The 57,204-nt window shown below is 61.4% G+C and carries 50 protein-coding genes and 1 pseudogene (1 of these 51 only partly in view); 29 read left to right on the forward strand and 22 right to left on the reverse strand.

Annotation, left to right across the window (positions count from 1 at the left end):
* Positions 1-248 precede the first annotated feature (248 nt).
* The 3 genes from NRB16_RS21425 to NRB16_RS21435 form a co-directional block, all read right to left on the reverse strand.
* A complete protein-coding gene (locus NRB16_RS21425; protein WP_045493264.1) occupies positions 249-851 on the reverse strand; it encodes a LysE family translocator in 603 nt (200 codons plus the stop codon).
* A gap of 138 nt (positions 852-989) precedes the next feature.
* The gene (locus tag NRB16_RS21430; RefSeq protein ID WP_253141374.1) at positions 990-1,265 is read right to left on the reverse strand and encodes a hypothetical protein; all 276 of its coding nucleotides are present in this window, start codon (positions 1,263-1,265) and stop codon (positions 990-992) included.
* Between the two features lie 87 nt (positions 1,266-1,352).
* Complete coding sequence (locus NRB16_RS21435) at positions 1,353-2,243, reverse strand: LysR family transcriptional regulator (protein WP_257106881.1); 891 nt, start codon at positions 2,241-2,243, stop codon at positions 1,353-1,355.
* 150 nt (positions 2,244-2,393) lie between these two features.
* On the opposite strand from NRB16_RS21435, the gene NRB16_RS21440 reads away from it, so the two are divergent.
* The 3 genes from NRB16_RS21440 to NRB16_RS21450 all read left to right on the forward strand — a co-directional run bounded on the left by NRB16_RS21440 (position 2,394) and on the right by NRB16_RS21450 (position 5,252).
* Entirely contained in the window at positions 2,394-3,092 is a 699-nt protein-coding gene (locus tag NRB16_RS21440) for a CoA transferase subunit A (RefSeq protein WP_257106882.1), read from the forward strand.
* A gap of 15 nt (positions 3,093-3,107) precedes the next feature.
* Positions 3,108-3,764, forward strand: coding sequence for a CoA transferase subunit B (locus tag NRB16_RS21445; RefSeq protein ID WP_253117936.1), 657 nt, complete (start codon positions 3,108-3,110; stop codon positions 3,762-3,764).
* Between the two features lie 66 nt (positions 3,765-3,830).
* Positions 3,831-5,252 carry a short-chain fatty acid transporter gene (locus NRB16_RS21450; RefSeq protein ID WP_253117935.1) on the forward strand — a complete coding sequence of 474 codons (1,422 nt, stop codon included), beginning with the start codon at positions 3,831-3,833 and terminating at the stop codon, positions 5,250-5,252.
* A gap of 50 nt (positions 5,253-5,302) precedes the next feature.
* On the opposite strand, the gene NRB16_RS21455 is transcribed toward NRB16_RS21450, so the two are convergent.
* Both NRB16_RS21455 and NRB16_RS21460 read right to left on the reverse strand, forming a co-directional pair.
* Positions 5,303-6,238 carry a 2-hydroxyacid dehydrogenase gene (locus NRB16_RS21455; RefSeq protein WP_253141376.1) on the reverse strand — a complete coding sequence of 312 codons (936 nt, stop codon included), beginning with the start codon at positions 6,236-6,238 and terminating at the stop codon, positions 5,303-5,305.
* A 72-nt stretch (positions 6,239-6,310) separates the two neighbouring features.
* Positions 6,311-7,573: a diguanylate cyclase domain-containing protein gene (locus tag NRB16_RS21460; protein ID WP_257106883.1), complete on the reverse strand. Its 1,263-nt coding sequence runs from the start codon at positions 7,571-7,573 to the stop codon at positions 6,311-6,313.
* A 226-nt stretch (positions 7,574-7,799) separates the two neighbouring features.
* On the opposite strand from NRB16_RS21460, the gene NRB16_RS21465 reads away from it, so the two are divergent.
* Positions 7,800-8,876 carry a glycerophosphodiester phosphodiesterase gene (locus NRB16_RS21465; protein ID WP_257106913.1) on the forward strand — a complete coding sequence of 359 codons (1,077 nt, stop codon included), beginning with the start codon at positions 7,800-7,802 and terminating at the stop codon, positions 8,874-8,876.
* Between the two features lie 152 nt (positions 8,877-9,028).
* Complete coding sequence (gene pssA / locus NRB16_RS21470; protein WP_257106884.1) at positions 9,029-10,372, forward strand: CDP-diacylglycerol--serine O-phosphatidyltransferase; 1,344 nt, start codon at positions 9,029-9,031, stop codon at positions 10,370-10,372.
* Between the two features lie 87 nt (positions 10,373-10,459).
* Here pssA and nagZ read toward each other — a convergent pair whose 3' ends face one another.
* Both nagZ and NRB16_RS21480 read right to left on the reverse strand, forming a co-directional pair.
* Positions 10,460-11,455, reverse strand: a complete 996-nt coding sequence (nagZ, locus tag NRB16_RS21475; RefSeq protein WP_173426727.1) for a beta-N-acetylhexosaminidase — start codon at positions 11,453-11,455, stop codon at positions 10,460-10,462.
* Positions 11,456-11,538: 83 nt separating this feature from the next.
* Positions 11,539-12,258 carry a TetR/AcrR family transcriptional regulator gene (locus NRB16_RS21480; RefSeq protein ID WP_045493293.1) on the reverse strand — a complete coding sequence of 240 codons (720 nt, stop codon included), beginning with the start codon at positions 12,256-12,258 and terminating at the stop codon, positions 11,539-11,541.
* 229 nt (positions 12,259-12,487) lie between these two features.
* Between NRB16_RS21480 and lexA the strand changes: the two genes are divergently transcribed.
* Complete coding sequence (lexA, locus tag NRB16_RS21485; protein ID WP_045493296.1) at positions 12,488-13,099, forward strand: transcriptional repressor LexA; 612 nt, start codon at positions 12,488-12,490, stop codon at positions 13,097-13,099.
* 11 nt (positions 13,100-13,110) lie between these two features.
* Positions 13,111-13,581, forward strand: coding sequence for an SOS-induced cell division inhibitor SulA (gene sulA / locus NRB16_RS21490; RefSeq protein WP_045493299.1), 471 nt, complete (start codon positions 13,111-13,113; stop codon positions 13,579-13,581).
* 14 nt (positions 13,582-13,595) lie between these two features.
* Here sulA and NRB16_RS21495 read toward each other — a convergent pair whose 3' ends face one another.
* The 7 genes from NRB16_RS21495 to NRB16_RS21525 all read right to left on the reverse strand — a co-directional run bounded on the left by NRB16_RS21495 (position 13,596) and on the right by NRB16_RS21525 (position 21,919).
* On the reverse strand, positions 13,596-13,832 hold the full coding sequence (locus tag NRB16_RS21495; RefSeq protein ID WP_045493302.1) for a hypothetical protein: 237 nt from the start codon (positions 13,830-13,832) through the stop codon (positions 13,596-13,598).
* A 67-nt stretch (positions 13,833-13,899) separates the two neighbouring features.
* Positions 13,900-14,427 carry a DUF6586 family protein gene (locus NRB16_RS21500; RefSeq protein ID WP_253141395.1) on the reverse strand — a complete coding sequence of 176 codons (528 nt, stop codon included), beginning with the start codon at positions 14,425-14,427 and terminating at the stop codon, positions 13,900-13,902.
* A 79-nt stretch (positions 14,428-14,506) separates the two neighbouring features.
* The gene (gene topA, locus NRB16_RS21505) at positions 14,507-17,119 is read right to left on the reverse strand and encodes a type I DNA topoisomerase (protein WP_253141399.1); all 2,613 of its coding nucleotides are present in this window, start codon (positions 17,117-17,119) and stop codon (positions 14,507-14,509) included.
* Between the two features lie 115 nt (positions 17,120-17,234).
* Positions 17,235-17,471, reverse strand: coding sequence for a DUF1653 domain-containing protein (locus NRB16_RS21510; protein WP_045493310.1), 237 nt, complete (start codon positions 17,469-17,471; stop codon positions 17,235-17,237).
* Between the two features lie 100 nt (positions 17,472-17,571).
* Positions 17,572-18,747: an acetyl-CoA C-acyltransferase FadA gene (gene fadA, locus NRB16_RS21515; RefSeq protein ID WP_257106885.1), complete on the reverse strand. Its 1,176-nt coding sequence runs from the start codon at positions 18,745-18,747 to the stop codon at positions 17,572-17,574.
* 6 nt (positions 18,748-18,753) lie between these two features.
* A complete protein-coding gene (gene fadB, locus NRB16_RS21520) occupies positions 18,754-20,919 on the reverse strand; it encodes a fatty acid oxidation complex subunit alpha FadB (RefSeq protein ID WP_257106886.1) in 2,166 nt (721 codons plus the stop codon).
* 556 nt (positions 20,920-21,475) lie between these two features.
* Positions 21,476-21,919, reverse strand: a complete 444-nt coding sequence (locus tag NRB16_RS21525; protein ID WP_045493318.1) for a hypothetical protein — start codon at positions 21,917-21,919, stop codon at positions 21,476-21,478.
* Positions 21,920-22,044: 125 nt separating this feature from the next.
* Here NRB16_RS21525 and NRB16_RS21530 point away from each other — a divergent pair, with 125 nt between their 5' ends.
* On the forward strand, positions 22,045-22,485 hold the full coding sequence (locus NRB16_RS21530; RefSeq protein WP_045493321.1) for a universal stress protein: 441 nt from the start codon (positions 22,045-22,047) through the stop codon (positions 22,483-22,485).
* Between the two features lie 62 nt (positions 22,486-22,547).
* On the opposite strand, the gene NRB16_RS21535 is transcribed toward NRB16_RS21530, so the two are convergent.
* Complete coding sequence (locus NRB16_RS21535) at positions 22,548-24,470, reverse strand: ATP-binding cassette domain-containing protein (protein ID WP_045493323.1); 1,923 nt, start codon at positions 24,468-24,470, stop codon at positions 22,548-22,550.
* Positions 24,471-24,662: 192 nt separating this feature from the next.
* On the opposite strand from NRB16_RS21535, the gene NRB16_RS21540 reads away from it, so the two are divergent.
* Positions 24,663-26,591, forward strand: a complete 1,929-nt coding sequence (locus NRB16_RS21540) for a transglycosylase SLT domain-containing protein (RefSeq protein ID WP_257106887.1) — start codon at positions 24,663-24,665, stop codon at positions 26,589-26,591.
* 174 nt (positions 26,592-26,765) lie between these two features.
* Here NRB16_RS21540 and NRB16_RS21545 read toward each other — a convergent pair whose 3' ends face one another.
* Complete coding sequence (locus NRB16_RS21545) at positions 26,766-27,575, reverse strand: MOSC domain-containing protein (protein ID WP_045493329.1); 810 nt, start codon at positions 27,573-27,575, stop codon at positions 26,766-26,768.
* A 42-nt stretch (positions 27,576-27,617) separates the two neighbouring features.
* Positions 27,618-28,547: a chemotaxis protein CheV gene (locus NRB16_RS21550; RefSeq protein ID WP_045493332.1), complete on the reverse strand. Its 930-nt coding sequence runs from the start codon at positions 28,545-28,547 to the stop codon at positions 27,618-27,620.
* Between the two features lie 617 nt (positions 28,548-29,164).
* On the opposite strand from NRB16_RS21550, the gene NRB16_RS21555 reads away from it, so the two are divergent.
* The 3 genes from NRB16_RS21555 to NRB16_RS21565 all read left to right on the forward strand — a co-directional run bounded on the left by NRB16_RS21555 (position 29,165) and on the right by NRB16_RS21565 (position 31,342).
* A complete protein-coding gene (locus NRB16_RS21555; RefSeq protein WP_045493335.1) occupies positions 29,165-29,581 on the forward strand; it encodes a hypothetical protein in 417 nt (138 codons plus the stop codon).
* 199 nt (positions 29,582-29,780) lie between these two features.
* Complete coding sequence (locus NRB16_RS21560; RefSeq protein WP_373568493.1) at positions 29,781-30,680, forward strand: sensor histidine kinase; 900 nt, start codon at positions 29,781-29,783, stop codon at positions 30,678-30,680.
* Between the two features lie 2 nt (positions 30,681-30,682).
* A complete protein-coding gene (locus NRB16_RS21565; protein WP_045493341.1) occupies positions 30,683-31,342 on the forward strand; it encodes a response regulator transcription factor in 660 nt (219 codons plus the stop codon).
* Here NRB16_RS21565 and yegS read toward each other — a convergent pair.
* A complete protein-coding gene (gene yegS, locus NRB16_RS21570; protein WP_257106888.1) occupies positions 31,326-32,258 on the reverse strand; it encodes a lipid kinase YegS in 933 nt (310 codons plus the stop codon). The genes NRB16_RS21565 and yegS overlap by 17 nt on opposite strands.
* Before the next feature lie 279 nt (positions 32,259-32,537).
* Here yegS and NRB16_RS21575 point away from each other — a divergent pair, with 279 nt between their 5' ends.
* From NRB16_RS21575 to NRB16_RS21630, 12 genes are all read left to right on the forward strand, one after another.
* Positions 32,538-32,672: a hypothetical protein gene (locus NRB16_RS21575; protein ID WP_257106889.1), complete on the forward strand. Its 135-nt coding sequence runs from the start codon at positions 32,538-32,540 to the stop codon at positions 32,670-32,672.
* Between the two features lie 68 nt (positions 32,673-32,740).
* Positions 32,741-34,177: an undecaprenyl-phosphate glucose phosphotransferase gene (locus NRB16_RS21580; RefSeq protein ID WP_257106890.1), complete on the forward strand. Its 1,437-nt coding sequence runs from the start codon at positions 32,741-32,743 to the stop codon at positions 34,175-34,177.
* Entirely contained in the window at positions 34,177-35,634 is a 1,458-nt protein-coding gene (locus tag NRB16_RS21585; RefSeq protein ID WP_045493350.1) for a mannose-1-phosphate guanylyltransferase/mannose-6-phosphate isomerase, read from the forward strand. The genes NRB16_RS21580 and NRB16_RS21585 overlap by 1 nt, the downstream gene beginning before the upstream one ends.
* A 167-nt stretch (positions 35,635-35,801) precedes the next feature.
* Positions 35,802-36,602 carry a polysaccharide biosynthesis/export family protein gene (locus NRB16_RS21590; protein WP_373568494.1) on the forward strand — a complete coding sequence of 267 codons (801 nt, stop codon included), beginning with the start codon at positions 35,802-35,804 and terminating at the stop codon, positions 36,600-36,602.
* A gap of 17 nt (positions 36,603-36,619) precedes the next feature.
* On the forward strand, positions 36,620-38,611 hold the full coding sequence (locus NRB16_RS21595; RefSeq protein ID WP_045493352.1) for an LPS biosynthesis protein: 1,992 nt from the start codon (positions 36,620-36,622) through the stop codon (positions 38,609-38,611).
* Positions 38,611-39,789 (forward strand): glycosyltransferase, encoded by a 1,179-nt coding sequence (locus NRB16_RS21600; RefSeq protein WP_045493354.1) that lies wholly within the window; start codon positions 38,611-38,613, stop codon positions 39,787-39,789. The genes NRB16_RS21595 and NRB16_RS21600 overlap by 1 nt, the downstream gene beginning before the upstream one ends.
* Before the next feature lie 3 nt (positions 39,790-39,792).
* Positions 39,793-41,109: a cellulase family glycosylhydrolase gene (locus NRB16_RS21605; RefSeq protein WP_257106891.1), complete on the forward strand. Its 1,317-nt coding sequence runs from the start codon at positions 39,793-39,795 to the stop codon at positions 41,107-41,109.
* A gap of 2 nt (positions 41,110-41,111) precedes the next feature.
* Positions 41,112-42,329 carry a glycosyltransferase family 4 protein gene (locus tag NRB16_RS21610; RefSeq protein ID WP_253141435.1) on the forward strand — a complete coding sequence of 406 codons (1,218 nt, stop codon included), beginning with the start codon at positions 41,112-41,114 and terminating at the stop codon, positions 42,327-42,329.
* Positions 42,320-43,420 carry a glycosyltransferase family 1 protein gene (locus NRB16_RS21615; RefSeq protein ID WP_045493358.1) on the forward strand — a complete coding sequence of 367 codons (1,101 nt, stop codon included), beginning with the start codon at positions 42,320-42,322 and terminating at the stop codon, positions 43,418-43,420. The genes NRB16_RS21610 and NRB16_RS21615 overlap by 10 nt, the downstream gene beginning before the upstream one ends.
* Entirely contained in the window at positions 43,420-44,835 is a 1,416-nt protein-coding gene (locus tag NRB16_RS21620) for an O-antigen ligase (RefSeq protein ID WP_257106892.1), read from the forward strand. The genes NRB16_RS21615 and NRB16_RS21620 overlap by 1 nt, the downstream gene beginning before the upstream one ends.
* Positions 44,832-45,653 (forward strand): acyltransferase, encoded by an 822-nt coding sequence (locus NRB16_RS21625; RefSeq protein ID WP_045493363.1) that lies wholly within the window; start codon positions 44,832-44,834, stop codon positions 45,651-45,653. The genes NRB16_RS21620 and NRB16_RS21625 overlap by 4 nt, the downstream gene beginning before the upstream one ends.
* A 9-nt stretch (positions 45,654-45,662) precedes the next feature.
* The gene (locus NRB16_RS21630; RefSeq protein ID WP_257106893.1) at positions 45,663-47,078 is read left to right on the forward strand and encodes a lipid II flippase MurJ; all 1,416 of its coding nucleotides are present in this window, start codon (positions 45,663-45,665) and stop codon (positions 47,076-47,078) included.
* 361 nt (positions 47,079-47,439) lie between these two features.
* Here the strand turns inward: NRB16_RS21630 and NRB16_RS21635 are convergent, their stop codons facing one another.
* The gene (locus tag NRB16_RS21635) at positions 47,440-48,393 is read right to left on the reverse strand and encodes a LysR family transcriptional regulator (RefSeq protein ID WP_045493369.1); all 954 of its coding nucleotides are present in this window, start codon (positions 48,391-48,393) and stop codon (positions 47,440-47,442) included.
* Between the two features lie 110 nt (positions 48,394-48,503).
* Here NRB16_RS21635 and NRB16_RS21640 point away from each other — a divergent pair, with 110 nt between their 5' ends.
* On the forward strand, positions 48,504-49,373 hold the full coding sequence (locus NRB16_RS21640; RefSeq protein WP_045493372.1) for a CAP domain-containing protein: 870 nt from the start codon (positions 48,504-48,506) through the stop codon (positions 49,371-49,373).
* A 184-nt stretch (positions 49,374-49,557) separates the two neighbouring features.
* Here the strand turns inward: NRB16_RS21640 and NRB16_RS21645 are convergent, their stop codons facing one another.
* Positions 49,558-50,475: a LysR family transcriptional regulator gene (locus NRB16_RS21645; RefSeq protein ID WP_045493375.1), complete on the reverse strand. Its 918-nt coding sequence runs from the start codon at positions 50,473-50,475 to the stop codon at positions 49,558-49,560.
* Positions 50,476-50,600: 125 nt separating this feature from the next.
* On the opposite strand from NRB16_RS21645, the gene NRB16_RS21650 reads away from it, so the two are divergent.
* From NRB16_RS21650 to NRB16_RS21660, 3 genes are all read left to right on the forward strand, one after another.
* On the forward strand, positions 50,601-51,359 hold the full coding sequence (locus NRB16_RS21650) for a 5-oxoprolinase subunit PxpA (RefSeq protein WP_045493378.1): 759 nt from the start codon (positions 50,601-50,603) through the stop codon (positions 51,357-51,359).
* 69 nt (positions 51,360-51,428) lie between these two features.
* On the forward strand, positions 51,429-52,301 hold the full coding sequence (locus tag NRB16_RS21655; RefSeq protein ID WP_253141460.1) for an allophanate hydrolase subunit 1: 873 nt from the start codon (positions 51,429-51,431) through the stop codon (positions 52,299-52,301).
* Positions 52,298-53,272 carry a biotin-dependent carboxyltransferase family protein gene (locus tag NRB16_RS21660; RefSeq protein ID WP_045493384.1) on the forward strand — a complete coding sequence of 325 codons (975 nt, stop codon included), beginning with the start codon at positions 52,298-52,300 and terminating at the stop codon, positions 53,270-53,272. Before NRB16_RS21655 ends, NRB16_RS21660 begins: the two co-directional genes overlap by 4 nt.
* A gap of 24 nt (positions 53,273-53,296) precedes the next feature.
* Here the strand turns inward: NRB16_RS21660 and NRB16_RS21665 are convergent, their stop codons facing one another.
* Positions 53,297-54,409, reverse strand: coding sequence for an MBL fold metallo-hydrolase (locus tag NRB16_RS21665; RefSeq protein ID WP_253141465.1), 1,113 nt, complete (start codon positions 54,407-54,409; stop codon positions 53,297-53,299).
* 133 nt (positions 54,410-54,542) lie between these two features.
* Between NRB16_RS21665 and NRB16_RS21670 the strand changes: the two genes are divergently transcribed.
* The gene (locus tag NRB16_RS21670; protein ID WP_045493389.1) at positions 54,543-55,166 is read left to right on the forward strand and encodes a TetR/AcrR family transcriptional regulator; all 624 of its coding nucleotides are present in this window, start codon (positions 54,543-54,545) and stop codon (positions 55,164-55,166) included.
* 632 nt (positions 55,167-55,798) lie between these two features.
* On the opposite strand, the pseudogene NRB16_RS21675 reads toward NRB16_RS21670, so the two are convergent.
* Positions 55,799-57,204, reverse strand: a pseudogene (locus NRB16_RS21675) (DHA2 family efflux MFS transporter permease subunit) (its annotated part continues 145 nt past the right edge of the window); the annotation flags it as partial.

The following is a 57,204-nucleotide window of genomic DNA, read 5'->3' on the forward strand; positions in this document are numbered from 1 at the left end:
AGGTGTCGATTTGGTGGGAAAGCCGGCAGGGAAGCCGCTGCTCTTTCTATAAGGAGCAGGTGCGCTGGGCAAGACGCCCATCGCGCCGACCGCCAAATAGGCCAAAGGGCGGGGCCAAGGCAGGAGCAAACGGTTTTGGTTACTTGCCACCAAGACAAAAGTGACCCGCTGTAAAAGCGGAAAAGTGACTCAAACCCAACGCCGCTGCGGCGAATGCACGCCACTCAAACCGCCAAACCGCCAAACGATCAGTGTTGCACCACCAGCGGATACAACGATAACACCAGCAGCAACGCCATCACGCCATTGAACACCCGCACCCGACGCGGGTCGCGCAATACGTTGCGCAGCAGGCTGCCAAACCCCGCCCAGATCCCCACCCCCGGCAGGTTGATCAAACCAAACACCGCCGTGATCACCAACACATTGGTGAAATACCCCTGCATCGGCGTATAGGTCGTGATTGCCCCCACCGCCATCACCCAGGCCTTGGGGTTGACCCACTGAAACAGCGCAGCGGCAAAAAACGTCATGGGCTCGCCGCGTGACGGCCCGTTGTCACCCACCGGCCCGGACGTCGCGATCTTCCAGGCCAGGTACAACAGATACGCACCGCCGACATACCGCAGCAAGGTATAAAACCATGGCCAGCTCTGGAACACACTGCCCAGGCCCAGGCCTACCGCCAGCACCAACACCATGAAGCCGATACTGATACCGAACATATGCGGCACCGTGCGGCGCAAACCGAAGTTCACCCCCGAGGCCAGCAGCATCATGTTATTGGGGCCCGGCGTGATCGAGGAGACCAGCGCAAACAGGGCAAATGCCAGAAGCAGATCGAAAGACATACGGCAATCCGTGCAAACCAGTGAGACAGGTCGCTCACCCTACCCAGACGGCGTCTGGAAACACACGGACAGCTAGAAGAAAGTTTTACCGGTACAGTTTTCGCAAATCAGAAAATCAGTGGAACTGTCAGAGTCGCATTAGCCCTGACGATCCCGGCTGACGACACCCGCGTCGACATTGACTTCGGCGCTGTGGTCAAACTCGCGCACTTGCTGCAGCTGCGGGTTGGCCAGCAACCGGGCCTTGCGAGCGTGATATTCGTCGAACGACAGGCCGCGACGATTAAGGTCTTCCAGCGCCAGTTGCAGGGTTTCTTCAGCGCTGTAAGGGCGTTGCTCGACGGCATGGTGGGTCGAGCAGCCGCTGATCACGGCAACAGAGAACAACAGGGCAAGAGCAGTAAAACGGTGCATGGTGACCTCCTTGGAAGGTTCGATTCGGGAATGAACAAAGGTTAATCCCGCCCCGCTTCCAGCAGAAATCACCGCAACTGATAGTGACTATCGGCGCATTGATGCCTGTTCGATCAACACCTCACGCAGGGCCTGGGCCGCCACCGACAATTGCTGGTCGGCCAAGGTCATCAGGCCAATGCGCCGCTCGATGCGTGGCCCCACCAGCGGGATGCAGCAGGCGCCCAGTTCGTGCATCTGCTCGATACACAGTGCCGGCACGGCGCTGACGCCCAGACCACTGGCAACCATCCGTCCCACTGTCGCCAACTGATGACTCTCGAAGGCCACCGCCAGCCGTCCATGCTGCGCAGCCACCGATTGCTCCAGCAGCAGGCGCACCGCCGAAGGTCTTTGCAAGGCGATGAAGTCCTCTTTGAGCAACTCACTCCAGTGCAACTCGGTACCTCCGGCCAGGGGGGAATCGGCAGGCACCACGGCAACGAAACGGTCTACGCAGAACGGCGTGAAATGCAGTGAGTGGCCAGGCTCCGGTTCGAAACCGATGCCCAGTTCGACCCGCCGCTGGCGGACCATCTCCAGCACCTCTTCGTTGATCACATCGTGCACCGCGATATTGACCCGCGGGTAACGTTCACGGAACACCTTCAAGGCCCCCGGCAAACGGTTGCCGGCATACGAAGGCATCGCCGCCAATGAAACCTTGCCCATTTGCAGGGTAAAACGCTGGTGCAGCAATTCTTCGGTGTTGTCCCAGTCAGCCAGCAACTGGCGAGCCAGCGGCAGCAGGGTTTCGCCTTCCGGGGTGAGGTTTACGCTGCGTGTGGTGCGAATCAGCAACTGCCCCCCCAGCGACTCTTCAAGCCCCTTGATCGTCAGGCTCAGGGCCGGTTGTGACAGGTGCAGGCGCTCACCGGCCTGGGCAAAGCTCAGGCATTCGGCAACCGCCACGAAGGCGCGCAGGTGTTTGACGTTCATTGTTTTGTCTTTCTTATCAAACCATCAGAAAAACAAAATTAACAAATCATTCGCCAAGACAGAAGATGTCAACAACGCGATTCAGTGACAGAGCAACTAGCCTGTTCATTGCAGCGACAACGACAACAACAATGACCAGAGGCCGACATCATGGCTGGACTCGACAAACGAGTGGCGACCTACGAGCAAGCCCTCGAAGGGCTGACCGACAACATGACCGTGCTGTGTGGCGGCTTCGGGCTGTGCGGCATACCGGAAAACCTGATTGCCCAGATCAAGCGCATGGGCACCCGTGGCCTGACCGTTGTGTCCAATAACTGCGGGGTCGACGGGTTTGGCCTGGGCATCCTGCTCGAAGACCGGCAGATCCGCAAAATGATCTCTTCCTACGTCGGTGAGAACGCGCTGTTCGAGCAACAGTTACTCAGTGGCGCGCTGGAAGTCGACCTCACCCCGCAGGGCACCCTGGCCGAGAAACTGCGTGCCGGCGGTGCCGGGATTCCGGCCTTCTACACCGCCACCGGCTTCGGCACGCCGGTGGCCGAAGGCAAGGAGAGCCGCCAGTTCAACGGCCGCGATTACATTCTTGAAGAAGCCATCACCGGTGATTTTGCCCTGGTCAAAGGCTGGAAGGCCGACCACTTCGGCAATGTGATCTACCGGCATACCGCGCAGAACTTCAACCCGCTGGTGGCCACCGCCGGAAAAATCACGGTGGTGGAGGTCGAAGAAATCGTCGAGCCCGGCGAGCTCGACCCGGCGCATATCCACACCCCGGGTATCTACGTCGACCGGCTGATCCTCGGCAGCTTCGAGAAACGCATCGAAAAGCGCACCCTCAAGGCCTGAGAAAGGAGTTGCACCATGGCACTTTCCCGCGAACAAATGGCACAACGGGTCGCCCGCGAACTCAAGGACGGCTACTACGTCAATCTGGGCATCGGCATCCCGACCCTGGTCGCCAACTACGTACCAGACGGCATTGACGTGATGCTGCAATCGGAAAACGGCCTGCTGGGCATGGGCGAGTTTCCCACCGAGCAGACCGTCGACGCCGACATGATCAATGCCGGCAAACAGACCGTCACAGCCCGCCGCGGCGCATCGATTTTCCACTCCGCCGACTCGTTCGCGATGATTCGCGGCGGGCATGTCGACCTTACGGTGCTGGGCGCATTCGAAGTCGATGTGCAGGGCAACATCGCCTCCTGGATGATCCCCGGCAAGCTGATCAAAGGCATGGGCGGTGCCATGGACCTGGTCGCCGGTGCCGAGAACATCATCGTCACCATGACCCACGCCTCCAAGGACGGCGAGTCGAAACTGCTGGATCGTTGCGAACTGCCGCTGACCGGCGCCGGGTGCATTCGCCGGGTGCTGACCGACCTGGCTTATCTGGAGATCGACAACGGTGCCTTCATCCTGCGCGAACGTGCGCCGGGCATCAGCGTCGAGGAAATCGTCGCCAAGACCGCCGGCCGGCTGATCGTGCCCGACGATGTGATTGAAATGCGTTTCTGAATCATCGAGGCCCCGTCAGGGGCCTCGAACGTTGTGCCTTCAAAAAAACAATAAAGAGGTATTGCTATGTCGTCCGCTTCCCTCCAGGAAAGCCGCTCCGCGCGCTTTGCCCTGCGCTGCTCGGCCTGGGCCGAGCGCTGGTTTCCCGATGCCTGGGTATTCGCCGCCCTGGCCGTACTGATCGTCACGCTTGCGGTGCTGGGCATGGGCGCCAAGCCTGCCGACACCGCCAAGGCATTTGGCGATGGCTTCTGGAGCCTGATTCCCTTCACCCTGCAAATGGCGTTCGTGGTGATCAGCGGCTACGTGGTCGCCAGCTCGCCACCGGCGGTGCGTCTGATCGACCGCCTGGCACGCCTGCCGTCCAATGGCCGCAGTGCGGTGGCCTGGGTGGCGCTGATCTCGATGCTCGCCTCCTTGCTCAACTGGGGCCTGTCGCTGGTGTTCGGCGGCCTGCTGGTACGCGCACTGGCACGGCGCAAGGATCTGAAAATGGACTACCGCGCCGCCGGTGCCGCCGCCTATCTGGGCCTGGGCGCAGTGTGGGCGCTGGGCATCTCGTCGTCGGCTGCGCAACTGCAGGCCAACCCCGGCAGCCTGCCGCCGTCGATCCTGGCCATCACCGGGGTCATCCCGTTCACCGAAACCATCTTCCTCTGGCAGTCCGGGGTGATCCTGCTGGTGCTGATCGTGCTGTCGATCATCGTCGCCTACGCCACCGCGCCAGGCCCGGCCAATGCCCGCAGTGCCGAGGACTGTGGCGTGGACCCGGCTTTCAACCTGCCACCGCTGGCGCCGCGCACCCGTCCTGGCGAGTGGCTGGAATACAGCCCGCTGCTGATCATCGTGATGGTGGCGCTGGGGGTCGGCTGGCTGATCAACGAGTTCAGCAGCAAACCGGCGATCACCGCCATCTCGGGCCTGAACACCTATAACTTCCTGTTCATCATGCTCGGCGCCCTGCTGCACTGGCGCCCGCGCAGCTTCCTTGATGCGGTGGCGCGTGCCGTGCCGACCACCACCGGGGTGCTGATTCAGTTCCCGTTGTACGGCTCGATCGCCGCGCTGATGACCACCGTCAAAGGCAGCGATGCGCAGACCCTGGCGCACCATATCTCGCTGTTCTTCACCAGCATCGCCACCCACGATACCTATGCGGTGCTGATGGGCGTCTACTCGGCCGTGCTGGGCTTCTTCATCCCCTCCGGTGGCGGCAAGTGGATCATCGAAGCACCCTACGTGATGCAGGTGGCCAATGAACTGCAGTACCACCTGGGCTGGGCGGTGCAGATCTACAACGCCGCCGAGGCATTGCCGAACCTGATCAACCCGTTCTACATGCTGCCGCTGCTCGGCGTACTGGGTCTCAAGGCCCGGGAGCTGATTGGCTTCTCGTTCGTGCAGTTGCTGGTGCACGCGCCGGTTGTGCTGTTTCTGCTCTGGGCGCTGGGCACAACCTTGAGCTACACCCCACCGGTCATGCCTTAAGGGCAGTTGCAAGCGATAAGCGTCACGCTCCAGGCTATGCGGTGTTGCCCTCAGTCTGCCGAAACCGGGGTCAACACCGGCTGGCCGGCAAAGAACGCCTGCAGGTTATCGCGTACCAATTGCACAGAGTCATGCGAAGCCTCTGGCGACAGGCCCGCCACGTGGGGGGTAAGCACCACATTGGCGAGGCTCTTGAACGCATCCGGCACGTTCGGCTCATCATCGAATACGTCCAGCGCAGCGCCGGCGATGCGCTGTTCGCGCAAGGCGCCGAGCAGTTCCTGGGTATCGACCACGCTGGCCCTGGCGATATTCACCAGATAACCCTGCGGGCCAAGCGCCTGGAGCACTTCGTCATCGACCAGATGGCGGGTATTGGCGCCACCCGGCGTGGCCAGAACCAACACGTCGGAGGCCTCGGCCAGCTCGCGCACCGAGCGATACCAGACATAATCCACATCACTGCGTGCGCGCCGATTGTGATAAGCGATGGGCATGTCAAAGGCGGCTGCGCGCCGGGCGATGGCCTGGCCCACTGCGCCCAGGCCAAGGATGCCCAGGCGTTTGCCAGCCAGCGAGGGGCGCATCGCCTTGCGCCACTCGCCACGACGTACCGACGCATCGGCCTGGGGGATGTCGCGCATCACCGCCAACAGCAGGGCCATGGCATGGTCGGCCACGGTCGATGCATTGACGCCGGCACCGTTGGTGACCACGATGCCACGGGCCTGGGCGGCCGCCACATCGACCTTTTCATAACCCGCCCCGCTGACGCAGATGATCCGCAGGTTCGGCAGGGCGTCCATTTCTTCGGCAAACAGCCCCAGCGGCCCACGGGTCACTACGGCCTGGATTTCGTCGCCATGTCGGGCGATCGCCTCGGCACGCAGCTCGGGGGTCTGCGCACGGATCAACCGAAAACCGCTGTCTTCAAGTATCGGCAGATAGTCGTTGAGGTTTTCGACCAGTACCAGCAGGGTCGTCATGGAAATCAGTCCTCGGTCCAGATAAAACACTGACAGTAACCCGAGAGGCTCTGCCTGCACAGTAACGGATCGCTAGCCCGGACGCCGACTGCGCTTTTTCGCGGCATACATGGCTTGATCTGCATGCCGAAACAACTGCGCCAGATCACTGGCATCATCAGGGTAGCGGGCGATGCCGATGCTTGATGAGATACGCCAGCTCTGCCCTTCCAGCAGGACCGGAGCCTTCAGCGCACGATCAATGACTTGCGCCACCTGATCGGCGTCAGCATCGTCATGAATGCGCTCAAGAAGCACCACAAACTCGTCGCCACCGATCCGCGCAACGGTGTCAATGGCCCGGACACAGGCTTTCAGGCGCCGGGCGACTTCCTGCAGCAAGGCGTCGCCGGCCGCATGCCCGAGCGTGTCGTTGACCTGTTTGAACTTGTCCAGATCCAGATACAGCACCGCCAACCGGTCACCGTGCCGGTCTGCCTGCTGCACCGCATGCTGCAAACGCTCGTTGAGCAAGGTGCGGTTGGCCAGTTGGGTGAGCGGGTCATAGCGGGCCATCGCATGCAGCCGTTCATAGAGCTGCTGACGCTCGATGGCGGTGGCCACGTGGCTGGACACCAGTTGCAACAAGTCCAGATCACGCGGGGTGTAAAGCGGCGCATCGAGCTCGCCCTTGATCAGCAGCGCGCCGATAATTCCGCTGGCGGTTTGCAGGGGTACGCCGAGCCGGTCGCAGCGCAGCACCGGCCGACCGCGACTGAAGACCTCCGTGGCCAGGGCGCGGGCAGCGTCATGCGGTTCATCGTCGGGGTAGACAAGCGAGTAGCGTGCGGGCTCGCCTTGGCACAGGACAATCGACAGATAGCGAGCGCCGAGCAAACCTGCGAGGATCTTATGAATCCGCTCGAACAGGCAGGCAAGGTCGGTACTGCCATTGGCCGCCTCGGAAATTTCCAGCAGCGTGGCGCGCAGGCTGTCGGCGCGCTTGAGTTCAGTGATATCCCGGGCCACAGCGATACGCAGGTGGTCCGACGGCGACCAGCACGCCGACCACATCACATGCACGACATGACCGCTCTTGTGCAGGTAGCGATTTTCAAAGTGTAACTGGGGATTGCCGGCCATGATGTCGGCGGCGGCCTCAAGGGTCCGCGCCCGATCATCGGGATGCACCAGATCAAGCATCTGGGCACCGATCAGTTCCTGAGGGTGGTAGCCGAAAATCCGCTCGAATGCCGCGCTGATGTAGACATAGCGTCCCTCTGTGTCCACTACGCAAATCGCATCCATGAGCCTGTCGACGAACCCCTCCAGTACCTGGTTGGCGATATTTACCATAGGGAAATACCCGCAGATGTGGGACGGTCATACCCGCGACGCATTTGCTGCCCAGACTGACAGCCGATATTGTCCTGTTTCAGTCCAATAGTGCCCAACTAAAAGGCTTTTTGCCATCAGCCGCCTGCGAGGGTGACGGACGGCGAGTTACCGATAAGGAATCGCGTGCATGAGTTCATTTGCTTCGCTGAGCAGGTTACTGACGGTTACCACCCTGACCGGTGCCATGCTGCTGTCAGCATCCCCCATGGCTTCTGGATCCCCCGGCAAAGCGCTGAGCGAAAAGGCCGGCCTGCCCTGGCCGGCAGTGATTGCCCATCGCGGCGCCTCATTCGATGCCCCCGAAGAAACCCTGCCGGCCTTTATCCTGGCCCGCGAGTTGGGTGCCGACTACCTGGAACTGGACCTGCAACGCAGCAAGGACGGGGTCCTGCTTGCCCTGCACGACGACAGCCTGGTACGTACCACCAACATCGCCGAGGTGTTCCCGGCCCGTGCCCAAGAGCCGGTAAGCAGCTTTACCCTGGCTGAGCTCAAGCAACTGGATGCCGGCTCGTGGTTCAACAAGGCCTACCCGGCGCGGGCGCGGGACAGTTATGCGGGCCTGAAGATCCTGACTCTGGATGAGGTGATCGACATCGCCGAAGGTGGCGCCAACAAGCCCGGCCTGTACATCGAAACCAAACAGCCGCAGCAATTTCCCGGCATCGAAGCCGACCTCAAGCAAGCGCTGGAGAAACGCGGCTGGCTGCGTGAGCGCCCTGCGGCTGCGCCCGGTCAGGTCAACGTCGCGCAGTTGCCCGGCCGGGTCGTGCTGCAAACCTTCGACAAAACCAGCCTGCAACTGCTGCACAAGGAAATGCCTCAGGTGCCCAAGGTCTTGCTGCTATGGATAGGCCAGGGTGCCATCGCGCCAAAATCCAGCGTGGCGTTCAAAGACTCGGGGTTCAAGGACAAAGCGGCCTGGTACGCCAGCCAGGAAGTCAAATCAGAAGCCGAGTTTGCCGCCTGGATCGACTGGGCAAAGGCCAATGGTGCAATCGGCACCGGCCCTGCGAGCCGGCTGGCCGACGGCGGTGAGCAGAGCTACATGGATCTGGTCAAACCGTGGATGAACACCATGACCCACGCCAAGGGGCTGATCATTCATCCTTATACCGTGGACAATGCTGTGGACTTCAACGCTATCAGCGCTGCCGGCGTCGATGGCTTTTTCACCAATCGCCCGGCGCAACTGCTGGAGTTCTACGCACGCCCGGCCAAAGAGACGGTCGATAGCCTACTCAAACGCAACGGCTATTGAGTTACTGTCCCGCAGGCCGGGTAGTCTGCCTGCCGCAATCGGCAGGTGGACACGGGCTTGCCCAACCATCACACAGCTTTTTTTAACCCAGCGACTTTTCATGGCAAGCCTGGTGTAAGCTCGCAGGTCGTCGCCAACCGAACGAGAGGCTTATGCAGTCCCCCTTCAGACGCTCGACCCTTGCCGCGCTGTGCGGATTCGCCTTGCAAGACCAGGCAATCACTCTGTTGCCCACGGCCGCCGACTATCGTCGTTGCCTGCTGGAGAAAATCGCCTCGGCTACCCGGCGCATCTATATCATCGCCCTGTATCTGCAACAGGATGAAGCCGGTCAGGAAATCCTCGATGCCCTGTATGCGGCCAAGGTCGCCCGCCCCGGTCTTGAAGTGCGGGTCCTGGTCGACTGGTTCCGTGCCCAGCGCGGGCTGATCGGTGCCGGTCGCCAGCCGGGTAACAGCACCTGGTATCAGGCGCAGCATCTGGAATACGACGTCGAAGTTCCGGTCTATGGTGTACCGGTGCAGACCCGCGAGCTGTTCGGCGTACTGCACCTCAAGGGCAGTGTCATCGATGACGAGGTGCTCTACACCGGCGCCAGCATCAATAACGTCTATCTGCACAAGCTGGACAAGTACCGGCTGGACCGCTACCACCTGATCCACAACGCGCCATTGGCAGACAGTTTTGTCATGCTGGTACAGCAGGAGATCATCGGCTCGCCGGCAGTGCACCGCCTGGACCTGCCGCAACCGCCCAGCTCAAAGAGCCTGCGCGGTGAGATCCGCGCCTTGCGCAGCCAGCTCAAACGCGCCAGCTACAACACCGATGCAGGCAGCCTGGAAAATGGCGAAATGCGCGTCATCCCGCTATTGGGTGTCGGCCCGCGCAACCGCCTGAACCGCACCATCTGCGATCTGATCGCCAGCAGCCAGAGCCAGCTGACCATCTGCACGCCGTACTTCAATCTGCCGGTCGCTGTGACCCGTGAAATCAACCGCGCACTCAAGCGTGGCGTGGTGGTCGACATCATCGTCGGCGACAAGACCGCCAACGACTTCTTCATTGCACCTGAAGAGCCGTTCAAGGTGATCTCTGCCCTGCCCTATCTTTACGAAATCAGCCTGCGCCGTTTTGCCCGCAAGCACCAGACGGCAATCGCCCGGGGGCGGCTGAATCTGCACCTGTGGAAGCATGGCGACAACACCTACCACCTCAAGGGCATGTGGGTCGATCAACGTTATACCCTGCTGACCGGCAACAACCTCAACCCACGTGCGTTCAATCTGGATCTTGAAAACGGCCTGCTGATCGATGACCCTAAGGGGCAATGGCTCGACCCGCGCGCAGCCGAGCTGGCCAGCCTGATGCAACATACCCGGCGGGTCGACAATTTCGAGCAATTGCAGACCCTGGCCGAGTATCCCGAAGGCGTGCACAAGTTCCTGCGCCGGGTCAGCCGGGTGAAGATCGAGCGGTTGCTGTACCGGATTCTCTGAAGAACCCGGTACGACTTGCTCGACGCACTCTGCAAGAGCGGCTTTAGCCGCGAAAAACGGTGCCGAGCATCGCGGCTGAAGCCGCTCCTACAGCAGCCCTGCGCTACGCAGCGCCTGTAGCGCTTGCAGCCAGCGTGGCTGGCTGCGGTAGTCGGTGCTGGCATGGCTCTGGCCACGCATGCGCGCCAGCCGGGGCGAGGGCTTGACCTTGAGGCGCTGCGCGGCGCTCAGGGCAAGTTCAGCGCTGGCGCGATCGTTGCACACCAGCCCCATGTCACAACCGGCGCTCAGCGCGGCTTCGATACGGCTGGCAGCGTCGCCCACCACATGGGCGCCAGCCATCGACAGGTCATCACTGAAAATCACCCCATCGAAGCCCAGCTCACCGCGCAGAATGTCTTGCAGCCAGCGCCGGGAAAAGCCCGCCGGCTGGTTGTCGACCTGCGGATAAATCACATGGGCAGGCATCACCGCGGCCAATTTCTGGCTCAGGCGGGCAAAAGGCACCAGGTCCTGGGCACGGATACTGTCCAGGCTGCGTTCATCGTTGGGGATCGCGACGTGCGAGTCCGCCTCAGCCCAACCATGCCCCGGAAAATGCTTGCCGGTCGCCGCCATACCGGCTTCATTCATACCCCGGATGAAGGCACCTGCCAGTTGCGCGGCACGTTCCGGATCTCCTTCGAACGAGCGGGTGCCGACCACCGCACTGCGCTCATGATCCAGGTCCAGAACGGGGGCGAAGCTCAGGTCCAGGCCCACCGCCAGCACCTCGGTCGCCATCAGCCAGCCGCAATGGGCTGCCAGCGCCTCGGCATCCGGACAGGCAGAAATGGCGCGCATGGCCGGCAGACGCACGAACCCTTGACGCAGACGCTGAACGCGTCCGCCTTCCTGATCCACCGCCAGCAGCAGGTCCGGACGCACAGCGCGAATCGACGCACTCAGTTCACGAACCTGGCGTGGATGCTCGATATTGCGGGCAAAAACAATCAGGCCACCGATTTGCGGTTGGCGCAGTAGATGACGGTCTTCAGCAGTCAGCCAGGTACCGGCGACATCGACCATCAAGGAGCCTTGCAGGCCAGAACTCATAGAAAACACCATTACCTTGGATCAAGCCGGCATGGTGCTTGATCCTGCAGCCCGGTGCAACGCAGCCGTACTCAGGCCTTGACCGCGGCGGTGTTGGTTACCGCAGCGACCTTGCTGCGCGGCCTGAGCTGGGCGGCGATCATCTGCGGATCAGTGACGCCGGTTTGCGCACGCATGCCGGCCGCCAGAAACGGCACCATCAGGCGCATGACCTGCTCGATCGAGGTATTGATGCCGAAGTCATTCTCGGAAATGGCCCGCAGCGCCTTGATGCCCGACATGCTGAATGCCGCAGCACCGAGCATGAAGTGCACGCGCCAGAACAGCTCGATCGGTGGAATGCATGGCGCGGCCTCATTGACCAGCACCATATACCGGCGAAACACCTTGCCGTACATGTCTTCAAGGTAACGCCGCAGATGCCCCTGGCTCTGGCTGAACGCCAGGCCCAGCAGGCGCATGAAGATCGACAGGTCGTTACCGCTGCGCGGCTGCACCGCCATGGCCTGCTCGACCAGGATACCCAGCAGTTCCTCAAGGTCAGGCTTGTGCTCCGGCTGGGCCTGACGGCGCTCCAGCTCACGCTCAAGGCTCGCGCAGAACGGCCCGAGAAAGCGCGAGAACACTGCCTGGATCAAGGCTTTTTTGGAGCCGAAATGATAATTGACCGCTGCGAGGTTGACCGACGCCTTGCTGGTGATCAGGCGCAAGGACGTCTCGGCGAAGCCCTTCTCGGCGAACAACTGTTCGGCAGCATCAAGAATACGTTCTACGGTTTCCGACTGGGCCATGGCTCTCTGCCTGACAAAACAATCGTTTGAAACATACGTTTCAGGCAGGCGGTTTGTCAAGCGGGCGGTTCATTTTGTGGCTGAACAGTCACGCATTCAAGCCACGCCGACGAGCGATCCATCCAGCCAGGCGCCTGGCCGTTCGGCACAAAGATTCAAAAGCATGATTGCCAAGCCGCCTTCACTGTATATAATCCCAGGCACTGTACAAAAAGACAGAGCGCACGACATGATCAAACTGACGCCCCGCCAGGCCGAAATCCTGGACTTCATCAAACGTTGCCTCGAAGACAACGGCTACCCGCCAACCCGGGCGGAGATAGCCCAGAAGCTCGGCTTCAAATCACCGAATGCCGCTGAAGAACACCTCAAGGCCCTGGCCCGCAAAGGCGCCATCGAGATGACGCCGGGCGCCTCGCGAGGCATCCGCATCCCAGGTTTCGAAGCCCGCCAGGCCGACGACAGCAGCCTGCCGATCATCGGCCGGGTTGCCGCCGGCGCACCGATCCTCGCCCAGCAGCACATCGAGGAGTCATGCAACATCAACCCGACCTTCTTTCATCCAAGCGCCGACTACCTGTTGCGCGTCCACGGCATGAGCATGAAGGACGTCGGCATCCTCGATGGCGACCTGCTGGCAGTACACACCACTCGCGAAGCACGCAACGGGCAGATCGTGGTAGCCCGGATCGGTGACGAAGTCACAGTCAAGCGCTTCAAACGCGAAGGCAACAAGGTCTGGCTGATTGCTGAAAACCCTGAGTTCGCGCCTATCGAGGTCGATCTCAAGGAGCAGGAACTGGTCATCGAAGGCTTGAGCGTCGGCGTGCTGCGCCGCTAAGGGAGAACACCATGCAGTTTCATCCGGCCCCTCACACCCAATTACCACTGTTCGAAGCATTCCTGGCCCAGCCCATCGCCCCTTCCCTGCAGGAGCTGCCCCAGGCATTCCGGGAGACGGCACCGCAGGTGTTCAGCGAAGTGTCATTGCGTGGAGCGGCCGGAAGCTGCCTGAGCCTGCTGGCGCCAATTCTTAGAGATTTGAGTGAGGAGCAGGATCCACGCTGGCTCAGCCTGATCGCTCCGCCTGCCAGCCTGACCCAGGCATGGCTACGTGAGGCGGGCCTGAACCGGGAGAGAATCCTGATTCTGCAGCCCCGCGGCACACAAACCGCTCTGGCACTTGCTCGCGAGGCATTACGGCTGGGGCGCAGTCACACAGTGGTGAGCTGGCTCAATCCCCTCAGCGCAGCTGCACGGCAACAGCTGACGGCTGCGGCCCGTATCGGTGAAGCGCAAAGCCTGAATATCCGATTGGGCTGATCGCCCGACGGGCCTCAATGCAGAACCCGGGGTCCGTCTTCTTCTTTTTCCAGCACACCTTCGGCCAGACGGCCGGCCATCTGCACGCCGACGCTCAACATGGCTTTGGCGACTTCAACGTGCTGACCTTGCAGAAACACCTTGGCGTCCTCCGAAAAATTCAGAGTGACCAGCGAGCCCTCATCCTCGGCACGACGCAGCTCGATACGGCCGTCAGGAAGCTCGACAATTTCAAGAAAAGAGGTAGGCATCAGTACAAATACTCCGCGAAAGGCGGGCAGTGTAACAGCCTGCACTGATGCGTACATCAAGCTTGTATCAGAACTCGTTCATCCCCTGGCGAAAACGCACCGCCAGTGACTTGATCGATTGCCGCCAGCTTTCCAGCTCGTCACGGGTCAAGCCCTGCTCCGGCTCTGGCTCATCATCCAGATTCACTGCCTGGATGATCGGCTGGGTGACATCGCCCTTGGGCTTGACCGGCGCACGTGGCGGCTCGAACAACGCTGCATAGGCCGCCAACAATTGACCCAGCCAGGTATGCCGGTTCTGCGCCAGCTCGATCAACTCGCCCAGCTCAGGGATGGCAACGCTTTCCAGCACCTCAGGCGCCAGCAACAGTTCGGCGCGTGGTGCCCCGGCTTGCGGCAGGCGGTAGTAACCGGCGATCTCGTGACACAGGCCCAGCAAAGCGCCGTACAGATGAAACAACACAGTTTCACGGCCAGCCTGGATCTGCGCCTGGGCATTCATGGCCTGGCCTTGCTCAGCCTTGCCCAGGGTTTCCAGAGCCAGGCCGGCGAAGAAAATCTTCTGATTGGTGCGGGTGTAAAGTTCTTGGGCCATGTCAAAACCTCCCTTGCAGCGTTGGCGAAAAACCGATCAAAGCAAAAAACCCCTTGCCTGGCTGGCAAGGGGATTTCAATCAACGCTTGTCTTCGACCTTCCAGGCGTTGCCATCGTGGAACGCGCGCCAGCCAGTCGGCTTGCCGTCCACTTCGGTCTGGACATACTGCTCCTTGGTCTTGCGGCTGTAGCGCACAACCGCCGGGCGGCCATCAGGGTCCTTGACCGGCGCATCACACAGGAAATGATACTTCGGATCGATTTCCTGTTTATGCGGCACCAGTTCCAGCACCAATGGCGCACGGGTTTCGCGATTTTTCGGGAACTGGCTGGCAGCCAGGAACAGACCTGAAGCACCGTCGCGCAAGATGTAGGTGTCGTCGACCTTCTCGCACTTGAGCTCCGGCATCTTCACCGGGTCCATCTTCGGCGGCGCCGCCTCGCCGCTCTTGAGCAGCTTGCGGGTGTTCTTGCACTCGGCGTTGGTGCAACCGAAAAACTTGCCGAAGCGACCGGTCTTGAGCTGCATTTCACTGCCGCACTTGTCGCATTCCAGGCTCGGGCCTTCGTAGCCCTTGATCCGGTAAGTGCCCTCTTCGATTTCATAGCCGGTGCAATCTGGGTTGTTACCGCAAATGTGCAACTTGTGCTTTTCATCGAGCAGGTAGGCATCCATCGCCGTGCTGCAGATCGGGCAACGGTGCTTGCCGCGCAGTACCCGCGACTCCGATTCACCCTCATCGTCATCGGCAATCTCGTCGCCCGGCGTCAGGTTGACGGTTGCCTTGCAGCGTTCCTTAGGCGGCAGGCTGTAGCCCGAACAGCCAAGAAACACGCCGGTGGACGCAGTGCGGATCTGCATCGGGCGGCCACAAGTCTTGCAAGGGATATCAGTCATCACCGGCTGGTTGGCACGCATGCCGCCCTCAGGCGCCTCGGCGACTTTCAGCTTGGTCTGGAAGTCCTCGTAGAACTCGTCCAGCACGTTTTTCCAGTCCCGCTCACCCTGGGCAACGTCGTCGAGATTCTCTTCCATACCGGCGGTAAAGCCGTAGTCCATCAGATTGGAAAAGCTTTCGCTCAGGCGCTCGGTGACGATATCGCCCATCTTTTCGGAATAGAAACGCCGGTTGTGCAGGGTCACATAGCCGCGATCCTGAATGGTCGAGATGATCGCCGCATAAGTCGATGGACGACCGATACCGCGCTTTTCCATCTCCTTGACCAGGCTGGCTTCAGAGAAGCGTGCTGGCGGCTTGGTAAAGTGCTGGCTGGGGTCGATACCCAGCAAGTCGAGCTTCTCGCCCTCACCCATGTCAGGCAGCACACCGTCGTCACCCGGCTTGGCGATCTGCGGCAAGACCTTGGTGTAACCGTCGAACTTGAGAATACGCCCCTTGGCCCGCAGCTCGAAGCTACCGGCAGTCACGCTGACAGTGGTCGACAGGTATTGCGCCGGTGGCATCTGGCAGGCCACGAACTGGCGCCAGATCAGCTCATACAGGCGCTCGGCGTCACGCTCCATGCCCGACAGCTTGCTGGGGTGGGTGTTGACGTCCGAAGGACGGATCGCTTCGTGCGCCTCCTGGGCGCCTTCCTTGCTGCTGTAGACATTCGGCGCATCAGGCAGGTATTTCTTGCCGAACTCGCTCTCGATGTAGCTGCGCGCCATGCTCACCGCATCGGCCGACAGGTTGGTCGAGTCGGTACGCATATAGGTGATGTAGCCCGCTTCGTAAAGACGCTGGGCCATCATCATGGTCTTCTTCACGCCGAAACCCAGGCGGTTGCTGGCAGCCTGCTGCAGGGTCGAGGTGATGAATGGCGCAGAAGGCTTGCTGCTGGTTGGCTTGTCTTCGCGCTTGGCAATGCTGTAGCTGGAGGCCTTGAGCGTCTCCAGTGCCGCCATGGCCTGGGCTTCGTTAAGCGGTTTGAAAGCCTCGCCGTTCTCGCGGGCCACCTCAAAGCGCACTTTGGCGCCCTTGGCGGTGCCCAGGTCGGCATGCACTTCCCAATACTCTTCCGGGTTGAAGGCGCGGATTTCGCGCTCACGCTCAACCACCAGTTTTACCGCTACCGACTGGACCCGACCGGCCGACAGGCCGCGAGCAACCTTGGCCCAGAGCAGCGGCGAAACCATGTAACCAACGACACGGTCGAGAAAGCGACGCGCCTGCTGGGCATTGACCCGGGCGATATCCAGTTCGCCAGGCTCGGAGAAGGCTTCCTGGATGGCTTTTTTGGTGATCTCGTTGAACACCACGCGCTTGTAGCGCTCATCATCACCACCGATGGCCTCGCGCAGGTGCCAGGCAATGGCTTCCCCTTCGCGGTCCAAGTCCGTTGCCAGGTAAATGGTGTCGGCATCCTTGGCCAGCTTGCGCAGCTCTTCGATGACCTTTTCCTTGCCCGGCAGAATCTCGTACTTGGCTTTCCAGCCCTGATCGGGATCAACGCCCATTCGCGCCACCAGCTGGCGACGGGCCTTTTCCTTGGGGCTCAGCGCCGGAGCCTCGCCGGCAACCGCCTTGCCACGCTTGGCAGCAGGCTCCTTGGAGGCACTGGCCGAACCGCTGGTGGGCAGGTCACGGATATGGCCGATACTCGACTTCACCACGTACTGGTTGCCCAAATACTTGTTGATGGTCTTGGCCTTAGCCGGGGATTCCACGATGACCAGCGATTTGCCCATGGATCAGAAAATTCCTGAATACGATAAATGAAAGACAGACGCGAGCCTGTAAAGGCATCGCTATATATAGTGGCTACAGAGTGAGGTCAAGCCGCGCCAATGGTAGCGTTGCGCCTCACGGCCTGGAAAAAAGACTTTCTTCGGCCTGGACCAAAGCAAAGCGCGGCACGCGCTCGCCGTCAACCTCGACAGTTTCCTGAAACATTGTCAGAGGTCTTACCCACATACCGTAGTCCCCGTACAGCGCTTGATAAAAGACCACGTACTCTTCGGTCTCAGAGTGCCGCGCGACGCTGAAAACGCGGTACTGCGGCCCTTTGTAATGACGATAAAGTCCTGGTTGCAAGTGCATGCGGTAATCCCCGGAAAAAAATTACATATTTTGAAAAAAATGCCGTCGATAAAACGCAAAAGCCGGGGCACAAGGCCCCGGCCAATGCAATCAGGATGAATCAGACCCGCTCAAAGACGGTGGAAATACCCTGACCCAGACCAATACACATGGTTGCCACACCCAAGCGGCCGCCATTTTGTTTCATGACGTTGAGCAAGGTGCCCGAGATCCGCGCACCGGAACAACCGAACGGGTGACCCAAAGCAATCGCGCCGCCATGCAGGTTAACCTTCTCGTTCATCTTGTCGAGCACTTTCAGGTCCTTGAGCACCGGCAGCGCCTGCGCCGCGAACGCTTCGTTGAGCTCGAAGAAGTCGATATCAGCAATCGACAGGCCGGCACGCTTGAGCGCCTTCTGCGTCGCAGGTACAGGTCCGTAGCCCATGATCGCGGGGTCTACGCCGGCCACCGCCATCGAACGGATCACCGCCAACGGCTCCAGCCCCAGGTCTTTGGCACGCTGGGCAGACATTACGATCATGCATGACGCGCCGTCAGTAATCTGCGAACTGGTACCGGCGGTCACGGTGCCGCCCTTGGGGTTGAAGGCTGGCTTCAAGGCTGCCAGGCCTTCCAGAGTGGTCTCGGGACGAATGGTTTCATCCTGAGCAAACACCTTGAGGAAACCGTCTTCGTCATAGCCCTGCATCGGAATGATCTCGTCCTTGAAACGCCCCTCCACAGTGGCCTTGTGGGCCAGTTGGTGAGAGCGCAGGGCGAATGCATCCTGCTGCTCGCGGCTGATGCCATGCATCTTGCCCAGCAACTCGGCAGTCAGCCCCATCATCCCCGAAGCCTTGGCAGCATAGAGCGACAGGTGCGGGTTAGGGTCCACCCCGTGCATCATCCCCACATGGCCCATGTGCTCGACACCGCCGACCACGAAAACATCACCGTTGCCGGTCATGATTGCCTGGGCGGCCGTGTGCAGCGCGCTCATCGACGAGCCGCACAGACGGCTGACCGTCTGGGCTGCCGAGGTATGCGGAATCTGGGTCAGCAGCGAGGCCATGCGGGCGATGTTCCAGCCCTGCTCCAGGGTCTGGTTGACGCAGCCCCAGATCACGTCTTCGACTTCTGCAGGATCGACCTTGCCGTTACGCTCCAGCAGCTTGCTGATCAGGTGCGCCGACATGTCCTCGGCGCGGGTATTGCGGTGCATGCCGCCCTTGGAGCGGCCCATGGGTGTGCGCGCGAAGTCGACGATCACCACATCTCTTGGATTCAGACTCATGGGTTGTTACTCCTTGACTGGCGCTTGACCGAAGAAACGCTGGCCGGTACGGGCCATCTCACGCAGTTTCGCGGTCGGTTCATACAGGGCGCCCAGTTCGGCATAGCGGTCAGCCAGGGCCACGAATTCAGCTACGCCAATCGAATCGATGTAACGCAGTGCCCCACCACGGAACGGAGGGAAGCCAATGCCGTAGATCAGCCCCATGTCAGCCTCGGCGGCCGTCTCGACGATACCGTCTTCAAGGCAGCGGACAGTCTCCAGGCACAGCGGGATCATCATCCAGTTGATGATGTCCTCATCGCTCAGCTCGCGCTGCTCGTAGACAATCGGCTTGAGCACGTCGAGCACCTCAGGGTCGGTGACCTTCTTCGGCTTGCCCTTCTTGTCGGTTTCATACGCATAGAAACCCTTGCCGTTCTTCTGCCCAAGACGCTTGGCGTCATACAGGACATCGATAGCCGAGCGGCGGTCGTCTTTCATCCGATCCGGGAAGCCTTCAGCCATCACGTCGCGACCATGGTGGCCGGTGTCGATACCGACCACGTCCATCAGGTACGCCGGGCCCATCGGCCAGCCGAATTTTTCCATGATCTTGTCAATGCGCACGAAGTCGACACCGGCACTGACCAGCCGGGCAAAACCGCCAAAATACGGGAATAGCACCCGGTTGACCAAAAAGCCCGGGCAGTCATTGACCACAATCGGGTTCTTGCCCATTTTCTTGGCATAGGCAACGGTGGTTGCCACGGCTTGTTCGCTGGACTTCTCGCCACGGATCACTTCCACCAGCGGCATCATGTGCACCGGGTTGAAGAAGTGCATGCCGACGAAGTTTTCCGGGCGTTTGAGCGCCTTGGCCAACAGGTTGATGGAGATGGTCGAGGTGTTCGACGCCAGGATGGTGTTTTCGCCAACCTGTTCTTCCACCTCAGCCAGCACCGCCTGCTTGACCTTGGGATTCTCCACCACAGCTTCGACCACCAGATCGACGTGGCCGAAGTCGCCGTAAGACAGGGTCGGACGAATGGCATTGAGCGCTTCGGCCATTTTTGCCGGCGTCAGGCGGCCTTTCTCGACCCGGTTACCAAGCAGCTTGGACGCTTCGTTGAGACCCAGCTGGATGGCCTCTTCGCGGATGTCCTTCATCAGGATCGGCGTGCCTTTGACCGCTGACTGGTAGGCGATGCCGCCTCCCATGATGCCCGCGCCCAGCACCGCCGCCTGCTTGACCTCGCGGGCTTGCGCATCATAGGCCTTGGCCTTGCGCTTGAGCTCTTGATCGTTAAGGAACAGGCCAATCAGGCTCTGCGCGGCAGAGGTCTTGGCCATTTTGACGAAGCCTGCGGCCTCGACTTCAAGTGCCTTGTCACGACCGAAACTGGCAGCTTTCTGAATGGTCTTGATCGCTTCGACCGGCGCCGGGTAGTTGGGGCCGGCTTGACCGGCGACAAAGCCCTTGGCTGTCTCGAAGGCCATCATCTGCTCGATCGCATTGAGCTTGAGCTTTTCGAGCTTGGGCTGGCGCCTGGCCTTGTAATCGAACTCGCCGCTGATCGCGCGCTTGATCAGATCCAGCGCCGCTGCGCGGAGCTTGTCGGCCTCGACCACGGCATCGACTGCACCGACTTTCAGCGCATCTTCGGCGGTGTTTTCCTTACCCGAAGCAATCCATTCGATGGCGTTGTCGGCACCGATCAGACGTGGCAGGCGCACTGTGCCGCCAAACCCGGGGTAGATGCCCAGCTTGACTTCCGGCAGGCCGACTTTGGCACCGCTGGCCATGACTCGGTAGTCGGCCGCCAGGCACATTTCCAGGCCACCGCCCAGTGCAATGCCATTGATCGCGGCCACAGTCGGCACACCCAGGTCTTCAAAGTCGCTGAAGATCCGGTTGGCCTGCAGGTTGCCGGCGATCAGCTCGGCGTCGGGCAACTGGAAATTGTCGACGAACTCGGTGATATCGGCGCCGACAATGAAGACATCCTTACCGCTGGTGACGATCACCCCGGTGACCGACGCATCGGCCTTGAGGGTATCGACCACCTGACGCAACTCGTCGAGGGTAAGGCGATTGAACTTGTTGACGGACTCACCCTTGAGATCGAAATTCAATTCGACGATGCCACCTTCAAGAGCCGTAACCGTGATGGCTTTACCTTCGTAAATCATCAACTGATCTCCACGATATGGAAGCTGAACAATACACACCGGGCCTTACAGCCCGACGAGACCACGACGTCGCCGTCAATGAACACACCAGATCACAGGCTCACCGCCGACGTGGCAGTCCGAATTCTGTAAGAGCCGTCTGACACCAAACGCTCAATTCATACGCCCGTTTGACTTGGGTACGCACACCTTCATGCAAAACCGGTTAATTGTCAATTCGCCGCCCCGGTCATCAATACCGTGCTTCGGCCAGATGCCAGCCTTGCCTGGAAAACAGAATAGTCGCTGCCAGTCGCATTCCCCTGTTCGAGGAGTGGCGCGACGAAGTATGGGTCAAAGTTCATCCCTTGCCCGTGCACCGTCATGGTTCACAGCAATAAATAGTAAGGAAAGAAAGCGACAAAACGGAGCAAAGCGGCTAGAGTTCAGCCAGCGCTGAAGCGATGACCGTTCGAGGCACTGCAACCACGGCATTGCACCGTCAGCCCACAGAATTACCGGCCTGCCTGGCCACCCCCGGCCCGATATGACTATCGGGCTTTTTTATGGGCGACGATCAGAGCCGGGCGAGCGCCTTCATCGCCTCATTAATATGCTGCAACACTTGAGCATCGCCACGCTCACCCCAGTACAGGGAGAGCATCCGGGCATCCACCTCGACCTTGTAGACATCGCCCGGCAACCCTTGCAAATGAGCCATGACCCGCTCATCCGCGCAAGGCTCACGCCAGCGATTGACCCACGTCCCCGGCTCGGTTTGCCAGTATTGCCATTGGCCAGATTCTGCCGACCGGCGCGGGCAGTGATACTGCGCGCAGGAACCAGGCGGCTCGCGCAGCAACCAGTGCGGCCACTCTTCCCGTGCCAGTTGCATACCCAGCCCCAGGCGCCGTGCTTCAAGGCGCAGCGCCATTCTTGTGCTCTGTCTGCGTGATGGCAGCATCCACACCAGCGGGCTGAGCATCACACAAATGATTGACAGAATGATCCAGCCCGTCATATTTCTTGCCCCCGCGCTATCCAGACCAGATAACAATCATTAATAAAACGGCCGCTAGAAGGCCTGCCCAGACGGGCGCGAAAAGGCCATACTGGCTTCAACGCATTGTTCCGGAGGTTACTCTCATGCCGTATCAACACATTTTGGTCGCCATAGACCTGACCGACGAATGCGACCCGGTCATCAAGCGCGCTCGCCTGCTGGCCCAGGCCAGCGGTGCCACGTTATCTTTCGTGCATATCGTCGAACCCATGGCCATGGCCTTTGGTGGCGACGTGCCGATGGACCTGTCCCAGTTGCAGCAGCAGCAATTTGACCAGGCCCAGGCGAAGCTGGACCTTATCAAACAGAAATACCCGGAAGTTCTGGTCGGCAAAAGCCACCTGACCTATGGCCAGCCACGCCAGGAAATCCACAAACTGGCCAAGGAGCACGGCTGCGACCTGATCGTCGTTGGCAGCCACGGCCGCCACGGCCTGGCCCTGTTGCTGGGTTCTACAGCCAATGACGTGCTGCACGGTGCGCCTTGTGATGTGCTTGCAGTACGCCTGAACAAGCAGGACTGATACTGCAACGCGCCTGACGCAGTCTGGCAGGTGCGCGCCCTGTGGCGCGCCCTGCCCGTCTGTCAGTCGTCCAGTTCAGCCCAGCGCTCCAACAGCGCATCCAGCTCAGCCTGGACCGTCTCGACCTGGGCCAGTACCGCCGTAACCTCGGTAGACGGCCGCTGATAGAACGCCGGCTGGGTGATTTGCTCGTTCAACGCCGCCAAGCGGGTTTCAGTTTCGTCGATCCGGCCAGGCAAGGCCTCCAGTTCGCGCTGCTCCTTGTAGCCGAGCTTTTTCTTCGCCACTGGTGCGGCCTGCACCGGTGCAGCGCTTGCTGTTGGCTTGGGTGCGACCACAGCACTATTGAGTTCCGATTTGCCTGACTTGCTGTCAGTCACTCCCAACAGACGTGGCGAGCCGCCCTGACGCAACCAGTCCTGGTAGCCACCGACGTACTCACGGACCTTGCCACCGCCCTCGAAAACCAGGGTACTGGTGACCACGTTGTCCAGGAAGGCCCGGTCGTGGCTGACCATCAACACGGTACCTTTGTAGTTCGACAGAACCTCTTCGAGCAACTCCAGGGTTTCAACGTCCAGGTCGTTGGTAGGCTCGTCAAGCACCAGCAGGTTGGCCGGCTTGCTGAACAGCTTGGCCAGCAACAGCCGCGCCCGCTCACCACCGGACAGCGCCTTGACCGGCGTGCGGGCACGCTGCGGGCTGAACAGGAAATCGCCCAGGTAACTCAGTACGTGGCGATTCTGGCCGTCGATCTCGATAAAGTCGCGACCTTCGGAAATGTTGTCGATGACGGTCTTTTCCAGATCCAGCTGATGGCGCAACTGGTCAAAGTAAGCGACCTCAAGCTTGGTCCCTGTCTGCACGTCACCGCCGGTCGCCTGCAGATCGCCCAGCATCAGTTTGAGCAGGGTGGTCTTGCCGGTACCGTTGGCACCCAACAGGCCAATCCGGTCCTCGCGCTGCAGGACCATAGAGAAGTCCTTGACCAGCTCAGGACCGCCCGGATGGGCGAAGCTGACATTTTCCAGCACGATGACCTGCTTGCCGGATTTCTCCGCCGACTCGATCAGAATATTGGCCTTGCCGGTCCGTTCACGACGCTCACTGCGCTCGACACGCAACGCCTTGAGCGCACGCACACGACCTTCGTTACGGGTGCGCCGCGCCTTGATCCCCTGGCGAATCCAGACTTCTTCCTGAGCCAGACGCTTGTCGAACAGCGCATTGGCGGTTTCTTCGGCGGCCAGCATCGCTTCCTTGTGCACCAGAAAACTTGCGTAGTCGCCGTTCCAGTCGATCAGCCCGCCGCGATCAAGCTCCAGAATGCGGGTCGCCAGGCTCTGCAGGAAGGCCCGGTCGTGGGTGATGAACAAGACCGCGCCCTGGAAGTCCTTGAGTGCCTCTTCGAGCCAGGCAATCGCACCGATATCCAGGTGGTTGGTCGGTTCGTCGAGCAACAGCAGGTCAGGCTCGCAGACCAGCGCCTGGGCCAGCAGCACCCGACGGCGCCAGCCACCGGACAACTCGGCCAGGGTCTTGTCAGCCGGCAACTGCAGGCGGCTCAGGGTGCTGTCGACCACCTGCTGCAGGCGCCAGCCATCACGGGCTTCCAGCTCCTGCTGAACATGCATGAGTTTGTTCAGGTCGTCTTCGGTGACGCAGTTCTGGGCCAGATGGTGATATTCAGCCAGCAGCGAGCCAACCCCGTCCAGGCCTTCGGCGACCACATCGAACACGGTGCGCTCATCAGCCGCCGGCAGCTCCTGAGGCAACTCGCCAATTTTCAGGCCAGGTGCGCGCCAGATACTGCCGTCGTCGGGCTTTTGAACGCCCTTGACCAGCTTGAGCATGCTGGATTTGCCTGTGCCATTGCGGCCGATGATGCACACCCGCTCACCGCGGGCGATCTGCCAGGAGACCTTGTCCAGCAACGGCATGGCGCCGAATGCAAGGGACACTTCGCTGAATTTGAGCAGGGTCATGAGCTTCTCCAAAAACCGGGCGCGCATTCTACCCGAGATAGAGTCCCGCTGTCGGCAGCAGGACGAAATGACTCGCTTGCACCCCCGGTAATTATTTTTGGACACGTCACAGGCAGTCGCGCCACTTTCAACTCAAGCAGGCAAAAGGCTAAAGTAACGGCACTTTTCACGACTCAACAGCCCGGAAGTCCCATGCGCGGTCGTTTGTTCAGCCTAGTATCCTGTCTGCTTCTTTCCGCAACCGCCGCCATGCAGGTCCAGGCAGCGGATATCACCCAACAGCGCAAACTCTATGACGAGGCCAAGAGAGCCCTGGCCAAAGGCGACACCGGCCCCTACATGCGCTCTGCCGCAGCGCTGGCCGACTACCCGTTGCAACCGTATCTGGAATACGACGAACTGACCGCCCGTCTGAAGAGCGCCAGCAACGCCGAAATAGAAAAGTTTCTCGCCGAGCACGGCGACCTGCCCCAGGCCAACTGGATGAAATTGCGCTGGCTGCGCTGGCTGGCCGAGCGCGGTGACTGGCAGACCTTCGTCAAGTATTACGATGAAAAGATGAATTTCACCGAGCTGGACTGCCTGTACGGCCAGTACCAGATCAACAACGGTCAGCGCGCCGAAGCCTACGCCAGCGCAGAAAAACTGTGGATGACCAGCAAGAGCCTGCCAGGCTCGTGCGATACGCTGTTCGCCCAGTGGGCCGCTGCCGGGCAATTGACCGAGCAGAAGCGTTGGCAGCGCGCCAAGCTGGCCGCCCAGGCACGCAACTACAGCCTGGCAACCACACTGGTCAACAGCCTCAATTCGCTGGCACCGCAGGGCAAGCTGTTGCTGGCGGTGGCGCAGAAACCGGAAATGCTCGACAACCCGGCGCAGTTCAGGCCGGTGGACGAAGCCATGTCGGATGTGGTCGGTCTCGGTCTGCGGCGCCTGGCCCGCCAGGATCCGCCGAAAACCCTGGCGATGCTCGACAGCTACGCCACCACAATGCACTTCTCCAAAGAAGAAAAGGTCGAGATCGCCAAGGAGATTGGCCTGACCCTGGCGCGTCGTTATGACGACCGGGCACTGGAGATCATGAGCCGCTACGACCCTGACCTGCACGATGACACCGTCAGCGAATGGCGCATGCGCCTGCTGTTGCGCCTGGGGCGCTGGCAAGAAGCTTATGACCTGGCACGCCGCCTGCCGGCCGACCTGGCCGACACCAACCGCTGGCGCTACTGGGAAGCGCGTGCGCTAGAGCTGGCGCAACCGGGCAACCCGCAAATTCCGGCCTTGTACAAACAAGTCGCGCAAGAACGGGACTTCTATGGTTTTCTGGCCGCCGACCGCACCCAGAGCCCGTACCAGTTGAACAACAAACCGCTGGTTCTTAGCCAGGCCACGATCAACAAGGTGCGCAACACCCCCGGCATTCGCCGTGCGCTGGAATTTCACAATCGCGGCGAGATCGTCGATGGCCGTCGCGAGTGGTACCACGTCAGCCGGCACTTCAACCGCGACGAAATGGTTGCCCAGGCCAAACTGGCCTATGACCTGAAATGGTACTTCCCGGCAATCCGCACCATCAGCCAGGCCAAGTATTGGGATGATCTGGATATCCGCTTCCCGATGGCTTATCGCGACACGCTGGTGCGCGAAGCCAAAGTACGGGGCCTGCATTCGAGCTGGGTATTTGCTATCACCCGTCAGGAAAGTGCGTTCATGGACGACGCCCGTTCCGGCGTGGGCGCCAGTGGCCTGATGCAGTTGATGCCGGCCACGGCCAAAGAGACCGCAAAACGCTTCAATATTCCGCTGGCCTCACCGCAACAGGTGTTCAACCCCGATACCAATATTCAGCTGGGCGCGGCGTTTCTGAGCCAGGTGCACGGGCAGTTCAACGGCAACCGGGTATTGGCGTCGGCGGCCTACAACGCAGGTCCAGGACGGGTGCGTCAGTGGCTCAAGGGTGCCAACCACCTGGCATTCGATGTCTGGGTGGAAAGCATCCCGTTCGACGAGACGCGCCAGTATGTGCAGAACGTGTTGTCGTACTCGGTGATCTACGGCCAGAAGCTGAATAACCCACAGCCGCTGGTGGACTGGCACGAGCGGTTCTTTGACGATCTGTAGGACCGGCCGGGCTGTCGTGCTGCAAACACGGCACCTCGCAGGAGCCGCTTTAGCTGCGAAGCCTTTCGCGGCCAAAGCGGATCACCGCCCGGCCGCTGCTACAAGATAACCATTAAAAATCAATTGGTTGTAATTTGTGTGATGAAAGCGGCGGTCCCCCAAACGGCCCCGATCCTACTCCAGAACTTCCACCCGCATCCCCACCTCCAGCCGCCCTTCGCCATCGCTGACCAGGTTTTGCCCGAACAGGATTTCGTTTTCGATCAGACGGTAGCTCTTGAGGGTATTGAGCGGTTCGCGGTCGGGACTGCGCTGGCCGGTGGCGGGGTCGATGGTGGTCAGGACACAGCGCGAGCAGGCCTTGAGTACCCGCAACTCCAGTTCACCGATGCGGATGCGCTTCCAGCTGTCTTCGGCATAAGGCTCAGCGCCGCTGATCACCAGATTGGGCCGAAAGCGCAGCATTTCCTGCGGCCGGCCGATACGCGCAGAGAGATCGTCCAGAGACCCCTGACCAATCAGCAACAGCGGAAAACCATCAGCGAACCCGACTTTGTCGTCGATCGTACCGTAACCATCGGGCAGCCAGCGTGCACGGGCCTGAGGGACATGCACCACCCGCACTGGTTTGCCAATGAAGGCACTGGCCCACTCGGCCGCCTCGTCACCGGCGTCCGGCACCTGCAAGCTGTCACGCCATACGGTGACACCGCGCAGGTTATCGGCCCGGTCTTCAGGCAACGCCACATCAAGCGCCGTGAAGCCTGGCGCTGAGAATGTGACGCCGCCAGAGGCATTCCACAGCACCGACAACTGCGACATGTGCGGCAATGCACGCTGGGTGAGAAAACGCCCGGTAGCGGCATCGACCAGCATCCAGCGCCGGTCGCCAACCAGCCCCAAGGCATCGAAAGCGGCGCTGTCGAGCACCTCGGGTTTGCACGACTTCAAGGGATAGCGGTAAAGCGCACTCAGTTGCAACATGGCCTGTTCCTGGTGGAGTTCAGGCCACAGATTACACTGGCCTCAGCCGTACACCATCACCAACCGTTCACGAACAACGTCGACCAGCTTGTCCGGCTGGAACTTGGACAGGAAGTTATCGCAACCGACTTTCTTGACCATCGATTCGTTGAAGCTGCCCGACAGCGAAGTGTGCAACACCACATACAAGCCCTTGAGCCGTGGGTCGTTGCGAATCTCGGTGGTCAGTCGGTATCCGTCCATTTCCGGCATCTCTGCGTCGGTGAACACCATCAGCAGCTTCTCGTTCATGTCCTGGCCGGTGTCGGCCCAGGCTTTGAGCATGTTCAGCCCCTTGAGACCATTGCTGGCGGTATGCAGCTTGATGCCGAGCTGCGACAAGGTATCGCGCAACTGGTTGAGTGCGACCTTGGAATCATCCACCAGCAGAATTTCCAGACCCTTGGCGCGTTCCAGAATCGGATCCTCAAGCTTTTCGGTCGACACCCGGGCGTTGTAGGGCACGATCTCGGCCAGCACCTTCTCGACATCGATGACTTCGACCAGTTGGTCGTCGACCTTGCTGATCGCGGTCAGGTAGTGCTGGCGACCGGCGCTGGCCGGCGGCGGCATGATGGCATCCCAATTCATGTTGATGATGCGGTCCACGCCGCCCACCAGGAACGCCTGCACCGAGCGGTTGTATTCAGTGACGATAATCGTGCTGTTCGGGCCCGGCACCAGCGGCCGCATGCCGATCGCTTGTGACAAATCGATAACCGGCAGGGTCTGGCCGCGCAGGTTGACCACGCCACAGACGAACGAATGGCGTTGTGGCATGAGCGTCAGCTTGGGCAGCTGCAGCACTTCCTGAACCTTGAAGACGTTGATCGCAAACAACTGGCGGCCCGCCAGCCGGAACATGAGGATTTCCAGGCGGTTCTCGCCCACCAACTGGGTACGCTGATCCACTGTGTCGAGAATGCCAGCCATGTAGAACTCCTGAAGCGTTAATGACGATACGTCTGCCCGGTGTATCGGCCGAAGCCGCTCAGACCTTAGCCTGTGCACCCGGGCTTTATCGCGAAATGGCAACCCACTGACTCCACCCGACACCTGATCAGACAACCGCCGGCGATCATTGATATCATATTAGCATCATGCTTTACTGGCTTTACCTTGCCAACTGCCTTGACGATATATATGTCGTTACGGGTCAGATCTTTTTTCAAGTATCAAAGAATTTGATGCTAGGGGTAACCCTGAGTCCAACTCAGGGCAAACCTGATATTCGCCTTATTCAATAGATATTATTGTGACACCATTCTCAATACATGAATGGAGTCAGGCTGTTGTTGTGCGTGCAGGCTCAAGCCCTGCCCCATGCGCGGCCGCCAAGGGGCAATGAAGCAAGCCTGCGCATCAAGGATCAAGTCGACGGCTGAGATTTTCGGCACTGGCTGGCTAATGCGTGCCGATAGACATCATATAGCCACCGCCGAACAATATTCAGAATCCCCCTACAGACTTTCAGCTGAAATGGACATTAACTGTCTGGCATTCCCCGCGAGCGCTCTGTCTACGCGATCGATGAAGTACGGAGACCCAGAATGCTGAACAGTAATCAATGGCAGCAGCGACATGACCAGGTGCTGGATGAATGCCTGAGGTTGCTGGACCGCTCCGAAGACTGCCTGGCGCATCTGGAGATGATCGCCAACGACAAGGACGCTATCAAAGGCCTGCAAAGCACCTTGCGCTCACTCACCGAGAAAGCCGTCGGCGCAGCACTGCACAGTACCGCCAGCTTTGCTGGCCAGTTGCAGCAACAACTCGAAGGCCTGGGTGATGACATGCTGCAGCACGAAGCCCTGCGCACACTCAGAGACTGCCTGGGCCTGCTGGCCTGGCAACTGGAACTGATTGACCCGCAGACCGGCGAGCTGGGCATGGACGACAGCGAACAACACGAACTGCTCAACCGTCTTGCCGACCAGACCCGCGCAGCACCCAGGGCCGGTTGTTGATGCGGGGCAGACAAAAATATCCACACGCAACAAGCAAGCCTTACGCTATCAATCAGCACAAACGCATTGCCGATGGTTTCGATATCAGGCATATCTTCGTTCATCAATACGGTTAAGTATTGCATTGCGATAACAGTTTGCTTGTCTGTAGCGCCCCATTGGGTCGCTGTCGCCGTGGACCACCAGCCAAGACTTTTCAATGATCGCCTTAATACCCCTGCGCAACCTGATCTCTCGCTTGCGCCCTACGGGCAACCGTTATGCCCTGATACTGACAGCCGCACTCGGGACACTCGCCATCCTCGTCAACATGCTGGTTTATTGGCGTACGCAGACACTGCCCGGCGCGTTGTTGCTGTTCAATCTGGTGACCTTCATCATACTCTGGCTGCCACGGCTGGGCGCACGCCAGGACGTTTGCCTGACTCCCGTTGAACTGGCCGAACACATGTTGCAGGTGCAAAAGACCGAGCGCCAACGAATCAGCCGCGAACTGCACGACGATATCGGCCAGATGCTCACTGCCGCCCGCCTGCAACTCGACTGGTTGCAACGGCGCCTGCCGGACGATTGTCACGAACAGGGACGATTGCTCAATCACACACTGCAAGAGACGCTGGACAAAATCCGCGACCTGTCGAGCATCCTCAATCCGCGCCAGCTCTCAAGTCTGGGGCTGGAAGCGAGCCTGCGCTCGCATCTGGTACGCACCCTGGCCGACAGCGAGGTACGCTGGACCTTCGACTGCCCGCAACCGCTCAATGGCATTGCAGAAGAGATCGCCGTTGCCGCCTTCCGGATTACCCAGGAAGCGGTAACCAACATGCTGCGCCATGCTCAGGCACGCAACCTGGTGGTGCGCCTGCAACGTCTGCCCCACGGCTTGTCGCTGTTCATTCAGGACGATGGCCAAGGTTTCGAGCCAGCCTTGAGCCCCGCCCAGGAAAACCAGCGCGGTATCGCCGGCATGAGCGAACGGGCGTGCCTGCTCGGCGGCGCCTGGTCGCTGCACAGCGAACCAGGCGTCGGCACTCGTATTGAAGCCGTTTTCCCGTGGGCCCCACGCAACCCGCAACGGGCCCGCCCGCACAAGACCTGATCATGACCTGCACACTCTTACTGATCGACGACCACTCCCTGATCCGTGCCGGCATCCGCGCCATGGTTGCCGACATTCCCGGCTTCAGCGTGATCGGCGAAGCCGCTGACGGTGACCACCTGCCCGAACTGGCCCTGAGCCTGGACCCGGATATCGTCCTGCTGGACATCTCGATGAAGCAAACCAGTGGCCTGGATGCCCTGCAACAGCTATTGCGGGCAAGACCGCACAGCAAAGTGCTGATCATCTCGATGCATACCGAACCGGCACTGATCATGCGCGCCTTGCAGACCGGCGCCCACGGCTACCTGCTCAAAGACACCACCGCAACCGAGCTGCAGCACGCGCTCCTGGCGCTGGCAGCGGGCGAGCGCTATCTCAGCCCGGCGATTGCCCACACCGTCATCAATCAGGCGTTGCTCGGGACGCCGAGCCTGCCTCTGAACACCCAGGACAGCCTCAACCTGACGGCCCGGCAACTGGAAATCCTGCGCCTGATCGTGCGCGGCAAATCCACCCGGGAAATTGCCTCGGGCCTGGGCCTGTCGGTCAAAACCGTCGAGACCCACCGCGCGCAAATCATGAAGCGCTTGCAGATCTACGACATCGCAGGCCTGGTGCTGTACTGCGTACGCGAACGAATCATCAGTCTGGACGACTGAGCCACGGCGTCTCACTGTCGCCCAACAGCGCCGAACCGGCTGGCAAATGCACCATCAAGGCAGCATGACGCGCCTCGAAACGCAGGTGCTGGCAGTTGAGGGGTTCGCCATCGAGGTTGATATCCAGCCCGTGGACTGACTTGAGCTCGATCCAGGGCAGGCGGGCCCGGACGAACATGTTCTCGATACCCAAGCCGCCGGCCAGCAAACCTTTCAGGGTGCCAACCAGTTCCTGTGGGGCCGGCAGGATACTGATGTCCAGCAAGCCATCGTCGGCCAGCGCATTGGGGCATAGCACATGACCGCCGCCGGCCTGTCGACCGTTACCGATGCCCAATGCCAGCAATTCTCCGGCCCAGTGAAAGTCTGGACCGCTCAGTTCGCCATAGGCCGCATGCAGCTCACTGAAACGGGTCAGCCCAGTAAACAGGTATGCAGCGCCGCCGAGCACCTTTTTCAGGTCTTCGGAGGTATTGGCCGTCACCTGGCTGCCAAAGCCGCCGGTGGCCATGTTCAGAAACAGTCGCCCATCGACCTCGCCCAGATCGACGGCGCGCGCCGGCACGTCCAGCAGATCAAGTGCTGCATCGACCTCAAGCGGCACACCAGCGGCGTGGGCAAAATCGTTGGCAGTGCCCAGCGGCAGAATCACCAGGCTCACAGGCTGATCAGCCGTACGACTGAGCGCCAGCGCTTCGGCGATATCGCGCAGGGTGCCGTCGCCGCCTCCGGCGATCACCTGCCGATGACCGGCGGCCAAGGCTTCGGCAACCAGCCGCTGGGCATCACCGGCTTCCCAGGTCAGACGCACATCAAGCTCCCACCCCTGCTCGCGCTTGCGGGCAACCGCATCGCGGACCTGCTCGTTGAGCGACTGCTTGCCATGAAGAATCAGAATCGCTCTGCGTTGTGCCATGACACTCCCCTGTGTTTGATCAAAGGTTGCTGTCTATCCCGCGACTCTCGGTTCGGTGCATGACAGGTCTGCTTATGACCCCGGACGAAGTGAAAGCGCTCGCGGCTTCGAAGATTTTTTTATCCGGGCGCCATGGCCTCGTTGCCCCGTGTTTATTGAGCCATATTGCCATCAGGCGCCTTGACACGCTCTAGCGCCGGCAAAACCCGGACGAGAAACTCCACGTTTTCTGTTGCATGAGCTTTACTGTCAAAAAAGCTGCTCAAGGAGGTTTGCGCTATGAATCAAGGACTCATCCCGCAACACAACGGTAATACGCCTACCGACCGTGCCCGGGCCAATGCCCGCATGACCTCCTCCTGCAGCCAGACCGCCACATCCTTGACAGACGCCAGACCCACCTCGACTTATTGACCCACACCGCTACTGATCAGCCATGGATCGATACCCAACCAAAGGATTAATAGCAGTGAGTGAGCGCTATGCGTTTACAACCCGTTGACAGTCTTTCCCTGACCCGTACCAGCCTGGTCGAATACTTCCTGTTTGGTATCCGTCTGGCCCATGGTCTGGCCTGCATTCTGCCAGGGCTGGTGATTCTGGCCCTCGACCCCGCAGCACCCGCAGATGCCGCCAAAGGGCAACTGGGCATGCTGCTGGTGTTCGGCATCCTCAGCGTGGTGGTATTCCAGGCCTTGGGGGTGTATTCCGAAGCGCTGTTCAGCAACTCGGTGCGCCTGCGCATGATCGTGTTTGCCTGGACCGCCGCATTCGGTCTGCTGCTGATCATGCACCACATGATGGATGTGCTCGAAGCGGTCGATCAGGACCAGCTGTTGCTCTGGTATCTGGCGACTCTGGGATTGCTGAGCATCGTGCGGCTGATGCTGCTGGTGCTGTTCCGTCAACAAATGAAAAAGGGCGTATTCCTGCAGACGGCGGTGATTCTCGGCGCGACGGAGAACGGCCTGCGGCTGGCCGAGTATCTGGTCGAACATCAGGACATCCGTTCCGGGGTCATCGGTTTTATCGACGATCGCATCGGGCGCATGCCCAAGACGGTCGCCAACCTGCCTTTGCTGGGCAACACCGGCGACCTGGAGCGGCTGATCCGCGAAGACAAGGTCACTCAGGTGCTGGTGGCGCTGCCATGGACTGCAGAAAACCGCATGGACTACATCATTCGCGAACTGCGTCGCCTGCCGGTCAATGTGTTGCTGGTGCCAGACATGATTGCCTTCCGGCACACCCACAACCGCATCACGGAAGTGGCCAGCCTGCCGATGTTCAACGCCTCCGATGTGCCGCTCAGTGGCTGGTCGCCGTTCATCAAGCGTGCCGAGGATATCGTTCTGTCGTCGCTGGCCATCCTGGCCCTGTCGCCACTGATGCTGCTTATCGCTGTCGCGATCAAACTCGACTCCAAAGGGCCGGTGCTGTTCCGCCAGAAACGCTACGGCTACAACAACCGCCTCATCGAGGTATTCAAGTTTCGCTCCATGCATCAGCACCAGGCTGATGCCTCAGCGGAAAAACAGACCACCCGCAACGACGCCAGGGTTACGCGGGTCGGGCGCTTCATCCGCAAGACCAGCCTGGATGAGCTGCCACAGCTGTTCAATGTAGTGGCCGGCAGCATGTCAATGGTGGGCCCGCGCCCCCATGCCACAGCCACCAAGGCGGCCGGCATTCTCTTCGAGCAAGCGGTGAAGGAGTACACCTCGCGCCACCGGGTCAAACCTGGCATTACCGGCCTGGCGCAGATCAAGGGCTACCGGGGTGAGACAGATACCGTCGAGAAAATCGAGAAGCGCGTCGAACTTGATCTTGAGTACATCGAAAACTGGTCCGTCTGGTTCGATCTCTACATCCTTCTGCGCACTGTTCCGGCAGTGCTACTCAACCGAGAGGTCTATTGATGAGCACCCTCATCCCCTGCATCGTCGCCGGTGGTTCCGGCACCCGACTCTGGCCGGTCTCTCGCGAAGCCATGCCCAAGCCGTTCATGCGCCTTCCCGATGGCGAAAGCCTGCTCCAGAAAACGTTCAACCGCGCCACCCACCTGCCGGGTGTCGAGCGCCTGCTGACCGTCACCAACCGTGAGGTGTACTTCCGCACGGTGGACGACTACCGCCCGTTGAACAAACAGCGGGCAAAACTGGACTTCATCCTGGAACCTGCCGGGCGCAACACGGCCCCGGCGATTGCCGCCGCGGCCTTGCATGTATCGACACTTTACGGGGCCCAAAGCCAGTTGCTGATTCTGCCGGCCGATCACCTGATCGCTGACGTGCCAGCGTTCGAGGCGGCGGTGGCCCGCGCCCGTGAGCTGGCCGAGCAAGGCTGGCTGGTGACCTTCGGTATTCTGCCCGACAAGCCGGAAACCGGCTTTGGCTACATCGAAAAGGGCCAGGCGCTCAACGGCGCCGGTTATCAGGTCGCGCGCTTCGTTGAAAAACCTGATGCCGCTACTGCCAAGGCCTGGGTCGATGGCGGTCTGCATCTGTGGAACGCCGGGATGTTCTGCCTGCGTGTCGATGTGCTGCTGGCAGAGCTGCAAGCCCATGCCCCCGACGTACTGGAAGCGGTGCAAGCGTGCCTGGACAAGAGCACCAGCAAGCAAGGCAGCAATGAATTGCAGCTCGAACTGGACGCTGAGCTGTTCGCTCAGGTGCCGGATATATCCATTGACTATGCGCTGATGGAGCGTTCGGCCAAGGTCGCGGTAGTGCCCTGCCAACTGGGCTGGAGCGATATCGGTTCGTGGCAGGCGCTGCGCGAGCTGACCCCGGCCGACGCCAATGGCAACCAGTTCAATGGCGAGACTGTTCTGCACGACGTGCATAACTGCTACATCGACTCGCCCAAGCGGCTGGTCGGTGCGGTGGGGCTGGAAAACCTGATCATCATCGACACCCCCGATGCGCTACTGGTCGCCGATGGCAACCGCACCCAGGATGTGAAACTGATCGCCCAGCAACTCAAGCGTCAGAACCACGAGGCCTACCGCCTGCACCGCACAGTGACCCGGCCATGGGGCACCTACACCGTGCTGGAGGAAGGCAAACGCTTCAAGATCAAGCGCATCGTGGTTCACCCGCAGGCTTCGCTGTCACTCCAGATGCATCATCACCGCAGTGAACACTGGATCGTGGTCAGCGGCATGGCTACCGTCACCAATGGCGAACGCGAATTCATGCTCGACACCAACGAGTCGACCTTCATCAAACCCGGCCACACCCACCGGCTGGTCAACCCCGGTGTCATTGACCTGGTGATGATCGAAGTACAAAGCGGTGAGTACCTGGGCGAGGACGATATCGTGCGCTTTACCGACATTTATGGACGAGTGCCGGCCCAGGCCAACAAGGCCTGACCCTGGCGAAATGCAGAATTGCCCGCACCACCCGGCGTGGGCAACCGGACAGCGTTGCATCCTGGAATCGACAGACAGGGATTGTTGAGGTTTCACCAAGGCGATACTGAAACAGCAACAGCCCCGATGTCGACATGACTGTTTTTCCCCGTCAGGGAGCTGTATTCATGCATCAGAAACGTTCACGGCTCTTGCAGAGCTTGCTGGTGGCAACCAGCGTACTGGCACTGAGTGCCTGTAATACTCCGGCCAGGGTTGGCCTGCCGGAGGACCAGGCCGTGATCGAGGCTGCGCAGAATGCCGGCCGCGAACTGGCCGGCAAGCCGCTGCCGGCCCAGAAGATTCGCTCTGGTGACACCCTGCGGATCGTCCGCAACACCGGTGAACCACCGACCATCTCGGCGTTCACCGCCAACTCGATTTACGAGCTGACCCTGTTTCAGGTGCTCACCGATGGCACCTTCTCGTACCCCTATATCGGTACTGTGCAGGCCGCCGGCCTGACCGTGCCGGAACTGACCCGACAATTGCAGAGCCGTCTGGAGAGCGTGTACCGCGAGACGGCGCTGACCATCAATATTTCCCAAGCGCCGGGCAACACCGTGTTCGTCGGTGGTGCGGTGCGCAACTCGGCGTCACTGCCGGTGACCGTGGCCACCACTCTGGACCAGGCGATTGTTGGCGCCGGCGGCGTGGCACCCGACGCCGATGCCCGTCAGGTGGCGCTGCTGCGCCTGGAGGATAACGGCCTGTATAAGACTTACCTGTTCGATTACAGCAAGTTCCTCTGGGCCTCCGCCGAAGCCCCGCGAGGGCCTGTGTGGCTGCAACGCGGTGATGTGGTGTTCGTTCCCAAGTCCTCGGTCGGCAACAAGGTCGACGGTGTCAACCTGTACTTCAACCAGTTGATCCCTTTCGCCAAATCGATCGGTCTGGGCCTGAACTACGAGTTGCGTAGTCAAAATTAATCGTCAGGGAATCAGACATGATCAGTATCCGTTCCTTTCGCGACCTGCTGCGCCTGTTCTTTATTTTCCGGCGAGAGGTCCAGACCACCGTCCTGGTGAGCTTCATCATCGTCGTGCTGGGCGCTTTCATTCTGCCCAACCGTTATGAGTCCACTGCCCTGCTGCTGGTCAAGCCGGGCCGCGACAGCAGCACGGTGCCGATCGAATTGTCCAACCGCCAGGCCATCGTGGTGCCCAGCGCCATGCGCGACCCACTACTCGATGAAGAGCGCATGCTGACCGGTCGACCCATCACCCGCACGGTGGCCGAGCAATACTTGGCGAAAATGTCCGAAGCCCGGCAGGACGCGGGCTTCATGACCTCGGTGAAGAACCTGCTCAAGGACTCGGTGTATGCCGTGGTCGATACCGGCCACAAGTTTCTGGAACTGATCGGTCTGGTCGAGCGGCGCTCCCAGATCGAGCGACTCGCCGAGTCCCTCGAAAAAGGCTTCAAGGTTCGCCACGATCCGGGCTCTTCGGTAATGGAGCTGACCTTCACCTGGGATGACCCGGCGGTGGCCCAGGACGTGCTGCGCCACTGGATCGAGGAGTATCAGGTACAACGCACCAAGACCCTGGGCCGGGTCAGCTTGTATGCCTTCTTCGACACCGAGGTCAAGGAAACCGGCGCCAACATCATCGCCTACAAGCAACAGATCCAGGCCTACCTGAACCAGCTCAGTGCGGTGAGCATCGCCCAGCGTCTGGCCGACACCTCTCAGGGTCTGAACGATCTGCGCACCGAGCGTAACAACACCATCCGCGCCATCGCCTCGACCAAGGCCGGCCTCGACACCCTGAGCAAACAACTGGCCAGCCAGCCCAAGACCGTCTCGGCCGGCCGCGAGCTGTCACTCAACCCCAACCGCCAGGATCTGCAGAACCGGATCAACGCCAAGGAAGTCGAGCGCCAGGAACTGCGTCGTTCGTTCCGCGACACGGCGCCGCCGGTCAGGGCTATCAACGAGGAAATCGACAATCTCAAGCAACTGCTCAAAGAGCAGGACGCGACCATCCAGCGCTCGGAAAGCATCACTCCCAACCCGATCTACAACCGCATGCAGAACGTCTACGCCGACCAGCAGACCAGCTACGCAAGGCTGCAGACGCAACTGGCCCAGCAAGACGCACAACTGGCACAACTGGAAAAGGACCGGCTGCTGGCCTTGAGCCTGGAGCCGGAGCTGTCACGCCTGCAGAACGAGCTGGATGCCGCCGAAAAAAGCTACGCGTTGTACAGCGACAGCCTGGAAAAAGCGCGCATCGACCGCGAGCTGGATAACAGCCAGATCAGCAACATCGCGTTGATCGAAGAAGCCACCTTCAACCCCAGCCGGGTCTTCCCCAAGAGCCTGCTGATGCTGGTGCTGGCCTTGCCGCTGAGCTTGCTGGTGGGTCTGCTGGCACTGTACTTCTTCTACCTGCTCGACCAGCGCATCCACGATGGCGAAAAAATCGAGAGCCGCTTTGGCGTGCCGGTGTGGACCAGCCTGCCAGACCTGGAGCGCGCCCAGGAACGCAGCGCGGCGTTCACCTCGCACCTGCACCGGGTCTACGGCATCCTGCCGCTGGGCCAGGTCAAGGAGCGCGGCCTGGCGATCGGCTTTACCTCTGAACACAAGGGCGAAGGGGTGAGGTTCGTCATCGAGCGGCTTGCCGCCATGCTGGCCGAACATGGCCATACCGTGCGCACCGAAGGACCAGGGCCGGCCAGCCCCGGCGAGATCGTGCTGATCAATGCCTCGGGCCTGTATGGCAACGACAAGACCTTCGTACTGCTGCGTGAAGCCGACCTGATTGTGCTGATCGTGCGCGCAGAACAGACCACCGTGCCGATGCTCGAAGACGCGCTGACCACCCTGAACACCGCCTTCAAGCGGGTCGACGGCATCATCCTCAACCGCCGCCGCTTCGAAGTCCCGGAGAAAGTACTGAAGTTTTTCAAACGCATCGGGAGTCGTGGCTGATGCGCGTGGCCCTGATCGCCCCATTGCCGCCCGAGCAGAACGGCATCGCCGACTATGCCGGCCATTTGCGCAACGCCCTGCAGGCGCTGGACGTGGAGGTGGTCACGCCGTTGCAAGGCGTGGGCAACGATCCGCGCCAAGCCCGCCAACGCATCGCCGACAGCAATTGGCAAGGCATTGACCTGGTGCATGCCGAAATCGGCGGCGGACGGCTGGCCGAGTTCCGCGCCTTGCAGGCGCTGCGCGAGCGTTTCGCCCAACTGCCGTTGACCGCCACAGTGCATGACCCGGAACGGCTGGTGTGGCGCCTGGAAAAGCTGCCCTGGCCGCTGTCACTGGCCGAACACCTGCCCTCGCCCGTCCCTCAGGCAGCCACCCTGCTGGCTGACCCGTTGTGCCTGCGCGAGGAACGCCAGCTGGCGCGCAGCATGACCCGTCTGGTGACGCTGACCCGCGCCGGCAGCCAGAGCCTGCGCCAGCGCATGGGCTTGCACGAGCAACAAATGGTGGTGATCAACCACGGCAATCTGGCCATCGAGCCACAGCCGCTGCCGCCGCTCCAGCCGCTGCGGCTGTTGTACTTCGGTTTTATCTATCGCGGCAAAGGCATCGAAGACTTGCTCGACGCGCTGGCCAGCCTTTTTGTCAGCCAGCCGGCCTTGCGCGCCAAAGTGCGTCTGACCCTGGCCGGTGGCAGCGAGCCGGAAATGGCTTTCGCCAGCAAGGGCAGCTACCTCGAGGAGCTGCGCCTGCGCATTCGTCAGTTGGGCTTGAGCGACCTGATCGACTGGCAACTTGACCTGCCTGGCGACCAGATTGCCCCGCTGATCCAGGCCCATCATCTGATGGTGCTGCCGTACCGCGAATCCAGCAAGCTCAGGCTGCTGGGCGAATTGCGCGGCACCAGCGGCGCACTGTCGTGGGCAGTGGCATGCGGCCGCGGGGTGATCACCTCCGACGCCCGCTCGTTTGCCGAAGAGGTGTCGCACGGCAACGGCACGATCTACCCGCAAGGTGATGTGCAGGCGTTAAGCAAGGCCCTGGCGCAAGTTTGCAGCGACCCTCAGTTGGCTGCGCAGTGGGCTGCCAGCGCTGCGCAACTGGGCCAGGCGCGGCAGTGGCAGCACACCGCCGAACGTTTCCGCGACATGTTCCGCCAGGCCTGCGGGCAGAGGTGAACCATGCTGAATGGCACATGCAAAAAATGGCTGTACTGCGCATTGCTGGCCGCAAGCCTGGCGCCGTCTGCGGCACTCAAGGCCGAAACGATCCTCAAGGCCTCGCGGCCGGTGGAGTGGCAGGATTTTCTCGGTGTCAATGTGCAGTTCCCGTACTTCACCCCGGACATCTACCAGCAACAGATGAATCGCCTCGACGCGCTGGGCCTGAACTGGGTGCGCCTGACCCTGCACTGGCCGCTGATCGAGCCACGCAAGGATCAACTGGAACTGAGCACCGTGGACGCCGCAATGAGCGCGATGCACGAGCGCGGTTACAACGTGCTGGCGTATCTGGTCGGCTCGGCGCCGTTTGCCAGCAGCGCACCGGCCAATGCCGAAGGCCGCGACCAGTTTCCGCCAACCGACTTCGGTCTGTTCGCCACCCGCATGGCCAGCCTCGCCCAGCGCTATCCACAGGTGAACACCTGGCAGGTGTGGAACGAGCCCAATATTGTCTGGCGCCCCAAGGAAGACCCGGTGGCTTATGCCCGTCTGCTGGCCGTCAGCACCGAGGCGATTCGCAAGGCCGTACCCGGCAAGCCGGTGGCCACCGCCGGCATGGCCTATTACAGCCAGATGCACAGTACCCCCGGCTACATGTTGCAGACCCTGGTCGAGGGCGGGCTGGGTCAGCAGACCGTGGTCGCGGCCTATCACCCCTACTCCGAATACCCTGAAGGCGACTCGCCAGCCGACCGGGATTTTCTGGTGCGCGGCAACGCCATGAACCAGTTGCTGCACAGCAATGGCGTGCAACAGGTGTGGGCCACCGAATGGGGCTGGTCGAGCTACGCAGGACCGGTGGAAATGCAGGCGATCATCGGTTTGCGTGGCCAGGCCGACTACACCCTGCGGCGCCTGGCACTGATGAGCACGATGGACTACCAGCGCATTTTCCTGTTCAACCTCAGCGACCTGGACGAACGCGCCACCGCCCGTGACCAAGGCTATGGACTGGTGGACCTGCAAGGCAATCCGAAACCTGTGTACCTGGCGTTGCAGAACTTCCTGAAAATCACCGGCCCGCGCTTGTTGCCCGCCGACCCGCCGGCGGTCAGCAGCGTGCCCCGCGACCTGTACGCCGTGTCATGGAGCCGCCCGGACGGCAGCCAGTTACTGATGACGTGGAGCGCTTCGGCCGCCTCGCTGAGCTTCCCAAGGATTTTCGATGCGGTGCTGCACGACCCGCTGGACGGCACCCGCACCTCACTGGCCAACCGCCAGGGCATTACCCTGACGCTCAAGCCGTCCCTGCAGATTCTGGAGTGGAAGCCCTGACCATGCGCATCCTCTGGACCCTGCCCTATCTGCCGTGGCCGACCACCAGTGGCGGCAAGACCCGGGAATATCACCTGCTGCGCAACCTGGCTGCGCGCGGTCACCGGATTACCTTGCTGGTGCAATCCAAGACCGCCCTGGAGCAAGACTGCCGACAGGCCATGGAACCCTGGCTGGAACGCCTGATCGTGCTGCCGCGTCGACCGCTGCGCAGCCTGCGCACGCTGCTGGCCGTCGGCCTGGCGCCGGTGCCGATGCTGGCCAGCGTCAACGGCTACGCGCCGCAACTGGAGCAGGCGTTCGAAACCCTGCTGGAGGAACACTGGGACGTGATCCAGATTCAACACACCTACGCCTTCCAGCCGTTCGAAGCCGCGCTCAAGCGCAGCGGCAAGCCGTTCATTCTCACCGAACACAATGTCGAATCGGCGCTCGGTGCAGCCAGCTACGACAAACTGCCCGGCTGGCTGGCGCCCTTCACCTGGTACGACCGCTGGCGTTACCGGCGCTGGGAAACCCGGGTGTTCCGGCAGGCCAGCGAGTTGATCTCGGTGACCGAAGCCGACGCCAAGGCGCTGTCCAGGCTCAGTGGCAAACCGGTGTCGATCGTGGTCAACAGTGTCGATTGCGGCTACTACGCCAGCGTGCATCCCGACCGCGAGGGCAGCAACCTGCTGTTTATCGGCAACTATGAATATGCGCCGAACGTCGATGCCGTGCATTGGGCGCTGGACACCATCATGCCCCGGGTATGGGCGCTCAAGCCCGACGTGCGACTGACCATCGCAGGCTTCGCCCTGCCCGCTGCATGGCGCGAACAATGGCCTGACCCGCGCCTTGAATGGCTGGGCTACGTTCCTGACCTGCGCGCCCTGCAAAGCCGCTCGACGCTGTTCTTCGCGCCGCTGCGCCAGGGCGGCGGCTCGAAGCTGAAAATTCTCGAAGCCATGGCCGCCGGCCTGCCGGTGGTGACCACTGCCCAAGGTGTCTCGGGCCTGGCGGTCAGGCACCAGGAACATTATCTGGGCAGTGAAGACCCCCAAATGCTGGCGCAACTGATCGCCGACTACCTCGACACGCCGCTGCGCCTGGCACAGATCGGCGAGGCCGGCCGCGACTATGTGCGCTCGCGGCACGACTGGTCGGTTTCAGCAGCCCAGCTCGAAGGGATTTACACCCGGCTTACGCCCCCGACGCCAGGAGTGCGCCCATGCGTATAGGACTCGATTATCGCGCCGCTGCGGGTTATCCCGTCAGCGGCATCGGCCGCCAGAATTTCGCTCTGGAAGATGCGCTGCGCAGCCATCCCGGCTCCAGCCTGCAACTGTTCGGCGTGGCGCCAAGCGACCACCCGGTGCGTCGGCGCCTGCATGCGCCGCGCTGGTCAACGCCAATCGACTCGGTGCATCGCCTGCCTGAGCGGTTCAAGTTCGAAGGGCTGTTTCTGCCTGGCGCGCTGCGCGACGCTGAGGTGCAGTTGTATGTCGCCAATATCAACATGGGCCTGCCGCTGGGCCGCAAGCCGCCAGGCTTGAAGTATGTGCTGCAATTGCACGACCTGTTCCAGTTAACCGAGAACAACCACCACGGCTCACAACTGAAGGCGCGGGTCTACCGGTTCACCGACCGGCTTTCGATCATCCACTCATTAAAGGTTGCCGATCAGGTCTGGGTGCCGTCGCAGTACACCGCCAACGAGACCCTGCGATTGTTCCCATGGGTGGCAGGCAAGCTGCGGGTATTGCCGCACCTGGTTGAGGGTTTTGCCGGGGAGCCGGCAGATATCAGCGCCTTGCAGTTACCCGAGCGCTATTGGCTATGCGTCGGTACCCGCGAGCCGCGCAAGAATATGGCCTGGTTTGTCGAAGCCTGGCAGACCGCCCGGCGGCGCTACCCGAACATCCCCGAGCTGGTGCTGGTCGGCGGTGATGACGCCCTGCATCCCAATCAGCGCAGCCTGGCCGGCCTGCATGTGCTGCGCGGGATTGGTGACGACCAGTTGCATGCCGTGTATCAGCAGGCCGAACGCCTGTGGCACCCATCGCGGGCTGAAGGCTTCGGCCTGCCGGTGATCGAGGCGCTGAGGGTCGGCACGCCGGTGGCGGTGGCCAGCGGCAGTTCGCTGGATGAAATCACTCCGCCCGACAGCCCGCGCTTTGCGCCCGCTGACTCTGACGCACTGATTCGGCTGATGGGCGTGCTCGCCAGTGCCGCCAGCGAAGACTCGCAGCCGCTCAAGGACTGGGCTGGGCGCTATGGCCGCGAGGCATTCAGGCAGCGGATTCACGCGGCCCTGGAGGAGTTGCGCTAATGCCCATTGCCCTGCCCGTCGGGCTGATCCTGGCGCTATTCATCGGTCTGCTGATCTGGCTGGCACCGGTGCAGATGGTGCTGTTGGTGCTGGCCGGGCTGGCCTCGGTCGTCACGGTGATCCGCCGCCCGACCCTGGGCCTGCTGCTGTTTTGTGTGCTGGGCACTTTCATCCCCTACTCCACCATCCAGATCGGCGTGCGGACCACGGTTTCCGAAGCGATGATCATGCTGACCTGGGCCAGCTACCTGTTGCAGGCGATGTTCTTCGACCAGCCCAAGCGCCCGCCCATGCAGCGCACTGAGCGGCTGCTGCTGATGCTGATGCTGTTCAGCGCCTTTCCGTTTCTGGTCGGTCAGGTTTCAGTGGTGGCCGAGGGCAATGGGCCGATCAACTGGGTGCGCTGGCTGTTCAATCTGTCGATCCTGTTTCTGGTGCCGCGGCTGCTGCTCGAGCGCCAGACTCTGGAGCAACTGATCATGTGCCTGATGCTCGGCACCCTGGCGATGTTGCTGATGTCGATTCCGGTGTTTCTTGCCGAGCGCAGTGCCACAGCGATGATCCCGATCCTCGGCGTACTGGGCTACAGCGGCGTGGATGTACTCAATAGCAGCCTGTTGGCGCTGGCTGACCGGATGGGCTCACCCTGGATGCACCCTAACGTGGCCGGCGGCGCTCTGGCAATGCTGTTGCCGCTGGCGTTCTGCTACGGCCTGAGCCGCAGCGGCGGCCCGCGCAGCATCGCCCTCGCCGTTGCCGTACTCGGCGTGATCGGGCTGCTGCTGACCGGCTCGCGGGGGGCGTTGATCAGCCTGGTCGCGGTGATGCTGTGGATGGCCCGCCGACGCATCCCGCACCTGGGGCGCATCCTGCTCGGCGGGGTGTTTGCCGGCACTGCATTGCTGCTGCTCTATCCACCGCTGCAAGACCGGATCATGAGCCTGTTCTCCGACGATGACGTCAGTACCGCGATCCGTTTTCTGGAGTACAGCCACTTCCCTGATGCCGTGGCCATGTTTCCGTTCGGCATCGGCTTCAAGGTCGACCCGCCGGTACTCAACTACACCGAATTCGGGATTTCCAACCTGTGGCTGAACTTCGTCTACAAACTCGGCCTGCCGGGCATGCTGCTGTTCATTGCCATCACCACAAGCTGGTGGAAGCAGGTGCGGCCGGCCAAGGGCCCTATCGTGCTGACCGCTGACAACTGCATTGCGCTGGGCACCACCTGCGGCGTGCTGGCGGCGCTGTTCAGCGGCCTGTTCGACCACTATTTCAGCTTCACACCGGTCCTGAGTGCGCTGTTCTGGCTGTTCGTCGGCATCAGCCTGCACGAGAACCGGCGCCTGCACCAACAGGCCATCGCCTCATTCAAATCCCACGTTGCCAGACCCGAACAGGGAGAGCGCCCATGAAACATCGCCTGATGCACTCGCACAATCTGCGACAGGCCCTGCCCGAATACGCCGAGAAAATGGGCGTCAGCCTTGATGATCTGCAAGCGGCTTATGAATGGATGCTGGCCAACGAGGTGTGTTTCGAGACCCAGGTCAAAGACACCACGCTGTCGTTCATCTGCTACCTGAATATCGAGCCGCGCATCGAGCATCCGTTGGCACGGCGGTTCTATCGCCTGCTGGCCAGTGAGATGCACGGCGCATTGATTCCGCTGTACGGCATCAACTGGCCGACCCTGCGCGACCGCATGCTGCGGGTCTGGGAGCAGCTCTACAACATGCTCATCTGCAAGCTGCCCAGCCATCATCTGCGCTTGGCCTGGTTGCGCCTGGGTGGCGCCAAGATCGGCAAGGGCTCCACCGTGTGGCGCAACACCGAAATTCTCGGCGTGGACAGCTTGCGCATCGGTAATGACAGCACCGTGGGCTGGCACTGTCAGTTGGATGCCCGCGGCGGGCTGATCATCGGTGACCACGTCACCATCGCCTCTCATGTGCTGATCATCGCCGGCGGTCATGACCTGAAAGAGCCGGAGTTCTGGGCAGTCGGCGGGCCGGTATGGATTGGCGACTACGCCTGGATCTGCAGCCGCGCACTGCTGTCGTTCGGCGCTGACATCGGGGAAGGCGCGGTGGTGGGCGGGGCCAGCGTGGTCTCCAAACCGATCCCGCCCTATGCCATCGTCAGCGGGCCGAATGCCGAGATCAAAGGCGAGCGCGCCCGCAACCTCAATTACAAGGTGGGCGGCAAAGGCCTGTTCACCTTGTTCCACTGACCCACCGCAATGCTCGGTTCGACCCTGTGGCTGACCCTGGCCACCCTGACCGGCCTGGCGGCAGGTTTTGCCCGCGAGTGGCTGCTGGTGGCGGCTTGGGGGGCTGGCAGCCAGAGCGATGCATTTCTGGTGTCGATGTTCCTGCCCGAAGCCCTGCGCATGTCACTGGCCGGCGGCTTGCTCAGCGCCGCCGCCCTGCCGCTCTATCAACAGCGTGACGACCAGCGGCAACACCGTTGGCTGGCAGCGCTGACTACCCACCTGCTGCTGGCCGCGTTGCTACTGAGTGGCTTGCTGAGTCTGGGCGCCGGGTTGTGGGTACGTTTGATCGGGCCGGGCCTGGACACCGGAGCCTATGACCAGGCAGCCGGCAGCCTGCACTGGCTGGCCTGGTGCGCACCGGGTTTTGTCCTGCATGGATTGCTGTGCGTGCCGTTGCAGGCCAGCGCAAGGTTTGTCCTGGCCGGGCTGGGTTCGCTGTTGTTCAACCTGCCGCCGGTGGTGTATCTGGCGATCATGGGCCAGGCGGCAACGCCTGATGGCGTGGCGGGCGCCTGCCTGCTGGGCAGTCTGCTGATGCCCGGGGTGTTGCTGCCCAGCCTGTATCGCCTGGGCTGGCGACCGTGGCGCGGCGACGCAGAGCCCGGCGCACTGCGCGAGTTACTGCAACGGATGGGGCCGTTGCTGGGCAGCAACCTGGCCAGTCAGGGCCTGGCGTTACTGGAGCGAATGGTCGCCTCGCTGCTGGGCGAAGGTGCAGTGACCTGGATCAACCTGGCGCGCAAGTTGATCAACCTGCCGTTGATTGCGCTGATGAGCCTGAACCAGGTGCTGCTGGGGTTGATGAGTGGCAGCGCCGGTCAACAACGCCTGGCGCTGCTGCGCCGCGGGCTGGCCAGCGCCACCTTGCTGACCTTGCCGGCCGTGGCCGGGTTGATCGGCGCAGCCGGCGCGCTGGTGGTGTTGTTGCTGCCGCAACAGACCCACGCGGCGCCATTACCGGAACTACTGGCCTGGTTTGCCACGCCGCTGTTGTTCAACGCCTGGAATGCCTTGCTGGCGCGCTATGCCTACGCAGGCGGCGATACCCGTCTGCCGCTCGGTTGCGAGTTGGCCGGCAGCCTGTGCAACGCGCTGCTGCTGGGGCTGTTGCCGTGGTGGTTGGGCGTTGAGGGAATTGCTTTGGCTGCCTTGGGCGGCGCACTGCTGACCGGAATCTTGCTGTTACGCCGTCAGGGGCTTGGCCAGGTCGCGCCATGGCGCAGCCACTGGCCGCTGGCAGCGCTGGCGATGGGCGTTGCGGCGCTGGTGTTACATCCCTTGCAGTCGGTGCCGCTGCAACTGGGGCTCAGTACCTTGTATGGATTTTTGTTGCTGTCGGGTATGGCACTGTGGCTTAAACCCTGGCGGGCGGATCTTGGTTAAAACCGGTTGCCAGAGCAATCAGGTTTGCACGCGGCGCGCCTTCGGGCGATGGAAAATCCTTCATCGTGTTGCTTGAACTGCAGGTTTCGCCCGCTTGCTCCGGTCTTGGTCCCGCCCTTCGGGACGGGATTCCCTCATTCCGACACCGCAGAACCGGCACGCGCCGATGTGCCGTCCTGGCACAGCGGCGCTTGCTCGGCATCCATGCCTCGCACCCAATTCTGCGGCGCCTCCATTCGGCCAGCGCCAATCGTCGGGTTCGGCGGCGTCTGTGCCATCTCGGCTCAAAGATCAACGGCAACGGCAACGGCAACGGCAACGGCAACGGCAACCGGGAGCCTGTTCCCTAAACTGATCGGCATTACCCCGCAGAACCAGTCGCTTCTATATTTCCCGCAGCGGCTACCGGCTTGCCCTGATACCCCGAACAGATCCGCTTCAACGTCTGGCGCAGCCAACGATGGGCCGGGTCTTTATCGAACCGTGGATGCCAGGCCTGGATGACCACCACTTGTTCCAGCTCCAGCGGCAGTTCGAAGGCGCGCATGCGCAAGCCCATGGTTTGCAGGCCCCAGATCACCGGCTCCGGCAACGGCAACAACAGGTCGGAGTCAGCAATACCAAAGATCGCCGAGTGAAAATGCGGGGTGATCAATGCCACCCGCCGTTGCAGGCCCAACGCCGCCAGGGCCGTATCGATCGGACCACGGGCACGGCCGCGGCGTGACACGCTGACATGGTCGTAGGCAGCCAGGCTTTGCGGGGTAATAGAACCTGCAAAGATCGGATGCTCTTCGCGCGCCAGGCCGCAAAACCTCGAAGTGAACAGGTTCTGAACCTTGATTTCGGGACCGAAGTTACGCCGTGAGGCGATATACAGATCGATACGCCCTTCCCTCAAGGCATCGTCGTCATCGGCCCCCTCGGGCACAAAGCGCAAGGTGCAGCCTGGCGCGTCTTCACGCAGGGCATCCATCAGGCGGGCACCGAACGAACCGAAAAATACGTCGTTCGAGCGCACGTTGAAGCAGCGCTCCAGAGTGCTCATGTCGACCTCGTCGCGGGCCTGGAACACTTGCGCCGCCTGTTCGACCAGTTCGCGGACCTGGGCTTGCAAGGCCAGCGCCCTGGGCGTGGGCACCAGCCCACGGCCGGCGCGCACCAGCACCGGATCGCCCAGCGCCTCGCGAATGCGCGTCAGGGTACGGCTCATCGCCGCCGGGCTCAGGTGCATGCGCCGCGCCGCGCCGACCACGCTGCCCTCTTCGAGCAAGGCATCAAGTGCGATCAAAAGATTAAGATCCGGGAGCAGCATGGCATCATCCGTTGTCAGAGGCGGTGATGATAACGCGAAGCACAAGCCAGACGGGTCGCTCCCGCCACGCAAATCGCGCATCATGTGCAGTGTGCTGAATGGAGAACGTCATGCGCTTGATATCCACTGTAGTGCCGCTTGCGGCGTTGTCTTTGAGCCTGTCGTTCAGCGCCATGGCCAACGCCGGCGAAGAAACCCGCCTGCTGGAGGCGATCAACAGCTACCGCAGCCAGGTTCAGCCTTGTGGTAATCAGGCCTCGGCCGAGCTACCGCCGCTGGCGGCCGACCCGCGTCTGATCATGCCGGTGAGCAACACCAGCGATCTGCAGCAAGCCATGACCCGCGCCTCTTACCCGATGGTCACCGTGCAGGCCATCACCCTGTCCGGCCCGCGGGATGCCGATGCCGCCATGCAGGCGGTGCGCGAGAGTTTCTGCCAGGTGGTACTTGATCCACAGTTTGTCGATATAGGCGTGAGCCGTGAAGGTCGCGACTGGCGCATTGTTCTGGCTCGGCCACTGCTGACCGCACGGTTGCGCGACTGGCAGAGTGAAGGACAGGCCTTGTTGAGCTTCGTCAACACCGCTCGCAGCCAGCCCCGCCAGTGCGGTACCCAGGCCTTCGATGCAGCCCAGCCGCTGGCCTGGAATGCCAGCCTGGCCGGTGCCGCAGAGGGCCATAGCCGCGCCATGGCCAACAATAATTTTTTCGATCACAAAGGCCGTAATGGCGATACCCCGGGCGACCGGGTCGAGCTGGCGGGCTATCAGGCCCAGCAAGTGGGAGAAAACATCGCCGCAGGCCAGGATAATGCACGCAAGGTGGTCGACGGCTGGTTGGCCAGCCCCGGCCATTGCGCAACCCTGATGAATCCGGCTTATCGCGAAGTCGGCGCGGCCTACGCCGCCGATCCGAAAAGCGATGCCGGCATCTACTGGACCGCGCTGTTCGGCACGCCTTCGGGTAACGTCAGCGAATAATCTGGAAGGCCGTTGAAAAACGTAGGCGCGGCAGCCAGTGCAAGGCAAAAACAGGCGAGCAAGCGCAGTTTACGGGTTGTAAATGAGCATTTGACCGGGCTGGCGTTCCAGCCTGTTTTTAACGCAGCAATGGCGCGCGTAGCGCCGTCGGCGCCCAGCCAGCAGGTAGTTTTTCAACAGCCTGTTAGCGCCGCACCGCCATACTCTGCGGAGCCAGAAACGCCTCATTGAAATACGTGCGCACCACCTGCATCACCGGGCTCAACTCCCGTTCGCGGTGCCAGGCCAGGCCGACACTCATCGGCGGCACCCCGTCGCTGACCGTCCGGGTCTCGATGCGCTTGCCCTCCAGCGACCATGGGCGGTGCACCAGGTCCGAGAGAATCGCCACCCCGCTGCCATTGGCGACCATGCTGCGCACCGCCTCCACTGAGCTGGTCCGCACCCGCACATCGGGTTGTTGCCGGGCCTGGCGCCAATAACGCATGGCACTCTCTTCAGCCTCATCGACGGTCAGCAAGATAAACGGCTCGCGGGCGATATCAGCCAGGCTCACCAGCGGCTGCTCGCACAACCGATGACGGCTCGGCACCCACAGTCGGCGCTCGGAGTTGAACAGCGTTTCGGAAACGATATCGGGGTGCGTAAGGTTGGCGGTCAGCACCACAGCCATGTCGAAACAGCCGTCGAGCAGCCCGTGTTCGATGGCTTGACGCTCGCGCTCATGCACTTTGATTTGTACGGCCGGGTGCAGCTGTTCCAGTCGTTGCAGGTGGTGGGGCAGAAAATAACCGATCACCGTGTAACTGGCAGCCAGATTCAACACCCCCTTGGCACAGGCATTGGGCATCGGGCTGCTCAACGCATCATCGACACTGCGCAGAATCACGTAGGCATGATTGAGAAAGTGCCGGCCGGCGTCGGTCAGGCTCATGCCCTGGGCCGAGCGCTGGAACAGCAAGGTGCCGAGCATGCTTTCCAGTTCCTTGATCGCCGTGGTGACCGCCGACTGGGAAATATTCAAGTGTATGGCGGCCTGGGAAATCTGCCCGATTTCTGCGGTAGCGACGAAGTAACGCACCTGGCGCAAGGTCAGAGACATTCAGCCTCCCGGCATTAGCTATCTGTTTTTCAGATGACACCCCCTCTATTAATAAATCTTCCCAAGGGGGCGCTGCAAAATCTAACGTGCCAGTCATGCACTCACAAGGACAGGGAGCAATTTGTATGCAGTCAGTGGACTTCAATTCGGACATGGGTGAGAGCTTCGGCCCGTGGACCATTGGCGATGGGGTCGATAACGAACTCATGGCACTGATCAGTTCCGCCAATATCGCCACCGGTTTTCACGCTGGCGACCCCGGCACCATGCGCCGTACGGTCGAGCGGGCGAAAAGCCTCGGCGTGGGCATCGGCGCCCATCCGGGCTTCAGAGACCTGGTGGGTTTCGGCCGCCGCCACATCAATGCCCCGGCTCAGGAACTGGTCGACGACATGCTCTATCAGTTGGGCGCACTGCGGGAAATCGCCCGCGCTCAGGGCGTCGGCCTGCAGCACATAAAGCCGCATGGCGCGCTGTTCATGCACCTGGCCCGCGACGAGGAGGCCGCACGGTTGTTGGTCGAAAACCTGCAGCGCCTCGAACCTCAATTGCTGCTGTATTGCCTGCCCGGCTCGGTGATTCATCGGGTCGCGCAAGAGCTCGGCCAGCCAGTGGTGCGCGAATTCTATGCCGACCGAGAATATGATCTGAGCGGCTCGATCGTATTCACCCGCAACGTGCGTGCGTTTGATCCGGCGGTGGTTGCCGCACGGGTGCTGCGCGCCTGCCAGCAAGGTCTGGTGCGCACCGTCGAAGGTCAAGACCTGGCGGTTTCGTTTGATTCGGTCTGCCTGCACAGCGATACGCCCGGCGCGCTGGACCTGGCTGAAGCCATCCGGCAGATGCTCGATGAGGCAGGCATACAGGTAAGATCACCGCGCTGAACCGGCACGCTGGCAGATATCCAGATCTGGCAAGCGACCTTGCGCTCAATCATTCCAGGAGGAACATGCATGGACCAACCGATCCGCTATAGCTTTGGTGCCGACGAGCACCTGTTTGCGGAAGTCAGCGAGAGCATGTCGCTCGAAGCGTTTTTCAAGGGCATGGCAATTACCCGTGCGGTGGAACGTCTGGAGCTGGACGGCGTACTCGACGTCTGTCTGGCCAACGCCTCGTTTCAGATCCGCTTCGACCCGGACCGGATTGCCCCACACACCCTGCTCGACGCCGTCAAAGGTGCCGAAGCCGGTGCCGTGGCCGAGCGCAGTCTGCACACGCGAATCATCGAAATTCCGGTGCTGTACAACGACCCGTGGACCCATGAAACGCTGATGCGCTTTCGTGACCGCCACCAGGACCCGGATGCCACCGACCTTGAGTACGCGGCACGCATCAACAACCTGGCCGATACCGAGGCGTTTATCGCGGCCCACAGCGGCGCGCCCTGGTTCGTCTCGATGGTCGGCTTCGTCGCCGGTCTGCCGTTCATGTTCCAGATGGTTGAACGCCAACGCCAGCTCCAGGTGCCCAAGTACCTGCGCCCCCGCACCGACACACCGAAACTGACCCTTGGTCACGGCGGCTGCTTTGCCTGCATTTATTCGGTGCGCGGGGCGGGCGGTTACCAGATGTTTGGCGTGACCCCGGCGCCGATCTACGATCCACAACAGCAATTGCCGTACTTGCAAGAGCACATGGTGTTCTTCCGCCCCGGTGACATCGTGCAGTTCAAACCCATTGACCGGCAGACCTACGATCAGGCGGTGGCCGATGTCGAGGCCGGGCATTTCGATCTGCGTATTCGCCCGGTGGAGTTTTCACTGGACGCCTTTCTCGCCGACCCGACCGGCTACCCACAGACGCTGCTGGAGGTGCAGGCATGATCAAGGTCCTCAAACCCGGCCTGGCCACTTCCGTGCAAGACCTCGGCCGCGAGGGTTACTACCATTTGGGTATCCCGCCCTCCGGCGCATTGGACCAGTATGCCCTGAGCGCTGCCAACCGGCTGGTCGGCAACCCGGCCAATAGCGCCGGGCTGGAGTGCACCCTGGTCGGACCGGAACTGCAATTCGAGCGCGATGCATTGGTGGCGGTGTGTGGCGCGCAGATGATGCCGCGTCTTGATGGCCAGCCCATGCATCCCGATACCGCTTTTGCGGTCAAGGCCGGTCAGGTGCTGCGTTTCGACTTTCCCACCGCCGGCGCACGGGCTTACCTGGCGGTTTCAGGTGGCATCGATGTGCCGGTGGTGCTGGGCAGCCGCGCCACCTATACCCTGGGCGCACTGGGCGGTTTCGCCGGGCGTTGCCTGATGGCTGGCGACCGCCTGCCACTGGGTGCGGAGCACGGCAAGGGCCGACCTGGCGCCAGCTTGCCCATGGCGCTGCGCCAGACCTTGGGCGGTGAAGTGGTGCTGCGCGTGGTACCGGGCCTGTATTACCACCGGCTGAGCAAAACCGCCGCCAGAGATTTCTTTGCCGACTCCTGGACCGTCGGCTCCGAAGCCGACCGTATCGGTTATCGCTTCAAAGGCAGCAGTGCACTGAGCTTCGAGCCTCGCGAACAACCGTTTGGCGCCGGTTCCGATCCGTCGAACATTGTCGACAGCTGCTACCCCATCGGGTCGATCCAGGTGCCGGCCGGGCTGGAACCGATCATCCTGCACCGCGATGCGGTGTCCGGTGGCGGCTACGCGATGATCGGCACGGTCATCAGCGCCGACCTGGACCTGGTGGGCCAGATGCAACCGAACCAGAAGGCGCGCTTTGTCGAGGTGACTCTGGAGCAGGCATTGGAGGCGCGGCGCTCGTGGAAAAAACGCCTGGCCTGTCTGGAGCAACTCTTCCCATCCTGAGCCCCGGCAACGACTGCACGGGTGTCAGGCACTCTGCCGACGTCCCACGCATCGTCCGCGACAGTCCTGACTGCGTGCCGAAGCCTCAGGCATTTGTGCCTGGGGCTGCGCGGCCTCATCGACTTCCAGCCACCAGGTATCACCACGACTGGGGTATTGCAGGTAAAACGGCTGGCCCATCATGGGGGTGGTGATGTTGACGTTGTTCTCCCAGGCCAGCGCCAGAATCCGGTCGAAAGGCTCGTGCCAGGTGTGCATCGACAAATCAAAGGTGCCGTTATGGATCGGCAGCAGCCAGCGCCCGCGCAAGTCCTTGTGCGCCTGCAAGGTTTCTTCGGGCTGCATGTGCACCATCGGCCACTCGACGTTGTAGGCGCCGGTTTCCATCAGGGTCAGATCGAACGGCCCATACTGCTCGCCGATGCGTTTGAAACCCTCGAAGTAACCACTGTCGCCACTGAAGAAGATGCGTTGCTCGCCGTTGAGAATGCTCCAGGAACACCACAGGCTGCGGTTGCCATCCCACAGACTGCGCCCGGAAAAGTGCTGCGACGGCGTGGCGACGAACTCGATGCCGGCCACTTGCGTGGACTGCCACCAGTCCAGTTGCCGAACCTTGCTGGCCGGCACCCCCCACTCCACCAGGGTATCGCCCACACCTAACGGTGCCAGGAAATACTCAGTCTTTTCCTGCAGAGCCCTGATGCTCATGCGGTCGAGGTGGTCGTAATGGTTGTGCGAAAGGATCACAGCCTTGAGCGGCGGCAGATCCTGCAGGCTGATCGGCGGCTGGTGAAAGCGTTCGGGGCCGGCCCATTGCACGGGCGAGGCACGGTCGGCAAACACCGGGTCGGTGAGCCAGAACTGGTTGCGCAGTTTCAGCAACACCGTGGAGTGACCCAGCCGATAGACACTGTTGTCCGGTGCCGCCAGCAGTTGCTGGCGCGACAGCGGCTGGAGCGGAATCTGCCCGGCAGGCCGGGTGCCGGCCGGTTTGTTGAACGCCTGATCCCAGAACACCCGCAGCGTACGTAGCAGGCTGAGCGGTTTCATCGGCGCATGGTTGCGGTAGCGTCCCTGTTCGCGAGACAGAATGGGCAAGCTGGAGACGTCCGGGTTTCGGTGGGTCTTGGCCATGATGCGCGGGCTCCTGGAAGCAGGTTTCACGTGACAATTACACTACACGGTGTAGTTTTAAGCTTGCAGGAATGATGCAGACAAGTAAACTGCCGAGTGTAATTTTCTCTAAACGCACGTTTGAAGCCGACCTATGACCGCCCCCGTACGCCTCACCGACCAGAAACGCGAAGCCATTACCCTGGCGGCGATCGCCGAGTTTCGCGACCGGGGCTTCGAGGTCACGAGTATGGACCGGATCGCGGCGCGAGCGGAGGTGTCCAAGCGTACGGTCTACAACCACTTCCCGAGCAAGGAAGAACTGTTCGCCGAAATTCTCCGGCGCCTGTGGAGTTGCGCAGCACCGGCACCGGACGCCAGCTACAGCAGCGAGCGCGGCCTGCGCGAGCAGTTGCGCGATCTTTTAAAGGGCAAGATGGCGACCCTCAATGACCCGCACTTTCTGGATCTGGCGCGGGTGGCGTTTGGCGCCACCATTCATTCACCGGATCGCGCCCAGACCTGGGTCAATCGCCTCAACGAGCGTGAAGAGGCGTTCACGGTGTGGATTCGTGCCGCCCAGCAGGACGGGCGGCTGAAGCCGCTGGAGCCGGAGTTCGCGGCTACCCAGATCCATGCCCTGCTCAAGTCGTTCGCTTTCTGGCCGCAGATCACCCTCAATGCGCCGCTGCTCAGTGCCGACAAACAACACGAGGTGGTGGAGTCGGCGCTGGATATGTTTCTGGGCTGGTATGAGCTGCGGGGCCAGGTTTTGTAGGAGCGGCCGGGCGGCGATCCGCTTTAGCCGCGAATTGGCCTTTAGAGCGATGGAAAATCCTTCATCGAGTTGCCTGAGCTGCAGGTTTCGCCCTGCTGGGCGAGTTCCTTTTGTCTTGGTGTATGGACCGGACACATGGTTGACGGGTGTACGGAGACATGGGCATCCCTGCCCAGCGCACCTGCCCTTCATATCAAGAGCAGCGACATCCATGTCGGTTTCTCCCCCGAATCGACGCCTACCCTCGGCCTGCACCCAAGTCGCGACTTGCGTCGTCTGTGCCAGCTCGGCTCGAAGATCAAAAGCAACGGCAACGGCAAATTAAGGCCGGACACTGCTGCTCTTGAAATGAGGTCTTGCAGGCGCCGACGATCGCGACGTTTGGTGCAGGCCGAATGCAAGCGCCGCGCAGGGGGAATAAGGGCCATGGACGGCCCTTCGTGGCGGCCCCCGAAGCGGTGCTGGAATGAGGGTACCCCGCCCCAAGGCGGGGCCAAACCTGTCGCAATGGTTTCCCCCCTTTGCCGAAACAAAGGGGGTCGTCCGCCAGGACGAAACATGGCGGCCGATCAAGCACCATCAACCTTCTGGAATGCATCGCGACTAACGCCGCGACGATGCAAGTCGAAAGATTAGTGCCCGCCGCCCCCTGGCGGCGCAGCCTTGGCAGTGAACGGCGGTCTGGCGAACCAGACCAGCAGGATCAAGCCCATGAAGATCCACGCCAGCAGGTAGAAGTAATCGACGGTGGACATCATGTAGGCCTGGCTGCTCAGGGTCTGTTCCATTTGCGCGTAGGCCTGTGGCCCGGCGCCGCCGAGGCTGTCGAGGGTCTGGCGGGTGACCGGGTCGTAGTTGCTGATATTTTCGCTCAAGTACGCATGATGCTGATCAGCGCGGCGGATCCAGATCCAGGTGGTCAGCGACGCGGCGAAGCTGCCGCCCAGGGTGCGCAGGAAGGTCGCCAGCCCCGAGCCATCGGCGATCTGCTGCGGCGGCAGGTCCGAGAGCAGGATGCTTAAGGTAGGCATGAAGAACAACGCCACGCCAATACCCATGAACATCTGCACCAGCGCAATGTGCTGGAAATCCACTTCGTGGGTGAACCCGGCACGCATGAAGCACGACAGCCCCATGGCAAGGAACGCCAGCCCGGCCAGCAGACGCAGGTCGAAGCGATGCGCGTATTTGCCCACCAACGGTGACAGCAACACAGGCAGGATGCCGATCGGCGCCACGGCCAGGCCGGCCCAGGTGGCGGTATACCCCATCTGGGTCTGCAACCACTGCGGCAAGATCAGGTTGATGCCGAAAAACCCGGAATAGCCGCACACCAGTACCAGGGTGCCGATGCGAAAGTTGCGGTAAGCAAACAGCCGCAGGTTGACGATGGGGTGGCGGTCGGTCATTTCCCAGATCACGAACACCGCCAGGGCGACCAGCGAGATCAATGAACCAATGACGATAAAGCCCGACTCGAACCAGTCCAGGTCGTTGCCCTTGTCGAGCACCACTTGCAAAGCGCCCACACCAATGATCAAGGTAATCAGGCCGACATAATCCATCGGCTGGCGGCTGGTGTTGACCGGCCGCCTGGCCATCTGGGTTTTGACCACAAAGGCGGCGAACAAACCGATAGGAATGTTGATAAAGAAGATCCACGGCCAGCTGTAGCTGTCGGTGATCCAGCCGCCCAGAATGGGTCCGGCAATCGGCGCCACTACCGTGACCATCGCCAGCAGCGCCAGGGCCATGCCGCGCCTGGCCGGCGGGTAGATGGCAATCAGCAGGGTCTGGCTCATCGGGTACAGCGGGCCGGCCACCACCCCCTGCAATACCCGAAAGCCCACCAGCTCGGGCATCGACTGCGAGATACCGCACAAGAACGAGGCCAGCACGAACAGCAACGTTGCCCAGATGAACAGCTTGACCTCGCCAAACCGTCGGCTCAGCCAGCCGGTCAGCGGCAAGGCGATGGCGTTGCTCACCGCAAACGAGGTGATCACCCAGGTGCCTTGTTCGGAGCTGACCCCCAGGT

This window comes from Pseudomonas sp. LJDD11, from assembly GCF_024584215.1.
Taxonomy (GTDB): domain Bacteria; phylum Pseudomonadota; class Gammaproteobacteria; order Pseudomonadales; family Pseudomonadaceae; genus Aquipseudomonas.

Bases quoted from the DNA above. Each gene is read 5' to 3' on its own strand.
- NRB16_RS21450 (WP_253117935.1), top strand. From the start codon at position 3,831: ATGTCGTCCGCTTCCCTCCAGGAAAGCCGCTCCGCGCGCTTTGCCCTG.
- NRB16_RS21625 (WP_045493363.1), top strand. From the start codon at position 44,832: ATGAAACATCGCCTGATGCACTCGCACAATCTGCGACAGGCCCTGCCC.
- NRB16_RS21425 (WP_045493264.1), bottom strand. From the start codon at position 851: ATGTCTTTCGATCTGCTTCTGGCATTTGCCCTGTTTGCGCTGGTCTCC.
- NRB16_RS21540 (WP_257106887.1), top strand. From the start codon at position 24,663: ATGCGCGGTCGTTTGTTCAGCCTAGTATCCTGTCTGCTTCTTTCCGCA.
- NRB16_RS21630 (WP_257106893.1), top strand. From the start codon at position 45,663: ATGCTCGGTTCGACCCTGTGGCTGACCCTGGCCACCCTGACCGGCCTG.
- NRB16_RS21430 (WP_253141374.1), bottom strand. From the start codon at position 1,265: ATGCACCGTTTTACTGCTCTTGCCCTGTTGTTCTCTGTTGCCGTGATC.
- NRB16_RS21510 (WP_045493310.1), bottom strand. From the start codon at position 17,471: ATGCACTTGCAACCAGGACTTTATCGTCATTACAAAGGGCCGCAGTAC.
- NRB16_RS21640 (WP_045493372.1), top strand. From the start codon at position 48,504: ATGCGCTTGATATCCACTGTAGTGCCGCTTGCGGCGTTGTCTTTGAGC.
- NRB16_RS21440 (WP_257106882.1), top strand. From the start codon at position 2,394: ATGGCTGGACTCGACAAACGAGTGGCGACCTACGAGCAAGCCCTCGAA.
- fadA (WP_257106885.1), bottom strand. From the start codon at position 18,747: ATGAGTCTGAATCCAAGAGATGTGGTGATCGTCGACTTCGCGCGCACA.
- NRB16_RS21535 (WP_045493323.1), bottom strand. From the start codon at position 24,470: ATGACCCTGCTCAAATTCAGCGAAGTGTCCCTTGCATTCGGCGCCATG.
- NRB16_RS21465 (WP_257106913.1), top strand. From the start codon at position 7,800: ATGCTGCTGTCAGCATCCCCCATGGCTTCTGGATCCCCCGGCAAAGCG.
- fadB (WP_257106886.1), bottom strand. From the start codon at position 20,919: ATGATTTACGAAGGTAAAGCCATCACGGTTACGGCTCTTGAAGGTGGC.
- NRB16_RS21545 (WP_045493329.1), bottom strand. From the start codon at position 27,575: ATGTTGCAACTGAGTGCGCTTTACCGCTATCCCTTGAAGTCGTGCAAA.
- NRB16_RS21530 (WP_045493321.1), top strand. From the start codon at position 22,045: ATGCCGTATCAACACATTTTGGTCGCCATAGACCTGACCGACGAATGC.
- NRB16_RS21580 (WP_257106890.1), top strand. From the start codon at position 32,741: ATGCGTTTACAACCCGTTGACAGTCTTTCCCTGACCCGTACCAGCCTG.
- NRB16_RS21560 (WP_373568493.1), top strand. From the start codon at position 29,781: ATGATCGCCTTAATACCCCTGCGCAACCTGATCTCTCGCTTGCGCCCT.
- NRB16_RS21455 (WP_253141376.1), bottom strand. From the start codon at position 6,238: ATGACGACCCTGCTGGTACTGGTCGAAAACCTCAACGACTATCTGCCG.
- sulA (WP_045493299.1), top strand. From the start codon at position 13,111: ATGCAGTTTCATCCGGCCCCTCACACCCAATTACCACTGTTCGAAGCA.
- NRB16_RS21655 (WP_253141460.1), top strand. From the start codon at position 51,429: ATGGACCAACCGATCCGCTATAGCTTTGGTGCCGACGAGCACCTGTTT.
- NRB16_RS21620 (WP_257106892.1), top strand. From the start codon at position 43,420: ATGCCCATTGCCCTGCCCGTCGGGCTGATCCTGGCGCTATTCATCGGT.
- lexA (WP_045493296.1), top strand. From the start codon at position 12,488: ATGATCAAACTGACGCCCCGCCAGGCCGAAATCCTGGACTTCATCAAA.
- NRB16_RS21600 (WP_045493354.1), top strand. From the start codon at position 38,611: ATGCGCGTGGCCCTGATCGCCCCATTGCCGCCCGAGCAGAACGGCATC.
- NRB16_RS21460 (WP_257106883.1), bottom strand. From the start codon at position 7,573: ATGGTAAATATCGCCAACCAGGTACTGGAGGGGTTCGTCGACAGGCTC.
- NRB16_RS21555 (WP_045493335.1), top strand. From the start codon at position 29,165: ATGCTGAACAGTAATCAATGGCAGCAGCGACATGACCAGGTGCTGGAT.
- topA (WP_253141399.1), bottom strand. From the start codon at position 17,119: ATGGGCAAATCGCTGGTCATCGTGGAATCCCCGGCTAAGGCCAAGACC.
- NRB16_RS21525 (WP_045493318.1), bottom strand. From the start codon at position 21,919: ATGACGGGCTGGATCATTCTGTCAATCATTTGTGTGATGCTCAGCCCG.
- NRB16_RS21585 (WP_045493350.1), top strand. From the start codon at position 34,177: ATGAGCACCCTCATCCCCTGCATCGTCGCCGGTGGTTCCGGCACCCGA.
- NRB16_RS21665 (WP_253141465.1), bottom strand. From the start codon at position 54,409: ATGGCCAAGACCCACCGAAACCCGGACGTCTCCAGCTTGCCCATTCTG.
- NRB16_RS21610 (WP_253141435.1), top strand. From the start codon at position 41,112: ATGCGCATCCTCTGGACCCTGCCCTATCTGCCGTGGCCGACCACCAGT.
- NRB16_RS21435 (WP_257106881.1), bottom strand. From the start codon at position 2,243: ATGAACGTCAAACACCTGCGCGCCTTCGTGGCGGTTGCCGAATGCCTG.
- NRB16_RS21670 (WP_045493389.1), top strand. From the start codon at position 54,543: ATGACCGCCCCCGTACGCCTCACCGACCAGAAACGCGAAGCCATTACC.
- NRB16_RS21575 (WP_257106889.1), top strand. From the start codon at position 32,538: ATGAATCAAGGACTCATCCCGCAACACAACGGTAATACGCCTACCGAC.
- NRB16_RS21645 (WP_045493375.1), bottom strand. From the start codon at position 50,475: ATGTCTCTGACCTTGCGCCAGGTGCGTTACTTCGTCGCTACCGCAGAA.
- NRB16_RS21635 (WP_045493369.1), bottom strand. From the start codon at position 48,393: ATGCTGCTCCCGGATCTTAATCTTTTGATCGCACTTGATGCCTTGCTC.
- NRB16_RS21590 (WP_373568494.1), top strand. From the start codon at position 35,802: ATGCATCAGAAACGTTCACGGCTCTTGCAGAGCTTGCTGGTGGCAACC.
- yegS (WP_257106888.1), bottom strand. From the start codon at position 32,258: ATGGCACAACGCAGAGCGATTCTGATTCTTCATGGCAAGCAGTCGCTC.
- pssA (WP_257106884.1), top strand. From the start codon at position 9,029: ATGCAGTCCCCCTTCAGACGCTCGACCCTTGCCGCGCTGTGCGGATTC.
- NRB16_RS21495 (WP_045493302.1), bottom strand. From the start codon at position 13,832: ATGCCTACCTCTTTTCTTGAAATTGTCGAGCTTCCTGACGGCCGTATC.
- NRB16_RS21480 (WP_045493293.1), bottom strand. From the start codon at position 12,258: ATGGCCCAGTCGGAAACCGTAGAACGTATTCTTGATGCTGCCGAACAG.
- NRB16_RS21605 (WP_257106891.1), top strand. From the start codon at position 39,793: ATGCTGAATGGCACATGCAAAAAATGGCTGTACTGCGCATTGCTGGCC.
- NRB16_RS21650 (WP_045493378.1), top strand. From the start codon at position 50,601: ATGCAGTCAGTGGACTTCAATTCGGACATGGGTGAGAGCTTCGGCCCG.
- NRB16_RS21660 (WP_045493384.1), top strand. From the start codon at position 52,298: ATGATCAAGGTCCTCAAACCCGGCCTGGCCACTTCCGTGCAAGACCTC.
- NRB16_RS21595 (WP_045493352.1), top strand. From the start codon at position 36,620: ATGATCAGTATCCGTTCCTTTCGCGACCTGCTGCGCCTGTTCTTTATT.
- NRB16_RS21500 (WP_253141395.1), bottom strand. From the start codon at position 14,427: ATGGCCCAAGAACTTTACACCCGCACCAATCAGAAGATTTTCTTCGCC.
- NRB16_RS21615 (WP_045493358.1), top strand. From the start codon at position 42,320: ATGCGTATAGGACTCGATTATCGCGCCGCTGCGGGTTATCCCGTCAGC.
- NRB16_RS21565 (WP_045493341.1), top strand. From the start codon at position 30,683: ATGACCTGCACACTCTTACTGATCGACGACCACTCCCTGATCCGTGCC.
- NRB16_RS21550 (WP_045493332.1), bottom strand. From the start codon at position 28,547: ATGGCTGGCATTCTCGACACAGTGGATCAGCGTACCCAGTTGGTGGGC.
- NRB16_RS21445 (WP_253117936.1), top strand. From the start codon at position 3,108: ATGGCACTTTCCCGCGAACAAATGGCACAACGGGTCGCCCGCGAACTC.